Source organism: Salinimicrobium sp. CAU 1759 (assembly GCF_054482715.1).
Genome location: NZ_JBTLRK010000001.1, coordinates 1,402,616 through 1,458,981, shown reverse-complemented (window position 1 = coordinate 1,458,981; position 56,366 = coordinate 1,402,616). Strand labels below are relative to the sequence as shown.

Genomic DNA, 56,366 nt, shown 5'->3' with positions numbered 1-56,366 from the left:
GTATCAAAATAACTTCAGTTTGGTTGGGTTTCACTTTAAAGACGACGAAAAATCCGCCGCGTTGCAAAAAATTTCAATAAATGTAGATTTTTTTCTGAAGAGGTTTGAAAAGTTGCGGGTTACGGGTTGAAGATGTTGCAGGTTGCAGGTTGCAGGTTCTTCCTATGGCCGGTTGTGTTCTGTCATTTCGATGGAGCTGTTCTAGCGACTGAGAAATCTCTTTTTTAGTGGACGGAGGTCGGAGGACAGTTTAAAGCAGTGGTCAGTGGTCAGTGGTCAGGAAAACGTTAACCGGAATGAGTCTATAAAATGACATTTTATAGGGATAATTTTACGGAAGGATTTTTCCTATCCTGAAAAGCTCCGAAATCTCTTTTTTAGTGGACACGAAGAGGTGCTGGAAATGGCATTTTTGAAAGGTAATTCTACGCTCTTTGCGCATTCTTTGCGCCCTCTGCGTGAAAAAATTAAGGAAAATTAGATTCATCACTACACTCCGCTCTTTCTTAGTGACAGACTAAATTATAATATAAGGAAGTTGAGATCCCTCGTCACTTCCCTCTCTGCCGGTAAGGAATTTCTGTCGGGATGACAATCGACTGTCATTTCGAAGGAGCTTTTTCAGCGACTGAGAAATCTCTTTAGTCGATGGAAGAGGTGCTGGAAATGGCATTTTTGAAAGGTAATTCTGCGCTCTTTTCGCATTCTTTGCGCCCTCTGCGTGAAAAAGTTAAGGAAAATTAGATTCATCACTACACTCCGCTCCTTTTTAGTGACCGACTAAATTATAATAGGGGAAGTTGAGATCCCTCGTCACTTCCTTCTCTGCCGGTCAGGAAGTTCTGTCGGGATGACAATCGCCTGTCATTTCGAAGGAGCTTTTTCAGCGACTGAGAAATCTTTTTTTTAGTGGACGGAGGTCGGAGGACGGTTTAAAGCAGTGATCAGTGATCAGTGGTCAGGAAAATGTAGCTGGAATGATTTTATAAATGACATTTTATAGGGATTTAATAGAAGAACTTGAGATCCCTCGTCACTTCCTTCTCTGCCGGTCAGGAAGTTCTGTCGGGATGACAATCGACTTTCATTTCGAAGGAGCTTTTTCAGCGACTGAGAAATCTCTTTTAGTGGACGGAGGTCGGAGGAAAGTGGATAGGAGGAGGTGTTGAAAATGACATTTTTGGAAGGTAATTCTTCCAGACAGTTTAAGGTAGAAATTTGAGATCCCTCGTCACTTCCTTCCCTGCCGGTCAGGAAGTTCTGTCGGGATGACAATCGACTGTCATTTCGAAGGAGCGTTTTCAGCGACTGAGAAGTCTTTTTTTTAGTGGAAGGAGGCCGGAGGACAGTTTAAAGCAGTGATCAGTGGTCAGTGGTCTGTGGTCAGGAAAATCTAAACGGAATGAGTCTATAAAATGACATTTTTGGGAAGTAGTTCTGCGGGAATAATCAACAATAAGAGAGTCTTTGCTCAACAAAAGCTTTTCCCTGAATGATGAAAAAAATTCTCAATTCGTACAAAGTCGTACTTCTAAAGTCGTACTTCGTCCTTCTAACTTTCTTTCAGCATTTCCAGGATCTTCTGCTCTACTTCAGCTGAATTCCATTTTTCTTCAATAGCAGGAATTTGCATCACTTCGTCCATAATAGCAGCCTGTTTATCTCCTAATTTTAAAGCTTCAGCATATGGAGCTTCAGAAAATGTAACGCGGGAATAGACAGGGATCCACTCTTCAGGATATTTTTCAGCGAAGTGTTTTTCGATCTTCTTCCGAAGTAAAAATTTGGGATTCGCGGTTTTGCTACTCATCTCCATAAAATTCCTGTAGCTGAGTTCAGCAATTGCATCGGCATTCGGCTTCCGAAGTTTTTGATAATGTGCAAAGATCTTTTCCCAGTCGTCTCCAAATTCATCCTCGAGCCTGCTGAGTTCAGAAATATCTTCAAATCCTGCATTCATCCCCTGTCCGTAGAACGGAACAACAGCGTGGGCAGCATCTCCCACCAGGGCGATCTTGTCATAGTAGCTCCACGGGAAACACTTCACCGTCACCAGGGCACTGGTTGGATTTTTGAAGAAGTCACGGGTGAGGTTAGAGATCTCATCCTTGATATCGGGGAAAAATTCAGCAAAAAAACTTTCGGCAGCAGCTTCAGAAGTCAGGGTTTCAAAGGAATGCTCCCCTTCAAAAGGCAAAAAGAGGGTGCAGGTAAAACTCCCGTCGAGGTTAGGCATAGCGATTAGCATAAACTTGCCGCGGGGCCAGATATGGAAGGAATTCTTGTCCAGCTTATGGGAACCATCGGCATTGGCAGCAATGCGCAACTCCTTATAGCCCACATCGATAAAATGTTGGGAATAATTGAACCTGCTTTGGCGCTGCATCTTGTGCCGAACGCGGGAAAAGGCACCATCGGCTCCAAAAATGAGATCAAAGTCGTACTCCTGCCAATTACCTTTTTCAGATTCACCGGTGTAGAGCTTAGCTTCAGCGAGATCCACGTCCCAAACCTTCTCTTCAAACCTAAATTCGGCGCCGGCAGCTTCTGCCAGGTCGATCATCTTCCGGTTAAGTACACCGCGGGAAATAGAATAGATAGCTTCTCCTTCTTTTCCATAATTCTGAAAATACACCGGACTGCTGTTGACATGCATGGCACGCCGATAAAGTGGAATGGCCAGTTTCCTCACCTCCTCCTCGATCCCGGCCTCGCGCAGTGCTTTCCAGCCACGATTGGACATTGCAAGGTTAATAGAACGACCGGAAAATTCAACAGTGCGAACATCGGGCCGCCTATCGAAAACCGTGACAGTATGTCCTTTTTGTTTGAGATGAAGGGCAAGTAAAGAACCTACAAGGCCCGTACCTACAATGGCAATGTTTTTTGAGTGCTGCATGTCGTTTGCGAAAATACAATTTTTTCCGGTTGCCGGTCCTGTAGTTCGGAGTCGAGAATTCGGAGTTCGGAGATTAAACTATTCCATATATAATAGTAGCTGAGGAAGCAAAAATTCGAATTTTAAAATTTTGAACCTTGAATCTTGAACCCGGAATAGCCGCAGAGCTGCTGCCGTTAAACCTCCGTTAAAGTGGATTTTTGTTAAAGAACCTTTCGTACATTTATTAGATGATCTGTAAGAAGCCTCTAATGAGACTGACTTCTTGCAGGTGCATTAACCAACAAACCCTAACCCGCAATCTCCAGATTGCATAAAAATGAAAGTTATGAGAGATCTAGTATGGCTTATTATTGTTTTACTGATCATTGGATGGTTGATAGGCTATTTTGCCTTTCCCGACCTTGGCAGTATAATTCACATCCTGATCGTGATCGCCGTGATCCTGATCATTTATAAACTTTTGACCGGAAGAAGTCTCTAAAATAGATTTCCCGTTATAGAACAGAGGCCGCCTCGTTAAGTATTGAGAAGAATGCTGAATCTACCATTGATTTAGAATGGTTTTTTAAATTTTCTTGTCTTTATTTGAGGTGGTCTCTCCGTTTCTGGGAAGTTGAATTTGTGAAGTTAGATTTTAGAAGTTAGAAGTACGAATTAGTCGGCAGTGCGCAGTAATTAGTAGGCAGTATTTTTTTGTAGCTTTAGCTGATGGCCTTTAAGCTTTATTTTTTAAGGTTACTCGTCACGGATTGCAAATCTGCGCGTATAAGAAATTACTTTTCCCGTTTTACCCCATCCCTTAAGGGAGCCGGGAAAAGCAGATAGAAATAGCAGATTGCACAAGCATCCGTTCTAAAGTCTTAACTCTAGGCTCAAGGCTCAAGGCTCAAGGCTCAAGGCTCAAGTAAATTAATCCTTAAACATTAATCATTAATCATTAATCCTTAAAAAATGTGGAATTTAAAAGGACAAACAGCAGTAATCACAGGTGGATCTAAAGGAATAGGTCGTGCTACGGTGCTGGAATTTCTAAAGTTGGGTGCCGAGGTGCTCTTCACCGGAAGAAATGCTGATGATATCTTAAAAGTAGAAGATGAATTCTCTGCGGACGGACATGCCGTAAAAGGCATAGTAGCCGATGTAACCAAACCTGAAGATCGTGAAAAAATTGCCGCCTGGACCCGGAACAACTGGAAAGCTGTCACCGTTCTGGTAAATAACGCCGGGATCAATATCCGGAAAAAAGCTACCGAAATTTCTGAAGATGAACACAGGCAGGTATTGGAGACCAATCTTATCTCTCCATTTTTACTCGCCAGAGAATTGTATCCTCAACTGGTAAATTCAAAGAACGGAAAGATCATCAATGTCTCATCGGCTGCCGCTACACAGGATGTAGGTACCGGCACTCCATATGCCATGGCTAAAGCGGGGCTCCTACAACAAACACGAAGTCTGGCAGTAGAATGGGCACGGGATCAAATACGAGTGAATGCAGTTTCTCCCTGGTACACGAGAACTCCATTAACCGATTCAGTTCTTCAGGGGGAACGCAAGGAAATGATCCTGCGTCGTACTCCGCTGCACCGCATCGCAGAGCCTGAAGAAATTGCTTCAATAATTGCATTTTTGGCTATGGACAAATCTTCCTTTATCACGGGACAAAATATAGTGGCTGATGGGGGGATGAGTGTCAAGGCATTGTAGAAGTTAGAAGTACGAGGTGGGAAGTACGAAGTGCTGAAAATCTGTTCCAGGTTGCAGGTTGCAGGTTTAAAACTGTTGCGAGTTGCGGGTTGCGGGTTTTGGATTGCGGGTTTTTCTGTTGCTTTTTTCTGTTGCTTTTTTCTGTCATCTCGACAGAGTATTCTATTTCGGTAGAAAGAGAATACGACGAGAGATCTCATTATTTTAGCTCTTGGCTTTTGGCTATTAGCTTCTGTACGTTGCGAGGGAGCTTTTAGAGCGACCGCGGCAATCTCCTGCTTCTGAGTTACCCTCTTTTTAATACCCTCAGCTTTTCGCCGTTAGACTTTTGCTTTACCTTTTCCCGTTTTGCCCCACCCCAAAAACTCGCCTGCCGGCCGGCAGGGGAGCCGGAAAAAGCTTCATTTAAATAACGTAATTCCTTATAAAATTTCTTAGGAATATTAAGTTTTAAGCCTTGGCTTTAGTAAAATATTTACTCAAAAAACTGCCAATATCTGCGGGAAACTTTTTCGTTTTACCCCAACCCTAAAGGGAGCCGAAAAAGTTTAGAGAATTAATATTCTATATTTATACAAACTTTACAAATATTCTACATGAAAAAATTTTTACTTCTATTAGTTATTGCCCTCCTCACCTCATGCAATAAAAATAAAGATCAAACAATAGTTCAAAAAATAGCAGAAGCTAATGGCATCGAAAACTTTGACGATGTGGAGGAACTCCGCTACACTTTCAATGTCCGAGTCAATGACACCCTCAGAACCAGTAGGGCATGGACCTGGAATACGAAGACATATATGGTTACCCTTACCACACCCGACAGTACCGTAACCTACAATCACAAAACAGAAGCCGCGGAAAACGAGAAGACCGATCAACGGTTCATTAATGATCAGTATTGGCTGCTATTCCCTTTTCACCTGGTGTGGGATGAGATGGAATGGGAACATACAGAAGAGGCTACAGCCCCCATTAGCGGGGAACAAATGCAACGCGTCACCGTCACCTATCCCGACGGCGCCGGGTATACTCCGGGCGATATGTACGAGGTCTACTTTGGAAATGATCATATGATCCAGGAATGGGTGTATCTATCCGGCGGCAGCCGGGAAACTCCTTTTGCAACCACGTGGGAAGATTATGAGGTTTATGAAGGAATTGCCATTGCAAAGATGCATAGAAATGAAGACGGGAGTTTTGAGTTATTTTTTACGGATGTGAAAGTCAAGTAATGCAATAAGTCACGATTTTTACTTCTGTCTATTTTATAAAGTAGGTTTTTAAAACTTCTCCAAACCTCCACATATCCTCAAAAGAACAATAAAATGGCGCCGGAGCTAACCTTATCACATTCGGTTCCCTCCAGTCCGTGATCACCCCATTTCGCATTAAGTAATGAAACAGCTCCTTCCCTTGCCCGTGCAGGAAAACTGACAGCTGAGTCCCCCGGTCCTTCGGAGTAATGATCTCAAAGTTCCCGCCGACTTCCTCTGCCACTTCTTGCAGGATGAATTCCAGGTAGGCCACAATCTTATTGCGCTTTTCGATTAAAGCAGGCATACCTACTTCCTCGAAATATTCCAGTGAGGCCAGGTATGGTGCCAGAGCCAGTATAGGAGCATTACTAACCTGCCAGGCATTCGCATCCGGTTCAGGTTGAAATTCAGGTTCCATTAAAAAGCGCTTTTCTTTATTATGCCCCCACCAGCCTTCAAAGCGGGGAATGTCTTTTTGTCCGTGGTATTTTTCATGCACAAAACATCCCGAAGCATTTCCAGGTCCGCTGTTCATATATTTATAACTGCACCAGGCGGCGAAATCAACATTCCATTCGTGCAGCTTTAGCTCGACATTCCCGGCAGCATGCGCCAGGTCCCAACCTACAAATGCACCGACTTCCTTTCCGGCTTGGGTGATGGTTTTCATATCCAGCACCTGTCCATTGTAGTAATTCACTCCGCCCATCAGTACCAGCGCACACTCCTCTCCTACTTCTTTAATTTTATCAAGAATATCTTCGGTCGTAAAATGATGTTCTCCTTCCCTCTTTTTCACCTCCACAATCGCCTCCCGCGGATCCAGCCCATGAAACCTCACCTGACTCGCTACCATATATTGATCGCTTGGAAATGCTTTCTCCTCCATAATGATCTTGAAGCGCTGTTTTGTCGGCCGGTAGAAAGATACCATCAGTAAATGAAGATTCACCGTTAGCGTATTCATCACTGTGACTTCAGAAGGTTTTGCTCCTACAATGGGTGCCAGTTTCTCTGCAAATCTTTCATGATAATCCCACCATGGCTTTTCCGCCTGAAAATGTCCTTCCACTGCCAGCTCCGCCCAGTCGGTCATGACCTCATCTACATATTTCTTGGCGTTCTTTGGCTGCAACCCCAGAGAGTTCCCGGTGAAGTAAATGACATCCTTGCCGTTGACTTTGGGGAAGTGGAATTTGATTCTATAGGAACGAAGAGGGTCTTGTTGGTCGAGAAGTTGGGCGTATTGTAGAGTATTTTCAAAAGTCATTCCTGAAAGTTTGGTTCAAAAATACATTTTTTAGAGGGAAGTTAAATGTCCGGTCGAGCGGAGTCGATACTTCATGACCTTTCACAAAATGCCAACACCCATTCACTTTGGAGCAAACTGAAAAAAGAAAAACAAATTCTTTTGCCCCTCCCTAAAGGGTGAGAATTAGTTTTTCTAAATTTACTACAGTGAAAAAAGATAATCCATATCATGATAATAGTATGTGGAAAGGTGCCCGATCTCAGATTTTCAAAAAGGCAGAGCATCTTCGCAACAATCCGACAGAGGCAGAAAAACTTCTGTGGGAAAAATTAAATAGTGGTCCTTTTAAAAAATTCCACTTCAGGCGGCAACATCCCATCCATAATTTCATTGCAGACTTTTACTCACATCATCTGAAATTAGTCATTGAAGTGGATGGAGGGTATCATGGAAATGCAGAGCAGCAAATAAAAGATCAATTACGCACAGAACTAATTCAGTTTCAAGAATTAAAAGTAATTCGCTTCACAAATCAGCAGATCATCCAAGAAATGGAGACGGTATTAGAAATTCTTTCTGAAAAGATAAATACCTAAAACTTTTTCCGGCTCCCTTTAGGGTTGGGGCAATCCGGCAAAAGTTTTATTTTAATCTTGGAATTTGGTGCTTGGAATTTGTAAGGGTGTACGTCCCTGATATTGGTTGACCACAAAATCAACTTGTATGAAACCAAATGTTCAATTACTTAGGAAGCATCGTCAGTACTCTGATGAATTTAAGAGGCAGATTGTTGCCGATTATGAAAGCGGAGACTTTAGCGTAAGGCAGTTAGAGCGACTTCATGGCGTGTCCGATCAATCGATTTACAACTGGATATATAAATTTTCTACCTTTAACGAGAAAGGTTATAGAGTCGTAGAAATGAAAGACAGTAGCAATAAAAAGATGCAAGAGCTGGAAGCCAAAAACAAAGAACTGGAGGCAGCTTTAGGGCGCAAACAGATACAGCTGGATTATCTTGAAAAGATGATCGAACTGGCTAAGTCAGAGCTTGATATCGACATTAAAAAAAACTACAGCACGCCACAATCAACTGGTTCAGGAAAAACAAAGAAAAAGTGAGTTATTCAATGAACCAATTCTATGAAGGTGTTGGGATCAGTAAACAAGCTGTACATCAATATGCTCAAAGACAAACTGTGTTGATCATCGCTTGATGGAGTTAATGTCTGAAGCCGATGATATTCGTAGAGACCATCCAGGTTGTGGGGTGGAGAAAATGTACCATACTCTAAAGCCTGATTTTATTGGGAGAGATCGTTTTGTAGAGACTTTTATGCAATTGGGTTACCGTCTCAAAAGAAAGAAAAATTACAGACGCACTACTATTGCCGGTAAAATCTACTATCCAAATAAAATCAAAGGAATAGAAATCAATGCACTTTCGGTGGTGTGGCAAAGTGATATCATCTATTACCGTGTAGGGGATAAATTCTATTATGCAGTCTTTATTATAGATGTTTATAGTAAGAAAATTGTTGGTTATGAAGTCTCTGATAACATGAGAGGGACAGCAAATCTAAAGGCCCTGAAGATGGCTTTAAAGAACCATAAAGCTCCAAAGATCCACCACTCAGATCGAGGAAGCCAGTATACTTATAAATCTTATGTTGATCTTTTAAAAGCTAATACAACTACTATTAGTATGGCTTTAAGTGCACAGGATAATGCTTATGCCGAAAGAATTAACAGAACAATAAAAGAAGAATATCTGGATCACTGGAAGCCACAATCTTTTAGTCAGCTTAAGAACCAGGTGAACAAGGCAGTGAAAAACTATAATAGTAAAAGATCACACAATCACTTAGAAAAAAGGAACCCTGAAGAGTTTATTAATTATTGGTCGACACTCAAACCAGAAGAAAGACCAGTAATTACTATTTTTGATAATGAAAATTAATATCTAAAACCGGTCAATACTAATCAGGGAAGTTCAGGGATGGACTAACTATTTCCTCCTGGAAATAGTTAATCCATCCCTTACCGGCAACATCACCGTCTCCAACCTTTCATCTTCTGCTAACAGCCGATTATATTCCAGCAAAGCTTTGGTAGATTCATCATCTTGTTTGACCTGCTCCACCACTTTTCCACTCCAAAGGACATTGTCTGATAAAATGACTCCACCGGGACGCAGCTTTTTCATGATCTGCTGAAAGTAGGTGGGATAGTTGGGTTTATCGGCGTCAATAAAGATGAGGTCAAAATCCTCTTTTAGAGAGGGAATGATTTCAGTTGCATCTCCCAAATGCTGCACAATCTGATCCTTCCAGGGAGAGGCGTCAAAATACCTTTTTTGAAGATCCATCAATTCCTCATTTATGTCGATGGTGTGCAGTACTCCATCTGACTTTATTCCCTCTGCCAAACATAAAGCTGAATAACCGGTATAGGTTCCCATCTCCAGAATGTTCTGCGGATTGATAAGCTTGGACAACATACTCAGCAGCCGACCCTGATAATGTCCGCTGAGCATTCGCGGCTGTAAAACCTTCTGATTCGTTTCCCGGTTTAATTGCTGAAGTAATTCCGGTTCTTTAGCGGAATGGGCTACTATGTAGTCGTCTATTTCTTGTGGAAGAAAATGCATTTGGAAGTACGATTTTAGAAGTTAGAAGTGCAAAGTTAAGACAACTTTTAAAAAGCTGTTCGGTGTTGGCCTTTAGCTATTAACTTCCGATTAACTACTTCTGTACTATCCAATTACTTTTTCGGCTCCCCTGCCTACCGGCAGGCAGGCTTTAGGGTGAGGGGTAAAACGAAAAAGAGTGCGAAGGTTCTAATTTTTGAAGCCTAGGCTTAGCCAAAAGAGTTGCGGGTTCCGGGTAGCGGGGAAAGGCTTTGCATAAATATCAACGGCTCCATTTCCTTTGGAGAGGGCTGAGGAGAGGATGAGGGAAAGAAATTTCCGTATTCCTAAGAAGTGGATTGCCGCAGTCGCTTTACAGCTCCTTCGCAAAGACAAAAAACATTGGGATTTGGTGCTTGAGGGTTGGTACTTATGTTGGATAGAACAGCTCCTCACCTTTGGAGAGGAGGGGGTGACACCTAGAATCTTCGTTTCACTGATCCCGCAAGTTCCTCGATCTCCTCTTTCACCTTGTCAGCTTCTTTCTTGAGGTCGTCACCTATGGAAGTATCCATTCCGTGTTTTTCGGCACTGCGCATTACTTCACTTTTGATATCGTTGGTTGCATTTTTGATGCTGCGCATACCCTTCCCAAGCCCTTTGGCGATCTCGGGTATTTTATCGGCACCAAAGACCATCACAAGGATGAACATGATAAAGGCGATCTCAGCCCCACTAATAAACAACGGAAGTGTCAACATAAGACTGCAAATATACTCACTATTCTATTCATTGGAAAAGGGGGCTTGTTAATTCTGTCTTGGCTTCGTCCCTCTTCTTTTCAAGAAGTTTTTAAGGAAGAGTCAAGATCGCTGCGCCTGCCGCCTGGCAGGCGGACTACAAGAGCCAAGAGCCAAGACTGGTTTTCGACAGCTTCGCACCTCCTGCGGAGGAATCTGGGTATCACCACCCCACCCGCCTGCGGCGGGCACCACTGCCTGTGGCAGGTGGGTAAAACGAAAAAAGGGAACTCAGACTAAATAAGAAAAAAAGATACCTCAATTAACTCCCCTCCTTAGAGGGGCCGGGGGAGGACGAGCACAAAAAAAACCCTCCGCAAATGGAGGGTTTAAAAAAAATTTCATGTGCCGGTCCTCCTTCCGAAGGAAGGAAAAACACCTTCAGGTGTTTTGAACCTCAACCAGCTCCCCTCCTTTTTTCAAGGAGGGGTGGCAGGCGATAGCCTGACGGGGTGGTCCGGAGACGTATCCCGCCGCAGGCGGCATTACTGCTGCACCTGCTCCTTAAACTCCTGAAACTTATCAACTTCTTCCTGCTGTGGCCATGAATTGTTGTCCACGTTCACATCTGCAGTTTCAAGATCCGGATCGACTACGATCTTCACAATCTCTTTGTCTGTTGCCAGCGCACGACTCACCTGCTGATCGTTCTTTCTCCAGATTTGTACCGGATATGTAACTTTTTCCGAAGTACCATCAGCGTAAGTGTACTCAACAATGATAGGCATTACAAGTCCGCCCGGTTTGTTGAAGGTCACCTGATAGAAATATTTAGGAACCTTCATAGAAGCTCTTTGCTGCGGAGTGAAATTGTCCATCAAATATTCATTTAGTGTCGGTGCATTTTCAGCAGGAGTTTTGCCTTTCATTTCAGCATTAAACTCTTCACTACCTTCCTCTACTACATAAAGCAGATCCATTGATGAAGGATCCTCTACTCCATAACGCTGAAGTAGCTCTGCACCTTCTTTGGTAGGCTTATCGGTGATATGGAACTTCTTTACTTCCTCTACTCCTATATCTACAAAATCTGTAGTATAGAACCATCCTCTCCAGAACCAGTCAAGATCAACGGCCGATGCATCTTCCATTGTTCTGAAGAAATCTTCAGGAGTTGGGTGCTTGAACATCCATCTCTGAGAATACGTCTTGAAAGCATGGTCAAAAAGCTCTTTTCCCATCACTGTTTCTCTCAAAATATTAAGAGCAGTTGCAGGTTTACCGTAGGCGTTGTTCCCCAACTGATAAACATTCTCAGGATTTGACATTATAGGAGCAATATATTTTTGATCTCCTTTCATGTAGTTCACGATCTTTGAAGGCTCTCCCCTTCTGGAAGGGTACTTGGTGTGCGGCGCGATATCATCAGGATATTTTTCCCCATATTCCTGCTCGGCTACATACTGCATGAAAGTATCGAGACCTTCATCCATCCAGCCCCACTGGCGCTCATCGGAATTCACGATCATTGGGAAAAAGTTATGTCCAACTTCGTGAATGATCACGCTCATCATTCCGTACTTCACACGATCACTATATGTTCCGTCCTCATTCGGTCTACCGTAGTTCCAGGAGATCATAGGATATTCCATTCCCTGATTCTTGGCATGAACTGAAATGGATTTGCTATACGGATACGTAAATGTATGGTCTGAATAAGACTTCAAGGTATGAGCTACTACTTTAGTAGAAAAATCTTCCCATAACGGATTTCCTTCTTTTGGATATAAAGAAACTGCCATGACATCTTTCTCTCCCAAATCAACAGCCATCATATCCCAAATGAACTTTCGGGAAGTGGCAAAGGCAAAATCTCTAACCATTTCAGCTTTAAGCTTCCAGGTCTTCTTCTTGTCTGAAAAACCTTTTTCGGCAGCTTCGGCTTCTTCCTGTGTCACGATCATCACCGGCTTATCGTAAGATTTCTTAGCCTGCTCATAACGGCGCATCATTTCCTTGCTGAAAACCTCTTTTCTGTTCTGGAGCTCTCCTGTCCCGTCCAGAATGTGATCTGCAGGTACTGTGATATTTACTTCATAATCTCCAAACGGAAGCGCAAATTCACCATTCCCCCAGAACTGGTAGTTCTGCCATCCTTCTACATCATTGTAAACAGCCATTCTTGGGAAGAATTGGGCGATCACATAAACATTGTTCCCATCTTCAGGGAAATGCTCAAAACCTGACCGAGCCCTGTCGGTAACGTGATTGTTGATATTGTACCACCATGCGATGTCAAATGTGAATTTTTCTCCCGCCTTTAATGGCTGCGGAAGATCTATTCGCATCATGGTGTTGTTGATCACTGTTTTTAGAGGCTTTCCATTTGCGCTCACTTCGGTAATGTTGAATCCGCCGTCAAAAGGCTCTTCCATATATTCTGAAACAAAGTTGCCCGGCTGTGCTACCGGTGCGATTCCATTTCCGTCCTTAAGTTTAGCTACTGCCTCTTTTGAACGAATATTTTGATCCAGTTGCACCCAAAGATATTCGAGTACATCGGGTGAATTATTGTGATAAGTGATGGTTTCACGGCCGGTCAGTTTTTCATTTTTATCATCCAGCTCGATGTCCATCTTGTAATCGGCCTCATTTTGATAGTATGCTGGCCCGGGTGCACCGCTTCCTGTGCGGTACTGGTTTGGAGTAGAAAATTCCTGGTACAACTGGCGGAATTTATTCTCATTAATGTGTCCTCCTTCCCTTTGCTCGGCCTGCTGTTGTGCTTCCTGGGCAAATACCCCGGCCGTAAACAACATAAAAAAAGCCGCAAGGGCAGTTCTAATTGATCTCATATGTAAAATTTAAGTTTAGGTTGCTAAAAATAATTGAATTCTGAAGTTTCACAATCTTAATTGCTGAAATTTAACGTGCCGCTCAAAGCATCACGCATTAAAAGCAGACTCTTAATAGTCCCGCCATATTCTACCTTCACCACGTTTTTTTGCTCCGGAAAAAGATCGGTCAAAACTGCATTTTCGACACCTATAGTTTTTATGGGTTCGACATTTTCTACCTCCAGGTATACCAGCAGCTGATCTTTATCGTACTCTTTGCCAATGTAGTTGAAGCTCCTCTCTTTTCCATTTACGCTTACGCGAAATTTACTGCGGAAGTACTTCTCCACATACTCATCGGCAGCAGGATGCTCATCATTCTTCACAAGCACTATTTCCTTGCTGTAGCGGGTTTGCAATAAATCTTCCAGGTCATCTGTGAAGACATGTGAAATAATTTGCAGCGAACGCTGCCTTTCGTTGTACTCTATATCTGTTGCGCTAACATAGAATTTATGGGCTGCAGTAAATGCCATTAGCGGCAAAGTCGCTAAAAAAAGTAGAATTATTTTTTTCATGAATTACTCTAACCTGAAGTTGTCTTGTTTATAACAAAGACCGTTCCATTGCAGGTATAGGAAGTAAGACTGCAGGATTTGGATAAGGTTTAATTTGAGTTCGGAGTTAAGAGTTCGGAGTTGGTAGGGGCAAAATATAATTAGCCCGGGGCTTTAGCCTCGGGATTAAAAGCAACGCAACAAGAGCCCTGTACGGGCGACAAAAAGCCCCACCCCGTCCTGCCGACACCCCTCCGACGGGGGGGGACGGTTATCGAGAAAGTTTTGAGGTGAAGATGGCGCAGTTCAAAGGAAATTTTGCTCCTCGATCAGGAGATTGCCATGCTTCTTGTGGTCGCTTGTAAAAACGCACCAAAGAACAAATGAGAAGATGGCACGGATTTGTAATTCATTTCGAATGAAAGACCTGCCAAAGTTCCAAACTAGGTATTTTTAACTAAAAGATATGCTCTACTTCATTAGACTAAAACTTTGGCAGGTCTGCAAAGTAATCCCCGGAGGGGCGACAGATAACCCCACCCCGTCCTGCGGACAACCCTCCCAAGGAGGGGAGGGTATTAAGAAAGATTTGAAATGGAGATGGCGCGGATTAGTAATCCGTGCCGGGTAGAAAAACCTGCCAAAGTTCTACATAACATATATTAAATAACCTGAAGTGATCATTTTCCAATAGATCAAAACTTTGGCAGGTTTGATCTCCCAAAATGGTGCAGATATTTAATTCATGCCAGGAACTGATTGACACTTCTACCTTCGTACTTCTAAAATCTAACTTCCTTCCTTACTTGCTTGCAAACAACCTTACATCCTCTTCGCTGACTTCCTGTCCACCAAGAATGATGAGGCGTTCGACAACGTTACGCAGTTCCCGGATGTTTCCGGTCCAGTTGTATTCCTTCAGCAAATTAAGTGCGTCTTCCGTAAAAGTTTTTTTATTGACTCCCTGCTCTTCGGTGATCTTATCGGCAAAGAAATTCACGAGAAGCGGTATATCATCTCTTCTTTCGTTTAATCCGGGAACTTTTATAAGAATAACTGCAAGCCTGTGGTAAAGGTCTTCCCGAAATTTATTATCCTCGATCTCTTTTTTGAGATCCTTATTGGTCGCAGCTATCACCCGCACGTTCACCTTGATATCTTTATCACTACCCACCCTGGAGATCTTACTTTCCTGAAGTGCCCGCAGCACTTTTGCCTGTGCAGAAAGGCTCATATCCCCTACCTCATCGAGAAAAATGGTACCGCCGTTGGCGGCTTCAAATTTTCCTGCCCTGTCCTTGGCAGCCGAGGTAAAAGCTCCTTTCACATGCCCAAAAAGTTCGCTTTCTATTAATTCTGATGGAATTGCTGCACAGTTCACTTCGATCATTGGTCCCGAAGAACGGTCGCTCTTTTGATGCAGCCAGTGCGCCACGAGTTCCTTCCCTGTTCCGTTTGGTCCTGTAATAAGAACACGGGCATCTGTTGGGGCTACTTTTTCAATAATATCTTTGATCCTGCTTATAGCTTCAGATTCCCCTATCATCTCCAGGTTCTTGCCTACTTTCTTCTTAAGCCGGGTGTTTTCCACCACAAGCTCCTTACGATCCAAGGCATTTCGCACAGTGTTCAACAGCCTGTTGAGATCGGGGGGTTTGGAAATATAGTCGAAAGCCCCCATTCGCATAGTGTTAACGGCTGTATCCAAATCGCCGTGGCCCGAGATCATCACAATAGGAATTTCTGGCTTGATCTTTTTCACAGCCTCAAGCACTTCCACTCCGTCCATTTTTGGCATTTTGATGTCACAAAGAATAAGGTCGTAATCCTGATCTTTTGCTTTTTCCACCCCTTCGAGTCCGTCGGCAGCCTCATCGACTTCATAAGCCGAGCTTTCTTCAGTAAGTATTTTAATTAGAACCCTTCTAATGGCTGCTTCGTCTTCGATCAAAAGTATTTTTGGCATTCTTCCAGATTTATTTTTCGGCTGTATAAGCCTTTTAATATAGTTCAGTTATCACCTTTTTGAAGTACAGGTAAGATACTAAATGTTTGGAAAGTGCAGTAAGAGCGGCATGCTCCTTTCACTAACCTTTTGAAAACTTTAATATTTCAGCCACTTATACAAATCTTTGTAACCGGGTTTCTTTCCGTACATAAGGATCCCTACTCTATAGATCTTTGCTGCGATCCAAACCACTCCGGCAATTGTAAGGATCAAAATTCCGACAGAAAGTGCCAGCTCCCACCAGGCTACTCCAAACGGAATTCGCATAAGCATTACAATAGGTGAGGTAAGCGGCACCATTGAGAAAACAGTCGAAACTACCCCATGTGGATTCTCAATTACTGCAAAGAAGCCTACATAGATCCCGAGCATTAGCGGAAGGATCACGGGAAGCATGAACTGCTGCGTATCGGTTTCATTATCTACAGCGGCACCAATGGCAGCATAAATTGCACTATATAGAAAATACCCTCCTATAAAGTATACCAGGAAACTCACCAGTAATAACAGCATAGGCAGCTTTGCGATATCGATCACCAGCTGCTGCAATTCGTTGTCGGAGATCTGTTCCACCGCCTGTTGTTGTGGCCCGTGAAGCTCGGCCATACTTATTCCCGATATTGCGGTGACTATAGTTAGCATAACGCCACCCAATACTACCCAGATTATGAACTGAGTAATTCCGGCGAGGGAAGTTCCCAGGATCTTGCCGAGCATCAGGTGTATAGGTTTAACTGAAGATATTATGATCTCAATGATCCTGTTGGTCTTTTCCTCGATCACACTGCGCATGACCATATTTCCGTAGATAATAATGAACATCATCAAAAGGTAACCCGCTGCACCTCCAAAGAACATCTTTACGTAAGTTGACATTTTAGAGGTCTTTTCTCCCGAAAAATTTTGGATTCCTATGTCCACTTTAGCCCTCGACTCTGCAATGAGATCAACATCAATACCGCGGGCCAGCAACTGCCGGTTAGTCAGTTTATCGCTAATTGTCTTTTCTACCTGAGTAAGGAATCCAAAGGCAGGTGCTTCCTTGGCAAAGAATTGGATATCGGGAATCGTGTTTTCCTTTAACTGCGGAATGTGCAGCAGACCATAATACTCCTTCTCCCTCACAATAGTTTTAGCTGCTTCAAGATCTATTGCAGAAAGGTCTATGAACTCAACATCTTCTGAATTATTAAAGTCGCCAACGAACTGACCACTTTCATCATTAATGGCCACCACGCGCTTTTCTTCGGAATTTAAATTCACCAGATAAGCGATAAGCACGATCATCCCCACTAAAATAAGAGGGCTCAAAAATGTCATTACAATAAAGGCTTTATTCTTCACCCTTGCCAGATATTCCCTCTTGATGATCAATTTCAAATTACGCATTGGTGGTAACGGTTTTAATGAATATGTCATTTACAGAAGGGATCACCTCCACAAAATGGTTTACTTGTGCCTGTGAAGTAAGGTATGCCAAAAGATCATTGGGAGAAGAATTCTCCCCTATTTGTATCTGAAGTTTCAGGTCATCATTGATGCTCTTAAATTGAGTATCTGAGATTACAAACCTCTCCTTTAATTCCTTCCGCAAGCCATCAGCATCAGGGGTTAGAAGCCCCACTTCGTATGTATTGGATTTATACCGGCGTTTGATCTCATTCACCTCTCCATCCAGCAGTTTATTGCCGCGGTGGATCAGGGCCATGTAATCACACATTTCTTCCACACTTTCCATGCGATGCGTGGAAAACAGAATTGTTGCTCCTTCTTTTCTTAACTGCAGGATCTCGTCCTTAATAAGGTTGGCATTTACGGGATCGAAGCCACTGAAGGGTTCGTCAAAAATGAGCAATTTAGGCCGGTGCAAAACCGTAACCACAAATTGTACTTTTTGGGCCATTCCTTTCGAGAGCTCCTGTATCTTCTTTCCCCACCAGTCCTGGATCTGTAGCCTTTCAAACCAGTATTGGAGCCTTTCCCTGGCTTCGGCTTTGGATAGCCCTTTTAACTGGGCCAGGTATAAAGCCTGCTCCCCCACTTTCATGGATTTATATAGTCCGCGCTCTTCAGGTAGATATCCTATATGCTGAATATCCTCAGGCCGTAAAGGGTGTCCGTCGAGCAGCATCCTTCCCTTATCGGGCAAGGTAATTTGATTGATGATCCTAATAAAGGTGGTCTTGCCGGCGCCATTAGGCCCTAAAAGGCCAAAAATGCTGCCTCTTGGAATTTCCAGAGAAACATCATTGAGTGCAGTAAAGTCACCAAATTGCTTTGAAACATTTTCTGCTACCAGGAGGTGGTCCATAAAAGTGGTTTGTGTAAAGATAGAATTTTGAAAAATGCTGAAAGGGCATTAGGAAGAATTTAAGAATTCTGCCGGTTACCAAATGTATTACCTCTTTAAATGCAAAACCCACCCTCGATTGCTCAAGGATGGGAAAAAAATTGCTATGAAAAAGAAAAATTTACCACTAACCTGAATTAGTGATGTTCAAATATATGCAAAAAATTTTAACGATTGCAAATTATGTAAACATATCTTTAACTTTTTCAAAAAATGATTTATCCGATTTTTCGGGTTTCGGCTGAAAATGTTCATCGTTCGCCATACGCTCGAAAAAGTCTCGTTGTTCTCTGTTCAGGGTCTTTGGTGTCCAAACATTTACATGCACCAAAAGGTCTCCTCTACCGTAACCGTTTATATTAGGAATACCCTTACCACGCAAGCGAAGTATTTTACCAGATTGCACCCCTTCATCTATCTTGATCCTTACTTTTCCCGAAACCGTTTCAATTTCTCTCGAAGTACCAAGTACAGCTTCAGATAAACTTATATACAGGTCAAAATGCAGGTTGTCGCCTTCGCGTTGCAGGAATGCGTGTTCTTTTTCTTCTATGGCTACCAGTAGATCTCCCGGCACTCCGTTACCCGGTGCCTCGTTTCCTTTTCCGGAAACCTTAAGCTGCATTCCTTCCACAACCCCAGCAGGGATCTTTATTGAGACGGTTTCTTCATTGATAACCAAGCCCTGTGCATCTGCATCGGCAGGACGATTGTCTATCATTTGTCCGCTTCCACCGCAGGTAGTACATGGAGTGGCAGTTTGCATGCGTCCAAGTATAGTATTTGTCACTCTTGTGACCTGGCCGGTACCGTTACAGGTAGAACAAGTCTTATAGGTTGTTCCCGGCGCCTGTACTTTTCGTTTTACCTTTATCTTCTTCTCTACACCATTCGCGATCTCCTCAAGGGTTAGCGCGACACGAATGCGCAGGTTACTACCTTTGGCTCTGCGCTGACCGCCACCACCAAAGCCTCCAAACCCGGAGAAACCTCCGCCGCCGCCAAAGGCGCCGCCAAAAATATCTCCAAACTGGCTGAAAATATCATCCATGTTCATTCCGCCACCGCCGCCAAAGCCGCCATTCTCGAATGCCTGGTGACCAAAACGATCGTATCTCGCCCGCTTATCTTCATTGCTAAGAACTTCATAAGCCTCGGCAGCCTTCTTGAACATCTCTTCTGCCTTGGTGTCTCCCGGGTTCTTGTCGGGGTGAAATTCTATAGCCTTCTTGCGGTACGCCTTCTTGATCTCGGCCGTGGTCGCGTTCTTGCTTATCCCTAATATTTCGTAATAATCCTGTTTCATGATATCTTTAAATGTTCTGGAATTAAAAAGTTACAGCTTATTTACCGGTAACCACTTTTGGATAACGTATAATTCGGTCACCCAGCTTATAACCTTTTTCTATAACGTCAACAACCTTGCCTTTTAATTTGTCTTTGGGTGCAGGGATCTGAGTGATGGCTTCATGAATCTCGGCATCAAAGGTATCTCCCTCTTTCACCTCCATTTGCTCCAGGCCTTTAGACTTCAAGGTTTCTCTGAATTTATTACTGATGAGTTCCACTCCTTTCAACAATTCCTTGTCTTTGGCTTTATTTATTTCATTAAGGGCACGGTCAAAATCGTCAAGTACAGGAAGCATTGCCACAATGACGTCCTGGCTGGCAGTTTTGAACATCTCTACCCGCTCCTTGCTGGTACGACGTTTATAATTTTCAAATTCAGCAAACAAACGCAAAAATTTGTCCTTCTCCTTTTCAAGATCGGCTTTAAGCTGTTCTTTTTCTGAAGATTCCTCTCCTTCCGAAGTGCCTTCAGCTTTACCGGCTTCTTTATTCCCGGCTTCTTCTATAGCTTCGTCAAGTATCTCTTCTACCTGATCCTTAATGCTTTCGTCTTCTGATATATTCTCCTGATTATGTTCTTTTTCGCTCATTTTGATACTAATTTTATTCCGTGAGACAATTGGCAAAAGTACTGCCAAGAAAGCTGAAATGCCAAAATGTCACAGGAATCTTTTAGTATTCCTTTATGAGAAATCACCTAATATTTGTTTAATTTTGACCGCTAAACTATAAACAAAATCATGAAGAAGACAATTTTAAACTTTGTAATTGTAGCAGGGATTACCTTTAGTAGTGTTTCCTGTAAAAATGATAAGGAAAATAAGGTGGAGCCGGAAGAAGCTCAGGAAGCTGCAGTTTCGACCGGAGACGCTATGTCCTATGAAATCGACACCACCGAATCCACAATTGAATGGAGAGGTACTAAACCTACCGGAGAGCACAAGGGAACTATAGATATCCAGGAAGGAACTCTAATGGCTACAACCGAGGAGATCACGAGCGGTCGCGTAGTTGTTGACATGAATTCTATCACTGTGACCGACGAAGGTATGGCTGATAAGGATAAAAGAAGCCTGGAAAATCACCTCAAAGGTACAGTTGAAGGGAAAGAGACCGATTTCTTTAACGTGAGAAAATATCCTAATGCGACTTTTGAGATCACTGGCGTAACCGAGGAAAACGGACAAAAAATGTTACAAGGTAATCTCACCTTAAAGGAAGAAACTAAGAACATTAAATTTCCGGTTAGGACAAGCCTTGGGAATGAAACGGTTATTTTGACCAGCGAAGCCTTTGTGATCGACAGAACAGATTGGGGAGTGAATTATGGGTCAAAATCTGTTTTCGACAACCTGGGGGATAACTTCATTAGCGATAATATGGAATTGAAAATTAATGTCACTGCCAGAAGAGCACAGTAACTTCAGTTTTTAAAAATGAAAAAACCGGCCCTGTTGCCGGTTTTTTTTCATTTTAGAAGGTTTTGAATTGCAGGCCTGAGATTAACAAAGTGGAAATTAAAGCCTTCTTCCTGGATCTTACTACTGCTTACCAGCTGACTTCCTAATACCACACCGGACATTTCACCCATTACCAGCTTTAATGCCGCGCCGGGAACCTTTGGCAGCCACAGTTTCTTATCCAGAACATAGGCCACTTCTTTTGTCAATTCTTCGTTAGTTGCAGGATTAGGCGCCACTCCATTATAGACTCCTGTAAGACCATTGGAAATAATGTAAAGAAACATCCTGGCCAGGTCGTGAATATGGATCCAGGATTGCCACTGTTTTCCTGAGCCTAAAGGTGCTCCAAGATTGTATTTTACAGGCTTCATGATTTGAGGCAGTGCTCCACCCTCAGCGGAGAGTACGATACCTATCCGTACTTTTGCCACCCGTAGATCAAGATTATTAAACTTGTCTGCAGCCGCCTCCCACTTTTGTGACACCTCTCCCAGGAAATCATCGGCTATTTGAGAATTGTCCTCTTCATACATTTTACTTCTTGAGCTGGGGTAGATCCCAATGGCACTGGCAGAAACTAATTGCCCGACCTGATTGGGGTTGCTCTTTAAGGTTCTATGTAAAAGGTTAAGAGAATCGATCCTGCTTTTGAGGATCTTTTTCTTGTTTGAAGCCGTCCAGGGTTGAAACACACTGGCGCCTGCCAAATTTATTATAGCTCCAACGCCCTCGATGCATCTCACATCTATTTCTCCGGTTGAGGGATTCCAGTAATAGCCGCGATAGGTATCATCCTTTTCAATCTTGCCCTTGCTAGTAGTCAGGTAATTGACATCAATCCCTTGCTCATGGCATAACCGGGTAATCTCTGAACCTACCAGGCCCGTGGCTCCGGTAATTAGAATTCGCATTTTTATTTTGAATTTACAGGAAATCTATTAGAAAAAGAGGAGGTTTATTAAAGGTTTAACAGGCCTAAAGCCTTGTTGCCCGCAGCATTTCCCGCTTTCCGGGTGGCCCCGGTAAACGTTCTACAGTAAAGCCTGCAGCTTGCATAGCCCGTCTCACATCTCCTTTAGCCGAATAGGTCACCAGCACCCCATTTTGCTTTAAGCCTTTATACATATTTTCGAAAACTTCTTCGCTCCACAATTCCGGTTGTACACGGGGTCCAAAAGCATCAAAGTAGATGAGATCAAAATCTTCATTTGCCGTTATTTCGCTGAAAAATTTCTTTTCCTTCTGAAGGCTGAAAAATGTAGAAATCTCACTTCTCTCCTCCCACTCAGTTCCATGCAGTTTTTGAAATATTTCGGAAGTATTCTCTCCGGAAACTACTTCAGCATAATCCAGTGCATTTAGCTCTTCTGTTGAAACAGGATAGGCTTCCACCCCGGTGTAAATGATATTTATCTTTGTTCTTTCAGCTTCATAAAAACTGAGAAGGGCGTTAAGTCCAGTCCCAAATCCTATCTCCAGAATAGAAACTTTTTCCGGTTTATGTTTTAAAATATAGTGTTCAAATCCGGTCTTGATGAATACATGCAATGCCTCCTGTAAAGCACCGTGCTTGGAATGGTAGTGCTCATTCCATTCGGGCAGATAAATAGTCGCCGAACCATCACTGGTCTTTATGATCTCCCGTTTCAAAGTTTACTTTTTGATCTTCACTCCGTCGGCAATAAAAGACAAAGTGATTGAGGGTTTAGTTATTGCTTTTATTTCGGCAGCCGTTTTGCCGGCATCTTCGGCATAATGTCTTTGATCCTCCACAGACATCTCGGTGACGTAAGCCTTTCCTCCCATGATAACTTCCTTGTCTTCAATGTCTTTAGGAACGAAAAATGCATAATCCTTAAATTTGACCATCACTTCGCGACCATCTTGAAGACCTACATTCATCCAGCAGCCCTTTTTCTTACAAACTGAAGCTACATCGGCCTTGAAAGTGACATTTAAAGTGTCACCTACTTTCAGGTTCTCATAACGTTGCTGCATCTGGTACCCCGAAAGAACGTTTTGCACATCAACTTCCTCTCCTACAGAAAAATAAGGTTCGCTTTCATCCGCATTTTTTTCCTGTGAATAGCCGGTAAAACTTATCATTATGAAGGATAATAGCAGTAAAAAATTAAAATTTTTCATTATCTTCCTGTTAAAGCTTTAGAAAATTCAAATTAAGATAAAATTAGTTATTTCACACCTTTAGAACCTGTATTAATTTCGGTAAATTTGCAGCAAATAAACAACCATGAAAAATATCCCTCTCGCAATCGATGTAGTTGAAGCAAAAACTTCAAGGATCGATTCGGTTGATTTTGATAACCTGATCTTCGGAAATGTATTCGCAGATCACATGATGGAATGTGATTACATAGACGGTCAATGGCAAAATCCGGTTATTAAACCTTACGGTCCCATTCAGCTGGACCCTTCAGCAAAAGTCTTCCACTATGGGCAGGCAATTTTTGAAGGTATGAAAGCTTTTAAAGACGATGAGGACCAGGTGTGGCTTTTCCGTCCCATGGCGAACATAGATCGCTTCAATAAATCTTCAAAAAGACTGGCAATACCCGAATTTCCTGAAGACCTTTTCCTTGAAGGCCTGGAAACCCTTTGCGATCTTGATCGGGACTGGGTGAAAAAAGGCTTTGGAAATTCGCTTTATATACGCCCTTTTGTGATCGCTACAGAAAGCGGTGTTTCAGCCTCGCCTTCAAAAACTTATAAATTCATGATCATCTGTTCTCCCGCCAAATCTTACTACAGTGGTGAGGTACGGGTAGTATTTGCAGAAAAATTCAGTCGCGCTGCCGACGGCGGAGTAGGATATGCAAAAGCTGCCGGAAATTACGGGGCGCAGTTCTACCCGACCAATCTTGCTAAGGAAGAAGGTTTCCAGCAAATCATATGGACAGATGCCAATTCTCACGAGTACCTGGAAGAAGCCGGCACTATGAACATTTTCTTTAGAGTTGGAGACAAGTTGCTTACAGCACCTACCAGTGACCGTATCCTGGACGGGGTGACAAGAAAAAGTGTACTTACCCTTGCTGAAGAATTCGGAATTGAAGCTGAAGTAAGACGGGTACAGGTATCTGAAATTGTAGAAGCTGCCGAAAAAGGGGAATTAAAGGAGATATTTGGATCGGGTACTGCCGCGACTATTAATCCGGTTAGAGGATTTGGTCACCAGGGCAGAAAGTTCGAATTACCCGAGATGGAAAATTCCTATGCATCCTTCTTCAAGAAAAAATTAATGGAGATCCAGTATAACAAAGTCGAAGACAAGTTTGACTGGAGATATCTCGTAAAAAAGAACTAATCAAACATAACCGGAATCCGTAGCGTCCTGTCATGCTCCGGTTTTCCTGAAGCATTGGCGCGGCTAAAGATCAAATAGCCGCGTTTTTCTTTTGTCTCAAATTCGAGTCGGCCACTAAAAGGAACCCAATCTTCGGTCATCCATTCCCCCTGCGCCTCCACATAACTTTCTACAAGTTCCTTTCCGCTTTTAGTTACCAGCCGTACTGGTGCAGTTCCCTCAAAGAACCAATAACCTTTTGCCTCTCCTGAAATTTTCAGCGGAGAATTTACAGTTGAATTTTCCAAAGGTTCTTCAATTGTAATTAGCTGAGATATTTCCTCCCGTTCCCCATTAGGAGCTGTGAAATATAGACTCTCTAAAATGTCATTTAGAGCCTCTCTTTTTTCTTCGGAAACATCACCATAGAATTTCATGGCATCACCTTCCATAGGATTGCATTGTTCCATCGGTACCGCTTCTCCCGTATTGGCACTGAAGCATTCTGCCCTGAAGTTGTCCACCTCATAAAAAATGTAAATTCCGCCATACTGATTCCAGCCCGGTGGCGGAGAGTTAAACCTAAGGCTTATTGCCCAGGGCTCTCCATTTTCCATTACATAGGCGAAGGAGTTTTGTTGGTCTACATTGAAAGACAAAGGCAGGTCTCCAGCCCAGTCCTGCAAAGATTTTCTTGGTCCGCCCGGACCGTCAACTCCAAAACCCTCGGGCAAAACCGCCATATAAGCCATAGAAGCATCATTGTGTATAGCAAATGGCGGGTCTTGTTCAATGCTGCTGTCGTAAAAATTAATAATTGGGGATTCCCCTGGCAGTTCCCCTTCAAAGACCTCAAATCCCTCCGGAATTTCTGCTGAAAAATGCCATTTTTGGGAGGTAAATTCCGTAGTGGTTTCTTCCGGTTCAGGTGCGGGATCAACAGGTTCTGACTGCTGCTCTGCTTTATTTCCGGAATTGCGGCATGAAAGAAGTGCCAGTCCTAGTAGTATAAAGATCAGTGTTCTCATATCTACAAGATACAAAAGATTTAAGACCGCTCCGCTTCTAGAACCTAGAACCAGGACTTTTGTAGGTTGCGGGTTGCGAATTCTTTTGTCATCTCGACAGAGCAGTTTCTTTCGCCAGAAAGAGAGTGCGACGAGAGATCTCGTCCTGTTTAATTAACATCTCAAAAACAAGGGATTCTTCGCTCCGCAAAAGCTTCGCTCTGAATGACATAATTTTCTGTTACAGGTTTCATGCTGAAATAAGTTCCAGGTTTTCTGTCATCTCCTTAGAGCACTTTTTTCTCACCAGAAAGAAAGTACGACGAGAGACCTGATCACAAGAAGAAATTGGTCAATTTGGGGCTATTCTTCACACGAAGCAAATTAAGCTTCAAAAAAGAGCACGAAGAGTTCTGAAAGAAAGTGGAAATACAAGTTCTTATATGATCTCGACAGCATTTTTTACATTATACATTATACAATATTCATTATACATTTGACAGTATCTTCTCCAAATCGGGCTTTAAATAATTAGGCCCCTTCAGTACTTTTCCGTCCTCTCTGTAAATGGGTTTTCCGTCTTCGCCGAGTTTGCTCATGTTGCTACGCTGTATCTCGTCAAAGACTTCAGATATTTTGTGTTGCAGGCCGTGCTCGACTATGGTGCCACACAAAATGTAGAGCATATCCCCAAGCGCATCGGCCACCTCCACCAGGTCTCCGCTCTTTGCTGCTTCGAGATATTCTTCATTCTCCTCTTTCATTAATTCGTACCTCAAATGCACTTTTTCAACACCCAGGTCAGCTGTGGGCTGATGATTTACTCCCAAACCAAAGGCTTCATGAAACTCCTGTACTGCGGCTAAGCTTTTTTTCATCTTAATGCTTTAAATTCGCATAAAATTAGAAAAATGTTTAGCACGGGGCAGATTATCTTCGGCGTATTGTTTTTTATTGTTTTTGCAGGTATCATTTTCTTCAGCTACCGCAAAGACCTCAAACTCCACCGCAAGTATTACAAAGGCACTATTTATATTCTGGTAGGATTCATTGCTTTTATCCTGCTTTTGTTCGTTCTGAAAACTTATCTGAAAGGCTAGTTTTTCAGCATAAAAAAACCGCCAATCTTTACAGAGTGGCGGCTTTTTTAAATTTACTTCAGCAACAGCAACTAGTTCTCCATTGGAAGAACATCATAGTTATCTGAATATTCAAGCATTTGCTCTTCAAAAGAGCTTGGCTGAACTACTTTGATCGCTGTGATCTCACCATTAGCCTCCATCTCCGGAACAAGAACAGGATTTACAAATCCGCTATAGGGAGCAGATTTGAATTGAGCGTTTCTCTCAAGAACTTCGGCATGGATATCCTGATCCACCTTTACTCCATAGTTCTCTACAAGGTCTTTAGCTGCCTGGTAATCTCCTTCAGATTTGATCCTTTGGGTCTCTTTTAAAAGATCACCAAAAAGTTCACGTAATGCAGCATAATCTGTAATGTTGAAATAGGTTTTTCCGTCTCTGTTCACCTTTTCGATGATACCTCGGTCCCGACCTTTTTCAAATACCCATGCACTCACCCACTGGCGGTTTCTCATGTGGGCCTCTTCAATGTCGGCTCCCGGTTCAAGCCTGATCAACTGAGTCATCAAGCCATTTCTTATGTAACCATCGTAAGCTGCTTTTCCAAGTTTTTCATGATCATCCACCAATCCAAGTTCTTCAAGTTTCGGGTCCATCAGGTAATATAACCCAACAAGATCTGCACGTCCTTCTTCCAAAGTAGAAGCATAGCTTTTCAAAGTTTCCTTAGTCTCTCCCACTCCCGGGTTCAATTGCCCTGATGCGTGACCTACAACTTCGTGAAGTGCTGTATGAAGCTTATCGGCAAGTTCCCCATATTCTTTTTCAAGAGTTACTTCCTCCTCATCGTACGCAAATTCTTCCAGTCTTCCGGTACTTCCGGCGTTGCTGTAAGCTTCAATGATATTTCCAAGAGAAACAGATTTACTTCCGTGTTCCTTCCTTATCCAGTTAGAGTTTGGAAGATTTACTCCGATTGGGGTAGCCGGGGAAGCATCTCCTGCCTCTCCAGCAACGATAACCGTTTTATAAGTTACTCCCACTACAGAATCTTTCTTGTGTTCCTCCATTAATGGTGCATTGTCTTCAAACCATTGTACATTTTCCTCCAGCACCTGCATCTTCTTGCTCATGTCAAAATCCTTGATCTGCACTATGTTCTCATAAGAACCGGTGTAACCAAGAGGATCATTATAAACTTCAATAAAGCTGTTGATGTAGTCGATATTCCCTTCGGTAGCCTTTACCCACGCGATATTATAATCATCCCAGGTTTGAAGATCTCCTGTCTTGTAATAGTCGATCAACAGACCAAGTGCATCTGCCTGCTGCTGATTCTCGGCAACACCCTGTGCTTTTTCAAGCCAGAATACGATCTTGTCAATTGCAGGACCATACATGCCGCCACTCTTGTATACTTTCTCTACGATCTGCCCATTCTCTTTTACAAGCTTAGAGTTAAGACCGAAAGCAAGGGGTCTTTCGGGATTTGGAGATTTCTTTTTTGCATAGTACTGCTCCACATCTTTTGCAGTTATTCCTTCTCCATAAAAATTCACTGCAGATCCTTCTACCAATCCTTTCAACTCATCGAGGTTCACCTTTTTAGCATCTTTGTCGTTAAAGATCACTTCATAAGGCTCTCCTGTCAACTCTGTACCGGTTTCAGCTAAAAGAGTATCGAAGTATTCTTTGCTAAAGCCGGGTTTCAGCTTATCCATAGAATAATGGTGATGGATCCCGTTAGAGAACCATACTCTCTTTAGATAAGTTTCAAAGTTCTTCCAGTCCTCTGTAGTTTTGTCACCTTCATAGCTGGTATAGATATTTTCAAGAGCCTCACGGATCTTCAAATTGTGTTTGTAGTTCTGGTCCCAAATGATGTCCCTTCCGCTAAGACCTGCCTGGGTTAAAAAATAGACCAATTTTTGCTCCTTTAGACTGAGATCTTCCCAGCCCGGAATTTGATAACGTAGAACTTTAACATCGGCAAATTCGTCTACCTGATAGTTAAAGTCATTACTTTGTTCAACTTCTCCCACTGCTGCAGGATTCTCCATTTTGGAATCTGCACAGGAAAAAAGAAATGCTGCAGTAAAAAACAGCATCAAATAAGATTTGATTTTCATTTTCTAAGTATTATTTGTGATTAAATTAATGGGCAAATGTTTGAAGAAAGGCACATATTCTCCTCTGTTCTGAGCTTTCACCAATATTTAACAAATGTAAGAATTAACATATTCAAATTATTTATATTAGCGTATTAAATACAACAAACGAGCCACCCACCATGAAGATCCTAAAATACCTCCTGTTCCTGCTGTTAATAGTCTTTATTGCAGGTTCAATCTATGTTGCAACCAAAGACGGAGCTTATAAAGTTGAGACCAGCAAGGTCATCAATGCACCTGCCCCGATGCTTTTTAGGGAGGTAGCCGATCTTTCCAACTGGAAGAACTGGAATGCCTGGAGTGGAATAGAAGGAATGGACATGGACGTAACAGGTGAAGCTATGGCCGAAAGTGCCGTCATCACATGGCAAGCTGATGAAATTCGTGATGGCAGCATAGTAACAACGGCAGTTGTCCCTTATTCCAGAATTGAACAGCTGCTGAATATGCAGACCATTATTGGGGAAGCTGAAGGAAAAATCATTTGGACCTTTACTCCCGAAGACGGAGCTACCCGGGTAAATCTTACCCTGGAAGGCGATCAAAGCTTTAAGGAAAAACTTGCTTACACTATCCAGGATGACAATCTCACCGACGTTTTCCTCCCGATCTTTGCAGCCAGTCTGGAAAATCTGGAAGGGAATGTGATCCGAAAAATGGAAGCCTATTCCATAAATGTAGAAGGAGTGACCGAGCATGGGGGCGGGTATTATATGTACACGACTACCGCGGCCCGTATGGGTGAAGTAAACACTCGTGCAGCAAGTATGATCGCACAGGTGAAGGTGTATATGGACCAGAACAATATTTCCATAAGCGGTAGACCACTCATCATATATAATCAGCGGGATGATCGCAGCGGTACGACCATCTTCTCCACAGGGGTGCCAACGCCGAGCCAGGTGATTACTCCTGCAGGTAGCGAGATCCTCAACGGTTATCTTGAACCGCAAAAGGTTGTGAAGACCACTTTGAAAGGCCATCACAAAAATGTTTCGGAAGCATGGGAAAGCACCTACCGCTATATCGAAGAGAACGGACTCATTGTAGATCCACAAGGACAACCATTCGAGATCCTAATTACAGATCCTACAGAAATTGACAATCCTGCCTTGTGGGTGACTGAAATTTATATTCCTGTAGAATGATAAAACAGGCCCTGCTCGTATTCCTGGGTGGCGGAGTTGGCAGTGTCCTGCGATTTCTAATTTCCAGGAATCTTAACCAGCTTTCAGCAATTCCTCTGGGGACACTGCTGGTCAACTTCTCCGGAAGTCTGATCATCGGGCTTGTCCTGGGGTTGGGATTAAAACAGGAAGTATTTTCTGCCAACGCAACTTTGCTGCTCGCAACGGGCTTCTGCGGCGGATTCACGACGTTTTCAGCTTTTAGTTTTGAGAATCAGGCTTTATTGAAGGCAGGAGACTACCTCAACTTCGGAATTTATTCCGCCGGAAGTATAGTCCTGGGGATTGCGGCAGTTCTTTTAGGACTTTGGCTGGCAAAAATGGCCTAAAGTTTCCTGAATAATTTTACGCCGGCATTAACTGCTACCTCAATATGATTTTCCTTTGGCGGGATGGGACAGGAATATCCACCACTATAAGCGCAGTAAGGATTATAGGCTTTATTAAAATCCAGCTCAACATATTTTCCTGAAGGTATAGTCATATCCAGATATCTTCCACCCGAATAAGTTGTCTCTCCATTCGTAGGATCTGTAAAAGGCAGAAAAAGGTAGTCTTTATATTCTTCGGTTTGAGATAAGGTGAGGCTTTGATAGAGATTCAGCTTGTATTCTTTAAACTTCAGGCCGAAGTAAAGTTCTCCATATTTTACATACATTTTTGATTTTCCCGAAGTAGTAGGCATGGCAAAAGGAACTTCATTGGGAGTCCTCAAAAATTCAGCTGTAACTCTAAAATCGGGAGCAAAGGGAAAGAATTCCAGAGCCACAAATTGCTGTCGCTCTTCTTCAGGCAAGGGAGATTCCGCCGGATCTTTAAAATCTGAATTGATCTTTTCCTGAAAAGCTATAAAAGCAGAGTCAGGTTTTACTTGCTGTGCCCCGGCATGGGTAATAAAGAGCAGAAAAAGAATGAGTCTCAAAAATGTCATTTTTGACCCTCCATTTCAGCATCATAGAATTTTGAAGTGCCAAGATAGTTCTCGATGATCTGGTTATATTCCGGCGTTAATCTAAGGCCGAGGGTCCCTTCTATATTATAAAGGTTCTCAAGGTTGGTATAACCATGCTTCAGCATCTCCTCCAGGTAAAAATAAGCTGTAGGAAAATCACTGTCTTGTGCACTTAAAGAAATGATATTACGATAAGCATCATATGCACGGGGATCAAAAATTGTCTGGATCATATTCGCCACCAGTTTGCTCTCCAGCGGGACACGGTCCTTTTTAAATTCCTTTCGCTTTATCCACACATATTCATCGATAAAATCCTTTAATCTGAGCGCCATTTTGGCTTCAGCATTATTTTTCTGTACCAGGGAATCCAGTTGATTCTTCTGATAATTCCACCAGCCCAGATTTTCAAAATTGGCAGTACGTATATCCTCTTCCAGGTAATAGATGAAATCATCCATTAGCCTGGCTTCTTTTTCTGAAACTAGCTGCTGTTCTCTTTTTTGCTGTGTGTAATTTCGGGAACGGGTAAGCTGATCCTGTTTTGCTCTTATTTCATTGATACTGATGAAGCCTTTGTACTTTTCTTCCATGAGGTCCAAAAGAGCACCTGCATTTATAAGCTGATTGTTGCTCATGAATTTATTCACCCTCGACATATCCATGTTGTAGAGCTCTTCTATTAGATTAACATCTACAGCTCGCAATTTACTGCGCATTGCCTCGAGAGTAAGCGATCCTACCGCAGCACTCACGATCTCCGGTTGCGGCCACTCTTCATTACCCGAATAGGTATAGACCTGCGAAGGAAATCTTAGATGAGACAGAGCCCCTGCCGTTCTTTTTATACTAGAATCGGCAAATTGCTCATCACCCACAATTCCTATGAAAACAAAGTTTTTCTTTCCATTCAGCATTTCAAAGTTGATCCAGTGATCTCCAACTGCGATCGTTCCAAAAATATTATCAAATACCAGCGGGACAGAAGTTGCCACCCTGGCTCCTGCCATTGATCCTATGGTAGAGACCTGTTTCAGGTCTATGGGCAAAATACCCGCAAGGTGTTGCATTAGCCTCGCCCCTGTTAGAAGATTTTGCTCGAGATCTTTTTGACGACTAATATTGTTTGAAGATACTATAATGTAACCCTGCTCCTCGGCAGTGCCGCGAAAGAGTTGGGCAGCGGTTTTTCCCCGGCCTTCGGCATCAAACACAAAAAGTACCGGCCAAGGCCTTTCGTTCTGGTAGGCTGTAGGAAGATATAAGGCATAGCTATCATCAAGAGTATCAGATATCTTAAGATCGTCTACTACCACTCCTTTCTTTACAAGAAACTCCTGAGCGGACACCTGAAGGCTCAGAAACAAAAAAAAGATGATCTTTTTCATGGAATTAAGGTAGTAAAATTTCTAAAATGTAAAGCAGGAATTCACTTTAGGGCATAAAAAAAGCCTTACAAAATGTAAGGCTTAGGATAAATATCAAAAATTGAGACTATGCTTGTCTCACGTTTACTGCATTTACACCTTTTCTACCTTCTTCAAGGTCGAAAGTTACTTCGTCATCCTGTCTAATCTCGTCTACAAGACCGTTAGCATGTACGAAATACTCGTCGTTTGATTCTTCGTCTTTAATAAATCCGTAACCTTTTGATTCGTTAAAGAACTTAACTGTACCTTTATTCATTATATAAATTTAAATTGGGGGCGAAGGTACGACTAAAAAATCGATAACCTACTAAAAATCAATTTATTATTTATTTTATTCCAAAAAGGCAATGTGGATCCCCTGTATCAGCATGTTAACTCCAATGATGGCAATGATAAGACCCATTATTTTCTCCACCACTACGATCTTATTTGCCCCAATGTAGCGTACAAGGTATTCGCTGGAAAGGAATGCCAGGTGATTTAGATACATTACCAGAGCAAACATCACCAAAATAATCCCGAGTTGCAGGTAGGTTGCTGTGGTAGTAAAGTTCATGGCTGTTACAATAGTACCGGGGCCCGCCAGGATAGGTATTCCCAGGGGAGATATAGAAATTTCCTCGTTAAAGTTAACCTCCTTCTGGTTATCAATACTGGAAACCTGCGCCCTTATCATTTCAAAACCCACAAAAAATACCAGGATCCCTCCCGTTATCTTAAACGCCGGAATGGTCAAACCAAAGAAGTCGAAGATGTATTTCCCCAGAATAATGAAACCTGAGACTATTACAAAGGCTGTAAAAGTAGCCTTACGGGAAATGGTCTTACGGGTTGGCCTGTCTGCCTGCCGGGTGAGACTAAGGAAAATTGGAACATTTCCTACTGGATTATTGATAGCAATAAATCCTGTAAAAACGGCTATGGCAAAGACCCATATTCCTTCCATCCTCTGTTTTGGTAAAGTGGTTAGTGCAGGTAAAAGTATTTAAAATAAATCAGCCGCAAAAACCAATATATCTGCCGTGGCTCATCCTGTTAAAGTTTTGAGACTATTTTAACGAAGCTACAGACGCAATTTTTGTACTTTTTCGATTCAGGAATTCAGGATCCATGAAGACTTACAACGAAAAACGGGATTTCAGCAAAACGAAAGAACCAAAAGATGTCCCTTCAAAAAAGGGAAATAAAGAACCCATTTTTGTTATTCAGAAACACGACGCTACCAATCTGCATTATGATTTTCGGCTCGAGATAGATAACACTCTCAAATCCTGGTCTGTTCCCAAAGGTCCCAGTACAGATCCTTCAGTAAAAAGAATGGCGATCCCCACAGAAGATCATCCCATTGCCTATGCCGATTTTGAAGGAGTCATCCCGCAAGGGGAATACGGAGGTGGCACAGTAATGATATGGGATACGGGAACCATTGAAAGCAACAAAAAGGATGATGATGGAAATATTATCTCGCTTGAAGAAAGTTTTGAAGCGGGAAGTATAGAGGTCACCCTGTACGGTAAAAAACTCAAAGGCGGCTATAACCTGGTGGAAATGAAAGGCGGAAAAATGAAAGGCAACTGGCTACTCATGAAGCAAGATGATGCCGAAGCTGATGCACGCCGCAACCCCGTCAACACCCAATCAAAAAGTGCTGTCTCGGGAAGAACCCTCGAGCAGATCGAAAAAGAAGAATCACAAAACGACTAACAATGAAAGTAGCCGGAGTGGAGATCTCGAGTGCCGACAAGATTATTTTTCCGAAGAAGAAGATCACTAAAGGAGACATGATCTCTTATTATGAAAGGATCGCACCTCTTATGCTGCCATATTTGAAGAACCGACCATTAACCCTGCATCGCTTTCCCAGTGGTATAAGTGAAAACGGTTTTTATCAGAAAAATTCCTCTGATTATTTTCCTAATTTCATTAAAACAGTTCAAATAGAGACAGAGGAAGGAACTAATACCCAGATCCTTTGCAATGATGTAAAGACGCTTGTATATCTGGCCAACCAGGGCACTGTGGCTTTTCACATCTGGCTGAGTAAAAAAGATAAACTTCGACAACCTGATAAAATAGTTTTTGATCTGGATCCTTCCGAAGATGATTTTAGAAAAATAAAAGAAGGTGCAAAAGCACTTAGAAGTCTGCTGATGAAAAAAAATATTGATCCGTCTCTTATGACGAGCGGAAAAAGCGGCTTACATTTATATTACAAAATAAGGCGTGGGAAGGATTTTGATCAGGTAAAAGAGATCGCCCGAAAAATTGCTGAAGAAGCAGAAGAACAGGAACCCGATCTCTTTACTACGCAAGTTAGAAAAGACAAACGCAACGGAAGGATTTTTGTAGATTACCTGCGTAATGCCTATGCCCAAACTGCGGTTTGTCCTTACTCGCTGCGGGCGACCGAAGAGGCCGGAGTTGCAACTCCACTTGAGTGGGATGAGCTTTCCCGCATTAAAAGCGCCTCTGAATACAACATTGAGAATATTTTTAAAAGAACCGGACAACTAAATACAAATAAATAAAAAGTAAAAATGAAGGAAATCACTCCCGAAGAAGCTAACCGCGCATTGAACGAACAAGCAGAAAAAGTAGAGAAAAAAGACCTGGAGAAGGTTTTGGCGAAGGAGCAAAAAATAGAAGACAAGTTTAAGAACAATGAATCCATGAGCGGTTACCTGGCAAAGGCAAAGAGCATGTTTGGACTGGTACGGGACTACTGGAATGGTAACTACCGCACCGTGCCCTGGAAAACCATTGCTGCTGTGGTCGGCGCTCTACTCTATGTACTCATGCCACTTGACCTTATTCCCGATTTTATTCCTGTTGCAGGTTTTCTTGATGATGCCGGGGTTATTGCTGCCTGCCTTGCGCTGGTGAGTGACGATCTTGTAGATTACGAGAAGTGGAAAATGCACCAGGATAATTCCGTTAAAAGCAAGTCCGAGGATTCTCTTACATAGCACCGTGTTGTAAATGAAAAAAGATAAACTGGAAAAAATGCCATTGTACAGAAAAGCAATGGAGATCTTTGAAATTGTTGAACGTATTAGGCAGTTGGTTCCCGAAGAGAACGAATTCACAACCACCGTAGCCCAGAATATGTATGCCGATGCCCTGCAGCTGGCTCCAAAGATCGCCGGCGCCGAAGGGGTAGATCTTTACGATATCAAAATGGAAAATGCAGCGATCATTCGCAAGTGTGCCCGCGAGATCTATGTGGGTTGCAATGGTTTTCTTATGGAAGGTTTTAAGGAGGTGGAATACCTGGAAATGCTACGTGCAGAGATAGAAGAATTCCGGATCCTTTTTGCCGAATGGGTGAAAACTTTCGACCAGTGGAATTATATCATCGACCGCTGGGGATTATTTAATCCGCCGGGTGTTAGTTATGATGACAAGGATCCCGATGATGATATTCCTTTCGATAATCCATTTGACGAAGAGGACTAGCTTTTCAAAAATCACAAAATACGGCACTATTCCACGGCCGGCAAAAATATTCTAACTTGTCCCTTCTGAAAATTACCTTCAAAAAAAGGCATTTCAGAATAACATTTTTGGGGCTTAATGAAAATTACTGCTAAAAATACTTTGAAGGATCAGCTGAAATTTAATTGGCTGATCCTTCTATTATTCAGCCCAATCATTTCTCTTCAGGCACAGAGTTCGCTTAATGACTGTTCCGGGGCAATAGAAGTCTGCGGGAATGGCGCTATTTCCAGTAACGCTACGGGAGTAGGGCAACAGGAAATTGGATCGAATGCCTGCTCAAGTATGGAGCACAACAGCTTATGGATCAAGATCGAAATTACCAAAGCAGGCACCCTTGGTTTTACCCTATCTCCTACCAGTTCAAATTTAGAAGTAGATTATGATTTCTTCATCTTTGGTCCCAACGCCAGCTGCGGAAATCTTGGGGAGGCAATTCGCTGTTCCACTACAAATCCTTTAGCTTCCAACCAGGCAGACAATCTTACAGGAATGAATGACCAGGAAACCGAAACTTCCGAAGGTCCGGGTGCCGATGGGAATAGCTTTGTGAGATCCCTTGATGTAGTCCCGGGAGAATCCTATTTTATCGTTATTGACCGACCAATTGGCCAAAGTCCTTTTGAACTGGAATGGACCGGCACCTCCACCATTGGTGGCTTTCCCTTTCCTGAAGGTGTTGAAGTGAATAAACCCAATGATCTCGAAAAGTGCGGCATAAATGGCACTGCAGATTTTGACCTTTTTGAAACCCGTGACGAGATCACATCGCAACCACAGACAGAGATTAAATATTTTGCGCAGCTCGCACAAGCTATCGATAACACCAATGAATTACCGTCTCTATATACCAGCTCTTTACCAAATAAAACTATTTACGCAAGGGTAGAAAATCTCGCAACAGGCTGTTCGGAAATAGTGGATTTTTCACTTATTGTAAATCCCGGGCCGTTTATTAAAACACAGGTAAGTTTGGGAATTTGCGATCTGGATCTTGACGGCCTGGGAACTTTCGATCTGGAACAAATACAAAGTGAAATTTTACAGGATCTCTCTCCGGAAGATCATTCGATCTCATTTTTTTCCTCTGAACAGGATGCGATAAATGTCACTTCTGAAATCAGCGCTGCTCAGAATTTTTCCGGCGGAAGAATTTTTGCCCGGGTGGAAGAGATCAATGGGTCTGAATGTTTTAGTATTGCAACTGTCGATCTCCAGGTAAATGAACCCGCAAGTATTCCCGGCCTCTCAAGTGCAAGCCTGAATCTTCGCGTTGCTTCAAAAAGAATTATAGTTGCGACAAGACCTGAACTTGAGTACGCGGTTAATGATCCTAACGGTCCTTACTTTCCCGGCCCGGAAATTCTGAATGTTCCGGCAGGATTGAATACGCTTTACATTAGAAATGCAGATCGCTGTGAGATCACATCGCTTGAAGTCCTGGTGCCGGAATATGCTGCCGCCTTTAGTCCCAACAACGACGGGATAAACGACAGCTGGTTCGTTAGTACCGGAAGTCATCCAGTTCCCGACCGCCCGGTAAGGATCTTTGACCGCTATGGAAAACTCCTGTCGCAATTCTTCGTCAACTCCGGCAACTGGGATGGTACTTTTAATGGCAGTGAATTACCTGCAGATGATTACTGGTTCGAATTCTCACTACCTGAAAATGTCATTTTGAGAGGACATTTTAGTCTACTTAGGTAAATAAAATAAAAACCTCACAGGTTTTTGAAACCTGTGAGGTTTATTGAAGATCCCGATATCGCTACCGCTCATCGGGATAAGCAGCCTGCTCCATTTTCTCTGCCCTGCGGTTGAGAAAACGGGCGATCTGCTTACATATTTCTCCTATACTGCCCTCCTACTTCAAAAAGAGCAGTAGTGATCTGGCCTAGAGAACAAACTTTTGTGGCTTCCATAAGCTCCTCAAAAATATTCTCATTTTGAATGGCAGCCTTTTTCACCTTTTCAAGGGTCTCCTGTTCCAGTTCTTTCTTAGCTTCGTGAAGGTGCTCCAAAGTTTGTATCTGATTTTGCTTTTCTTCTTCGGTAGCTCTAATTACCTCTCCCGGAGTAACCGTTGGGGATCCTGTAGAACTCAGGAAAGTATTTACACCAATGATCGGGAAGTCTCCATTGTGTTTCAGCGTTTCATAATACAGACTTTCTTCCTGAATCTTGCTGCGCTGGTACATGGTTTCCATTGCTCCGAGCACGCCACCTCTTTCGGTGATGCGATCGAATTCCTGCAACACTGCTTCCTCCACAAGATCGGTAAGTTCTTCTATAATAAAAGCTCCCTGGATAGGATTTTCATTCTTGGTTAATCCTAATTCCTTATTGATGATCAGCTGAATGGCCATCGCTCTTCTTACTGAAGCTTCTGTTGGTGTTGTGATCGCCTCATCGTAAGCATTCGTATGCAGCGAATTACAGTTGTCGTAGATCGCGTATAATGCCTGAAGGGTAGTTCTAATATCGTTGAAATCAATTTCCTGCGCGTGTAGTGACCTTCCGGAAGTCTGGATGTGATACTTCAGCATCTGCGCCCGCGGATTCGCACCGTATTTGTACTTCAGCGCCTTGGACCAGATCTTTCTCGCTACCCTTCCAATAACAGCGTATTCAGGGTCGATTCCGTTGGAGAAGAAGAATGACAGGTTTGGTCCGAATTTGTTGATGTCCATCCCGCGACTCAGATAGTATTCCACATACGTGAATCCATTAGCAAGGGTCAAAGCCAGCTGAGTGATAGGATTGGCTCCGGCTTCAGCGATATGGTATCCGGAAATAGATACCGAATAAAAATTCCGCACATTTTCACGAATGAAATATTCCTGCACATCTCCCATCAGCCTCAAGGCAAATTCCGTAGAGAAGATACAGGTGTTCTGCGCCTGATCTTCTTTTAAGATATCTGCCTGTACGGTTCCACGAACCTGGCTCAGCGTTCTTTTCTTAACATCGGCATATACATCTGCAGGCAGTACCTGGTCTCCGGTGACACCGAGAAGCATTAAACCGAGGCCGTCGTTTCCTTCCGGAAGTTCCCCACGGTACTTTGGCTGCTCCATTCCTTTCTCTTCATAGATCTTTTCGATCTTCTGCTTTACCTCATCCTCCAGTCCGTTTTCGACAATGTACTTCTCACATTGCTGATCTATGGCTGCATTCATAAAGAACCCAAGCAACATTGGCGCCGGACCGTTGATGGTCATACTCACTGAAGTCATTGGATCGGCAAGATCAAATCCGGAATAAAGCTTCTTCGCGTCATCAAGACAGCAAATGGAAACTCCGGAGTTCCCGATCTTTCCGTAGATATCTGGTCGGCGGTCAGGGTCATTTCCGTAAAGCGTAACCGAATCAAATGCTGTGGAAAGCCTTTTAGCCGGCAAGCCCATACTCACATAGTGGAAACGGCGGTTGGTACGCTCCGGCGAACCTTCTCCGGCAAACATCCTGGTTGGGTCTTCTCCCTGACGCTTGAAAGGATACAGTCCGGCGGTATATGGAAATTCTCCGGGAACGTTTTCCTGGAGACACCATCTTAAAATGTCACCCCAGGCCTGGTATTTTGGAAGCGCTACTTTCGGGATCTGTGTGTGTGATAAGGATTCTGTATGCGTTTCGATCTTGATCTCTTTATCCCTTACCTTAAAAGAATAAATAGGATCTTTATATCGATTTACCTTTTCGTCCCAACCGGTGATGATCTCCCAGTTGTAAGGATCAAGGTCCATTTTTACCTTATCAAACTCTTTCTTAAGAAGATTTACAAGGTCTTTGTTATCTGAAGTTGTGGCATTATTAAGATCATCCTCTTCAAGTCCGTACTGGTTGAGATCAATCTTTACCCCGGTTACTGATTCTATTGTTTTATAAATTCCGTAGAGTTTCTGAGCTACCTCAGCCTGAGCTGCAGCTTTCTCATCATAACTGCGGTTATTTTCTGAAATTTCGGAAAGGTATCTCGTTCTGTTTGGCGGGATCACGAAGATCTTTTCGCTCATCTCTTTAGAAATATGAAAAGTGGAATTGAACTTACTGCCCACTTTTTCATCGATCCTGTCCATGATCTGCTTATAAAGCGTATTCATTCCGGGATCGTTGAACTGCGAAGCTATGGTTCCGAAGACCGGGAGATTATCTGCATTTTCATGCCACAGGCCATGATTTCGCTGGTATTGCTTTTTTACATCACGTAAAGCATCCAAAGCTCCTCGTTTATCAAACTTGTTGATCGCAACAAGGTCGGCAAAGTCGAGCATGTCGATCTTTTCCAGCTGAGTAGCCGCACCAAATTCTGGGGTCATCACATATAGAGAAACATCGGAATGCTCCAGGATCTCGGTATCAGATTGTCCAATTCCTGAAGTCTCCAGGACAATCAGGTCATAATTTGCAGCTTTTAGCACCTGGATCGCTTCAGCAACATATTTTGAAAGCGCAAGGTTTGACTGACGGGTCGCTAAGGATCTCATGTAGACCCGCGGATTATTGATCGCATTCATCCTGATACGGTCTCCTAAAAGGGCACCTCCGGTCTTTCTTTTTGAAGGGTCTACGGAAATTATTCCAATGGTCTTTTCAGGAAAATCCATAAGGTAGCGGCGTACGAGCTCATCTACAAGAGAGGATTTCCCGGCACCACCGGTTCCGGTGATCCCAAGCACAGGAATTTCAGATTTTTTATTTTCAGAATGTATTTTATCCAGAGTGTCTTTAGCAACTTCTGGAAAATTTTCCGCAGCCGAAATGACCCGCGCAATAGCACCCGGAGTTTTATTTTCCAGCTCATTGATTTCACCATTCAGGCTTTCTCCCAATGGATAATCAGATTGCTTTACAAGATCATTGATCATTCCCTGCAGGCCAAGTTCACGGCCATCATCGGGAGAATAGATGCGGGTAATTCCATAATCTTCCAGCTCTTTAATTTCTTCGGGAAGGATCACTCCGCCACCGCCACCAAAGATCTTGATGTGACCCGCTCCTCTTTCCTTCAGCAGGTCATACATGTACTTAAAATATTCGGTATGTCCACCCTGGTAAGAGGTCATGGCAATTGCATTGGCATCTTCCTGGATTGCACAGTTCACCACCTCTTCCACACTACGGTCATGCCCCAGGTGGATCACCTCCACTCCGGTAGACTGAATAATGCGGCGCATAATATTAATGGCGGCATCATGCCCGTCAAAAAGGGATGCTGCAGTAACAATTCTTACTTTATTCTTGGGTTTATAAGGAGCTTGTTGTTCCATTTCTTCGAAAACGTTTTAGGGCGTGCAATTTACGAATTTAGAAACGAAGATGCCATTTTTGAAAGGATATAAAAACAACAGACCCTGTGATTGAAAATTCCTGAAAATCTCCTTCCGCAGCAGGATAACTTTTGTTTATGATTTTAATACTGAGCTAATAGCTAACTTTGGCAAAAACAGTATCATGAAGAAAATTTTCCTCCTCGCTATAATCCCGTTCTTTTTAGGTTGTGCCGAACTACAACAAATAGCCGACTCCCTCCCGCAGGAAGGTACCACAGTCTCTAATGCTGAAGTTGCTGCAGGTCTACGGCAGGCACTTGACTTCGGAATTGATAAACAAGTTAGCAAACTGGCACAGGAAAATGGATTTTTTAGTAATGAACTGGTGCGCATAGGTCTTCCCCCCGAATTGCAGAAAGTAGACAGAACATTACGCGATGTAGGACTCGATGCCCTGGCCGATGAAGGATTGAAAGTATTGAATCGCGCCGCCGAAGAAGCCGTGCAGGAGGCAACTCCCATTTTTATCAATGCAGTTAAACAGATCACCTTTACCGACGCCCGAAATATCCTTTTAGGAGATGACACGGCTGCTACGACTTATCTGGCACAAAAAACTACAGATCCCCTTTATTCCAAATTCAATCCTGTCATCACTACCTCCCTAGAGGAAGTAGGCGCCAACAGAGTCTGGACAAATATTATCAATAGATATAATGCTTTGCCACTTACCAGCGACGTAAACCCCGATCTTGCCGACTATGTAACCCGGGAAGCTCTTAAAGGAGTCTATACTATGATCGCAATAGAAGAGAAAGAGATAAGGAATAATTTTGCCGCCAGGACTACCAATCTGCTGAAGCGGGTTTTCGGCTTGCAGGACTAAGGTTTAGTTCGGAGTTAGGAATCAAGATTTAGGAGTTAGGAGTTCGAAGCTCCGGGTCGCGAGATTTGGGTTATGAGTTGAGCAGAAAACATTCGCTCTTAATCCTTCCACATTTGACCTTAAAAACGTGGTTATTCACAATTTGAAAAATCCCTCAACATAGGTAGATCCTCAATTCCATTCTGCTAATTCATAAGTTTTTAACAGGAGAAGTAGCGGAGTGTACCAGTTTTACCAAAAAGTTAACTTTAGGTTATGAATTCTTCGAATAACCACGATATACCTTTGTATCACTAACAATAGAGTATGTTTCGATTATTTGAACCCAGATCTACGTTGGAAAGGCTTCGCGAAAAGTATACTTTTCTTATGCGCCGCTCTTTTGAGCTCGCTTTAGTGGACAAACCCCGAAGTGATGTTCTTAATGACAAGGCGTGTAAAATTTTAGAGGAAATTCGCCGCATGGAGCGAAATCAGGAAAGAACGGCCTGAAGCTCTCTAAAATAAGCAAAAGCAGTCGCGAGACGTGACCCATACCAACTAAAGAATTCCCCGTCCACGATGTGGACCGATGATATCCTCACCTCTTTTTTCAACGAATCTTTATCTTTGCTTTTAAATGGAAATGGCTCTGTAGAGAGTAACACCAGTTCCACCTTTTTCCTCTCCAACTGTTCCAGTTCTATTTCAGGATACCTGGAATCCTCTTCTAAAAAGACATTTTTGAACCGGTTCAATTTGAGTAAGTGATCAATAAAAGTATCCCTTCCTGCTACCATCCAGGGATTTTTCCAAATGAAGTATGCCACCCTGCGCTCCGGGATCGCCTGCATTTCTTTCTGAAATTCCCTTCGTAAAATGTCAATTTTATTGACTATTTCTGAAGCTTTACCGCCAACTTCGAAGATCTCACCGTACTGCAGGATCAACTTAAGGGAATCATCTATGGTTTTAATATCCGAAACATGGACGGGAGCGATTTTTTCCAGCTCCGTCACCATTTCTTCAGTATTTTCTTCTTTATTGCAGAGAATGATATCGGGGTTTAAGGCAGCGATCCTTTCGTAATGAACCTGTTTTGTACCACCCACTACCTTTTTTTCCTTCCGCAGGTCTTCAGGGTGCACACAAAACTTTGTCACCCCAATAATTTGCTCCCGAAGTCCCAGGTCTACCAGCAGCTCTGTCTGACTGGGCACCAGACTCACAATACGTTGAGGAATTCCCTGAAGCTCAATTTTTCGGTCTATTTGATCGTAAAAAGTTCTCATAATCCTGAAAAATAAGAGGTGCCAAAAATGTTATTTTTGACACGTATTCCAGAAGCAGCTTGGTTAAAGAAAAGCAGCCATTTCCTGCTGTAGCTTTTCGGCTTCTTTGGCAGCAGCTTCAGCAAAATCTTCACCATTAGCGGCGTAGATCACGGCCCGGGAGGCATTGATAAGTAGCCCCACCTTCCGGTTCATCCCGAATTCGCAGACTTCCTTCAGGCTTCCACCCTGTGCACCTACCCCGGGTACCAAAAGAAAGCTTTCGGGAATGATTCTTCTTATCTCCCGCAAATGCTCTGCTTTGGTCGCACCAACTACATACATGAGATTCTGGCCGTTGTTCCAGGTTTTGGAGATCTTAATGACCTTCTTATATAATTCTTCTCCTTCCACCTCCTGTGTTTGAAAATCGTATGCGCCGGTGTTAGATGTCAAAGCCAATAAGATCGTGTGCTTGTTCTCGTAGGCCAAAAACGGCTCTACAGAGTCTTTTCCCATATAGGGCGCTACAGTGACCGAATCAAAATTGAGGTCTTCAAAAAAGGCTTTTGCGTACATGCCCGAAGTATTTCCTATATCTCCCCTTTTGGCATCGGCAATGGTAAAGATCTCAGGATGATTTTCATTCAGGTAATCAATGGTTTTACCCAAAGCCTCAAGTCCTTTAATTCCATGAGCTTCGTAAAATGCCAGGTTTGGCTTATAAGCCACAGCAAGATGATGGGTAGCATCAATGATCGCTTTATTAAAAGCAAAAATAGGATCTTCCTCCTTCAGCAAATGCTGAGGGATCTTGTTCAGGTCGACATCAAGACCTATACACAAAAAACTCTTTTTTAGCCGTATTTGGTCTGTAAGCTGGGAAGTGGTCATTGGCTGGAAATAAAAAAGCTGCCGGAGTGCGGCAGCTTTGATGAGTTTATCTTTAAAAAACGTCTGAGTTCTCTTTCAGTTTTTCGGTATTTTCAACAAGTTGTAATTCGTCGATGATCTTTTGGATATCTCCGTTAATGATATTTCCGAGATCATAAAGCGTTAGACCTATCCTGTGATCTGTCACCCTGCCCTGCGCATAGTTATAGGTACGGATCTTCGCACTCCTGTCACCACTGGAAACCATGGAGTTTCTCTTGGCAGCATCTTCTTCCATTTTCTTGGCAAGTTCCTGCTCATAAAGCCTGGACCTCAATACGCGGAATGCCTTCTCCTTATTTTTATGCTGAGACTTTTGATCCTGACATTGCGCCACCAATCCCGTTGGCATGTGCGTCAACCGCACAGCCGAGTAAGTCGTATTAACCGATTGCCCTCCCGGTCCCGAAGAACAGAAGTAGTCGATTCGCACATCTTTTGGATCTATTTCCACATCAAATTCTTCAGCTTCGGGAAGTACCATCACTGTAGCGGCCGAGGTGTGAACCCGCCCCTGAGTTTCAGTCTGCGGTACGCGTTGTACGCGGTGTACTCCGGCTTCAAATTTCAAAGTTCCGTAGACATCTTCACCTGTAACGTCAAAGATGATCTCTTTGAATCCGCCGCTGGTTCCTTCGCTAAAGTCCACGATCTGGTGTTTCCAGCCTTTGCTTTCAATGTATTTGGTGTACATGCGATAAAGGTCACCAGCAAAAATACTGGCTTCATCCCCACCGGTACCGGCACGAATCTCCATCACCACGTTCTTGGCATCTTCAGGATCTTTTGGCACAAGCATCATTCTAATCTTCTCCTCCATTCCCGGCAACTGCTCCTTGGCTTCTTCCAATTGCATTTTAGCCATATCGGTCATCTCGGGATCGCTCCCATCGGCAATGATCTCTTCGGCCTCTTTTTTGTTTTCAAGCAGACTTATATATTCTGAACGCACCTCCATCAGCTTCTTCAGCTCCTTATACTCCTTGTTCAGCTCTATATAACGCTTTTGATCGGCAATCACGTCGGGCTGAATGATAAGATCATTCACCTCGTCAAAACGCTGCTTCACAATATTTAATTTCTCGATCATAACATCTCCTTAAAGTGGCAAATTTACGATAAATCTAGTGGATTTTAGGAAAGGATTTTAGGAGATGAAAAAATCTTCCTGTTCTTCTTTGAGCCTTATGTTCCTTTATGTGAAAAGGTCTGAATTTTTTCATACAAAGAGTACAAAGATCATGTGTTACGAGCACAAGGAGGAAAAGGAAGTTATTTTGTATTTTTTACATTGAATGAATGATTCACAAAAAATAGGGTTAGGTGGCGGATGCCATTGGTGCACCGAAGCGGTTTTTCAGGCAGTGGAGGGAGTGACAAAAGTTGAACAGGGATATATCTCTTCTGATCCTCCCGCTGATGATTTTTCTGAAGCTGTCATTGTACATTACCTCCCAAAAAAGGTAAAACTAAAGCGGCTTCTGGAGATACATCTGCACACCCACAATTCCACTTCCAATCATTCCTTCCGGAAAAAATATCGAAGTGCTGTTTATTGTTTTTCTTCTGAACCAGAGAAAAAAGCAAAGGAAATTCTGGAAGTTCTTCAGAAGCAATTTGAGGAAAAACTAGTGACGCAGGTGTTAAACGTAAGGGAGTTTAAGGCTTCACGGGAGTCTATTCAGAATTACTACAGGAAAAATCCCGATGCACCTTTTTGTAAGCGATATATAGAACCGAAGCTGATGTTTTTAGAAAGAAACTCTTTAATTTCTCGCAAAGGGCGCAAAGTTTAAAGCGCAAAGAACGCTAAGTATTATAAATTATTTGCCAATCTATGAATACTATCCTTGAGGACTTTTGAGTTGAAATTCATAAGTAATCCAAGCTTTTTATCTGAAAGTTTCAAGTAAGTAAGCACCTGAGAAAAATGAACGGGAGCAAGATTTTCAACAGATTTGATTTCTACTATTACTTTGGAGTTTACCAAAAGATCAATTCGATAGCCCACATCCATTTTTACTTCCTTATATACAAAAGGCATCGGAACCTGCTGCTGTACATAAAATCCCATTTCACGAAGATCAAAGGCCAAAGCAGCTTCATAAGCCGACTCTAAAAGTCCGGGACAATTTTCTTGTGTAAATCTAAAGCGCAGCCAATAATATTGTAAGACAGTTCATTCTCGGTCATATTGCCTTTTCTTTGCGGCCTTTGCGAAGTCTTTGCGATCTTTGCGCGAACCTATTGGTATTCAAACTCCCCAAACTCACTTTTGATCGTGAGTTTCTTCTCCTTTGAAGCTTCTACCCTACCCACCACTTTTGCCTCAACATTAAAGGATCTAGAAATGGAGATAATATCTTCAGCGATGCTTTCATCGACGTAGAGTTCCATTCTGTGGCCCATGTTGAAGACCTGGTACATCTCTTTCCAGTCGGTTTTACTTTCCTCCTGAATCAATTTGAACAAAGGTGGAACTTCAAACAGGTTGTCTTTGATCACATGCACCTTATCAACAAAGTGCAGCACCTTGGTCTGTGCACCTCCACTGCAATGAACCATTCCAAAAATGTCATTTTTAGAATACTTCTCAAGGATCTTCTTTATTACTGGAGCGTAGGTACGGGTTGGAGAAAGCACCAGTTTCCCGGCATCCAGCGGACTTCCTTCCACCGAATCCTTTAGGTTCTTTGAACCGCTGTACACCAGATCTTCAGGTAGAGCAGGATCAAAACTCTCCGGATATTTATCAGCTAAACTCTTTCCGAAGACATCATGCCGGGCAGAGGTAAGACCGTTGCTGCCCATGCCGCCGTTGTATTCTTTTTCGTAGGTCGCCTGCCCAAAAGAAGCTAAACCAACGATCACGTTTCCGGGTTTGATGTTGGCATTGTCAATGACTTCGCTGCGCTTCATTCTGGCTGTGACGGTAGAATCGACAATAATGGTCCGCACAAGATCGCCCACATCGGCCGTTTCACCACCTGTGGAATGTATGGTTATTCCGAAGCTTTTTAGATCCTCCAGCAACTCCTCAGTTCCGTTGATGATGGCGGAAATAACCTCTCCGGGTACCAGGTTCTTGTTACGGCCAATTGTAGAAGAGAGCATGATATTATCTACTGCACCAACGCATAAAAGATCGTCAATATTCATGATAAGCGCATCCTGAGCGATGCCTTTCCATACGCTTAGATCACCGGTTTCTTTCCAGTACATATAGGCCAGGGAAGATTTTGTTCCGGCGCCATCTGCATGCATGATGAGACAGTAATCTTCATCACCGGTAAGATGATCGGGGACAATTTTACAGAAGGCCTTTGGGAATAACCCCTTATCCACATTTTTGATGGCGTTGTGAACATCCTCCTTTCCGGCAGAAACTCCGCGGCCGGCATATCTTTTACTTATTTCCTGGCTCATGCTGATTCATTTGCTGGTCAAAGATAATTAGATTAGATTTTTTGACCTCCGGTTTCTATAAATATAAAAGCCACTCCTTTAAGAAGTGGCTTAAAATGGCATTTTTGAAAGGCATTATCGAGTGAACAATAACTCCCTGTATTTGGTCAATGGCCAAATCTCATCATCGATCAACAACTCCAGCTTGTCACAGTGGTAGCGGATGGTTTCAAAGAATGGCTTCACTTCATTGCAATAGGCAAAAGCTTTTTCTTCGGCTTCCTCTATCTTATTTGCTTTTTTACGAGCCTCGATCATTTCTGTAATTCCCGAATTTATCTTTTCAATATGTCTTGAAACTTCTTTAATGATCTCCAGTTGCTCTTTTGAGTGGGTTTCGTAATCGGTTTCAAAGATCTCTTTAAGTCCGCGAACGTTCTTGATAAGGATATTCTGGTAGCGAATAGCGGTAGGAATAACGTGGTTACGGGCTATATCTCCAAGGATACGACTTTCGATCTGTACTCTCATGATGTATTCCTCAAGCTCGATCTCATGACGCGCTTCGATCTCCACCTCATTCATCACCCCTAGCTCCTTGTACATTTCAATAGTCTCTTTTTTCACAAGAGCTTTAAGAGCTTCGGGAGTATTTCGGTTGTTGCTTAAGCCGCGCTTTGCTGCTTCCTTTTCCCATTCTTCGGAATAACCATCTCCTTCAAAACGTATGTTTTTGGAATCTTTGATATATTCCCTTAATACGTTGAAAATAGCATCATCCTTCTTCATTTTTTTGCCCTTGATGAGGCTATCTACTTCCTTCTTGAAATCTTTCAGCTGCTTTGCAACTATAGAGTTAAGAGCGGTCATAGGTTCGGCGCAGTTTGCTGTAGATCCAACTGCACGAAATTCAAATTTGTTACCTGTGAAGGCGAAAGATGAAGTTCTGTTCCTATCGGTATTATCTAAAAGGATCTCAGGGATCTTACCAACTACATTTAATTTTAGTTCAGTCTTTTCCTGCGGAGAAAGTTTCCCGTCGGTCACTTTTTCAAGCTCATCAAGAACTTCAGTTAGCTGGGAACCGATAAAAGTGGAAATAATGGCCGGAGGTGCTTCATTAGCGCCTAATCTAAAGTCGTTTGAGGCGCTGGCAATGGTAGCTCTCAACAGTTCTTCATTGTCATGTACTGCTTTGATCGTATTAATGAAAAATGTCAAAAACTGAAGGTTCTTCATCGGTGTAGAACCGGGACCTAACAGGTTCACGCCGGTATCTGTGCTCAGCGACCAGTTGTTGTGCTTACCACTTCCATTGATACCTGCAAACGGCTTTTCGTGGAAAAGCACTACAAAGCTGTGACGATCGGCCACCCTTTGCATAATGTCCATTAGGAGTGAATTATGATCTACTGCCAGATTTGCTTCCTCAAAGATAGGTGCAAGTTCAAACTGGTTTGGTGCCACCTCGTTATGCCTGGTCTTTACCGGAATTCCCAAAAGCATACATTCCTTTTCAAGATCTCTCATATAGGCAAGAACACGCGATGGAATGGAGCCAAAATAGTGATCGTCCAACTGCTGACCTTTAGCCGGGGAATGGCCTAACAATGTTCTTCCCGCAAGAGTGATATCGGGTCTTGATGCCGCCAAAGCCGAATCGATCAGGAAATATTCCTGCTCCCAACCGAGGGTTGCCTGCACCTTATTTACATTTTTATCAAAATATTTCGCAACATCTGTCGCTGCACTGTCTACAGCCTGTAAAGCTCTTAATAGCGGCGTCTTATAATCTAGTGCATCTCCTGTATAGGAAACGAAAACACTTGGGATACAAAGCGTAGTTCCATAGATGAACGCAGGAGAAGTTGGATCCCAGGCAGTATAACCACGGGCTTCAAAAGTGTTTCTTATACCCCCGTGAGGAAAACTGGAAGCATCGGGCTCCTGTTGTACAAGTTGCCCACCTCCAAATTTTTCAATTGCAAGTCCATCACCAATAGTTTCAAAGAAAGCATCGTGCTTTTCTGCAGTACTTCCGGTAAGGGGTTGAAACCAGTGGGTGTAGTGAGTAGCGCCTTTAGAGATGGCCCACTCTTTCATTCCGGTAGAGATATGATCGGCGATGGTGCGATCGATCTTTTTCCCGGTGGCATTTGCTTCCAGTACACTTTGATAAGCTTCCTTGGTCAGGAATTGTCGCATGACGCTTTCGGTAAAGACATTGCGGCCGAATAATTCTGAACGACGTTCCTTCTCTTCGATTTCGATGGGTCTGCGATTTAAAGTCTCCTTAAGTGCCTGGAATCTTAATGTTGCCATTTTTAAAATAGTTTTATGGGTTAACGGCAACAAATATATTTAAATTATAAACACACCCCCTAAATTTTTGGGGTAGGTTTATAAAAATTTTATGTTTTATTATGATGACCCCTAATTTATAAAGGCTAAACTAACGAAAACAGTATAACCTGCGAATAGCAAGAAGCCTTTCCAGCGGCTCATGGAGTATCGCTTTGGAAGAAAGGCTAAAGGAATAAGAATAAAGGCAATACCAATCATCCAGAAGATATCGCTGGTGAGAGTAGCTTCAGATTTTACGACTATAGGCTGAATAATCGCAGTTATCCCTAAAACTGAAGCGATGTTGAAAATGTTGGATCCAATAAGGTTTCCCAGGGAAATGGCTTTTTCCTGCTTCATTGCTGCTATGACAGAAGCTGCCAGCTCGGGCACACTGGTTCCCACGGCGATCATGGTTACTGAGATCACTCTTTCACTTACTCCCAAAGCCGAAGCCAGGTCAACAGCTCCAGATACCAGCAGTTCTGATCCAAAGTACAGGGCCGCCCCTCCAATGAGCAACCATAGAGTAGTTTTAAAGCCTGAAGCAACCTGTAGGTCTGGATCTACCTCATCGGGTTGTAATTCAGGTTTTCTGCGGGCACGACGAATAAGCAGAACCAGGTATAGTACGATAGCAAAAACAAGAAAGATGCCTTCAAGACGGGAAAGTATATTTTCAGAAGAGAGAAAATAGAAGAGGGCAAGAGAAAATAACATCATGATAGGCCAGTTAAACCGGTAGAATTCGCGGTCGATCATCAATGGAGAGATCATGGCGGTAATCCCCAGAACGAGGCCGATATTTGCTATGTTCGAGCCTATTACATTACCCAGGGAGATATCTGAGAAGCCTTCCAGGGCGGCTTGTAAGCTCACCAGTAATTCGGGTGCAGAGGTAGCAAAGGAGACCACCGTAAGGCCGATGACCATTCTTGAAAGTTTTAGTTTTAAGGAAATCGCTACAGATGATCTTACAAGAAACTCCCCCCCTATTACCAACAAAATAAAACCGAGGATGATATAGACTACACTCATTCAGAATTTTTTTTGCGAAGATAGAAGATTCTGAAAGAATGCTGAATTGCGGACGATTGAACTAAAGAAGTTGTGGGACGGAACAAAATAATAACTACAAACATAGTTATTAAACGATTTTTTTAGTTATGTTTGCTTTAGATTGTTAGGATAATCGTACTTAAATGGAAAAACTCACCAATAAAGAAGAGGAGATCATGAGGATCCTGTGGCAGTTAAAAGCTGCTTTTGTGAAAGAGGTCATAGCAGAGATACCTGAATCGGGCCTGCACTATAATACTGTTTCGACAATTATCAGGAATTTGGAAGAGAAAGGATATGTGGGGCATAAGGCTTATGGAAAGACGCACCAATACTTCCCACTTGTAAGCAAAGAGGAGTACAGGAAGCAATTTATGAACATGGCGACCAGGAAGTTCTTTGACAGCTCTTATAAAAGTGTGGTTTCCTTTTTTGCCCGTGAAGAAAAGATAACTGCAGAGGAACTCCGCGAGATCCTGGACATTATTGAAAAGAAAAAGTGATGCAGGATCTAATTATATACCTTCTAAAAAGTGCAGGTTTACTCAGTCTGTTTTTCCTGGGATATTTTTTCCTTCTAAAGAATGACACGGGTTTTAAAACGAACCGTTTCTTTTTATTGGCTGGTATTTTCACATCCCTGCTCCTGCCTTTCCTGGAGATCATTCGCACTGTTGAAGTAGAAGCCACCGCTGTTCCATTGCTTCTGGACAATTTTTCTGCGGAAATAAATCCTGAAATCGTTAACCAACCTCAGTCGACTGACTGGTGGTTAATCGCGGGAGTTATATATCTCGCGGGCCTTGGATTTTTTCTTCTGAAATTCATTTTTCAACTTTTGTCACTGCTCCGTTTAATTTTCACAAATGATAGCAGCAGGAAAGAGAATTTCCATATCATACACAAAGAAGGCACTACACAACCATTTTCCTTTTTCAACTACATAGTTCTTGATCCCGACCAGCATTCTGCTTTAGAACAGGAATTGATCTTAAAGCACGAGATGTCTCATGCCCGGCAATGGCATTCCATAGACCAAATTATTAGTAGCCTTAGCGTCTACATGCTTTGGTTCAATCCTATCTCATGGCTATACAGAAAAAGCCTGGTGCAAAACCTGGAGTTTCTTGCAGATAAGGAAGTGGTTGCCACTAATGTGTCAAAAAAGGAATATCAAAAGACGCTTCTGAAAATCTCTGTCAGCAGTTATGAACCGGCCCTGACTAATCAATTTTACCAACCCCTCATAAAAAAACGTATCATGATGATCAACAAAAATTCATCTCAAAAATCCCATTTTTGGAAGACAAGTTTGTTACTACCTTTTCTTGCAATCTTCATCTTCAGTTTTAATATTAAGACCGAAGCCAGTGAAGTCTCTGGAAAGCAGGAGCAACAGATTACTACTGATGAACTTACGGTTTATATCACTAAAGTAACAGATAAAAAAGTATTGAGGGCTTATAAACGTCTTTTCAGGCAAGAAGGCGTGGAATTAACTTTCAAGAATCTGGAGTATTCTGGCGGACTTCTTATTAATATTGAAGTCAGCTTCAAAAAAGAATCCAGTGGTACAACGGGAAGCATTTCTTTAAACAACCCTAACGGAATTTCCCCGTTGATGATCCAAACAAACGGAAAGGAAGTTACTATGTCTCCTCAAGATTCTGTGCCCAGACAGTCAGAAAATCTACTCGCAGAAATAGGTGACTCACCACTTTACATTGTTGCCGGTAAAGAGTACGGGACGGCTCAACTTATTGATAAACACCTCCAGTTAAAGGGAGAGTGGAAAGTTCTGCAACCAATGGAAGCCAGAAAGAAGTATGGCGATAAAGCTAAAGATGGTGCTATAATCATCTCTCAAGAAAACATTGTTGAAGATTTTAAAGCAGCCTTAAAGGATATGGATCTTTCCCAAATGCCAATGAAGCAGAAATTTATTCACGTGAGAAAAGATCAACCTCCTGTCTTAATGGGAGTGGATTCAAAAGTTATGCTTCATGGATCTTCAAAACCAACTGCTTTTGAACAACAGGAGATAAGCTTTCACAAAAAACCTGAAGATATTATTGCAGTTCAGAAAGAGGATGGGAAGCATCAGGTTTATTTATCACAGGAAAATAAACCCCTGATAATAATTGACGGGAAGATCCAGGATAAAAATTTTGATGTCTCAGGTCTCGACCCTTCCCATATTAAAAATTTAATGGTGCTCAAAGATAAAGGTGCGACAGATAAATATGGTGAAAAGGGTAAGCATGGAGTGATCGAGATCGAATTGAGATCTAAGGAAGAAATAAAGGGAACTTCTCAAGAAGTACGTGATAAAAGGGCTAAAGACGCTTCAAAGAGCATTAAATTTTCGGTCTCATCAGTAACTTCTTCCGATTTTTCAGACCGTAAGGCAATAACTGTAAGAGACGTGGGCAGTGCAGATCCCGATGCTTCCAAACCTCTTTATGTGGTGGATGGTAAAGAAATGCCTGAAGATTTTGATCCGGATTCTATTACCAGGGAAAATATCGAATCCCTCAAAGTACTTAAAGGTGAAAACGCTACTGAAAAATACGGCAAAAAAGCCTCAAACGGAGTTGTAGAGATCATCACGAGGAAATAATTACTGAATTAGCTTTTAAAGCCTTTCAAAAATGGCATTTTTGAAAGGCTTTTCTTATTTTCAAGTTTCTATCTTTATAGGAAACCAAACCTTATGAAAAAAGCTGTTTTCAGGACCCTTTCCAAAATCAATAAGAAGGTATTGCCAAGCTATTCGAAAAAACAACTGGATCTGGCCAAAGCTACCAAACTTCAGAAGGCGATTATAGGCTGGAAGGTCTGGGTGACTAAAAATTCCTTGTAAGGGAATTCAAGGTTCAAGATTGAAAATTTCCTTTTAATCCTTAGCATTTTAGCACTTCGAACTCCGAACTATCGACTCTTAACTAGTAACTAACCAGCGATACTAAATTATAGGAACTTATTTTTTCCTTTCCCTTTAAGAATTCAAGGTCCATGATAAAGTTGACCTGAACGATCTCCCCTCCCATTTTTTCAATTAATTTACAGGCAGCTGCCGCGGTACCTCCCGTAGCCAGGACATCGTCATGCACCAGTACTTTTTCTCCCTTCTTAATGGCATCACAGTGTATTTCAAGAACATCATTCCCGTACTCAAGAGAATAACTTTCTCTATGGGTCTTATAAGGAAGTTTGCCCGGTTTGCGAATAGGGACAAATCCGGCATTTAGCTCCTGTGCAAGCAGGGTCGCAAAAAAGAATCCCCTGGATTCAATTCCCACTACCTTTTGGATATTTTCACCTTCAAGAAAGGATAAGAAAGATTCGAGCGTCTTACGTGTAGCTTCGTGATCTTGAAGTAGGGGCGTTATATCCTTATATACAATTCCCTTCTTCGGGAAATCCTTTACGTCTCGTATGAAGTTTTCTATTTTAAACATGTAAAAGAATTTACGAGCGAAGGTACTAAGAAATGAGGAGCCAAAAGGCTCATTTTTACTACTCATTTAGCAAAAAGTCAACAAAGATTTATTACTCATTTAACTGGCTCCTGGAGAGTCAAGTTCTATTTTAGACAGAAATTTAAAAGCTAGAAAAATGAAAAATTTAAAAGATCTGTTTGAACATCAATTAAAGGATTTGTACAGTGCCGAAAACCAGTTGGTAAAAGCCCTTCCTAAGATGCAGAAAAATGCTAATGACGACAAATTAAAAAAAGCATTCGAAAAGCATCTTAAAGAAACTGAAGGTCATGTAAAGCGCCTCGAGGAAATTTGCGAGAAGCTGGGCATTAAACCCGGTGGTGAAAAGTGTAAGGCCATGGAAGGTTTGGTAAAAGAAGCTGAATCTTTTCTTGAAGAAGATGCCGAAGAGGATGTGCGGGATGCCGGCTTGATAGCAGAAGCCCAAAGAGTGGAGCATTATGAGATCTCCGGTTATGGTACAGCTGTGCGCTACGCCAAAGAACTTGGGCATGATGACATCGCAGCCAAGTTACAGAAAACACTTGATGAAGAATACAAAGCCGATAACCTACTGACAGATATGGCCGAAGACCGACTAAATCGCGAAGCAAAATCCTGATTAAGATCAAATATTTAGAAATTGGACCACCTGCATTTCACAGGTGGTTTTGTGTTTTCAGCAGGGAAAAGTGACACAAAAAAATTCATTTTAAGAAGCTTTTTGTCATCTTCTTCCTGAAGTCCCAAAAATGAGTTAAGTCTGCTATTTTACGAAAACGATTGCGGGAAATTCATTAAATTCAAAGAACAGCAAACACAGATTTAAGCACCTCAAAAATGGTTACTAACGAGATAAGAGAGATGACTTTGCGACAGCTTCTGGAAGAAAATTTTAGAAGTTCCAGACTGTTCCGCAAATTAATGGAAACCCTGAAAGATGTTTCCCTAAAATACTATTTCCAAAATCTCGCTTCACGAAGATCCCAATTTGCCATGGAAATAAGTGATGAAATCTCCTTCTATGGTGGAAAAAGACCTTTTTTCCCTTCCTATGAGCGAAACAGAGAGGAAAATTGCGAAGAAGATAAGAGGAAATGTATCAAGAAGGCATTGAAAGTTAATAAGGCAAGCTTGCAAAAATACCAGGAATCGCTTTGCCGCATCCATGACGGCTCGTGCCGCGAAGTCTTACTTAGGCATAAGGCCTACGTTGAGAACTGTATCTTTGAACTTAAGGCCCTTAAGAGTCTGATAAAGTACAGTTCTTCAAAAGACGGACATCTAGATGAGATTCGCAGTCATTCCTGATAATTCGTCTGTTTAACAAATTTGCCTTATCAAAAGCACCTTTAGCCATGCTCAAGGTGCTTTTGCTTTTCTGCCTTTCCCAGCAAATTTCTATCTTGCCCTTTCAATTACACAAACAGTTTATGAACAAAAAATATTTCCTCTGCGTTTTGGCTTTTTTGAGCCTGCAATTTACCTATGCCCAAACCTCAAATCTTAGTGTTGAAAAGATCATGCAGGATCCCTCCTGGATGGGAACATTTCCTTCCAACATAGCCTGGGGACCACACAGTGAATTTATTTACTTCAATTATAATCCTGAAGAAAACCCTTCAGATTCTTTATACCGCGTGAATGTAAAGGACCTGAAGAAGATCGAAAAGGTATCCTGGCAGGATGAACACAAAATGATCCCTCGCTACGGAGACTTCAATAACTCCCGGAATAAGAAAGTCTATACACGAAATGGAGATCTTTATCTATACGACCTAAATAAGAAACAGGAACAGAAGCTCCTGCAACTGACAGGAAGTATTTCAGATCCTAATTTCCTTGCAAATGAGAATAAACTGAGCTTTATTCTTGAAAATAATGCTTTTCTCTATGATCTGGGATCAGGAGTCATCACCAGGTTGACAAACATCCGGACCGGATCCAAAAAGGAGGAAGGAGAAAAAGAACTTACGGCCCAGGACCGGTGGTTACAGGAAGAAAACCTACAGCTCCTTGAAGAAGTACGAAAAAGAGACGAGAATAAAGAGGC

The 56,366-nt window shown here is 42.5% G+C and carries 56 protein-coding genes (2 of these 56 running past the window's edge); 25 read left to right on the top strand and 31 right to left on the bottom strand.

Translation table 11 applies throughout. The features are described 5' to 3' along the window. Together ACXYMT_RS06490 and ACXYMT_RS06485 are read right to left on the bottom strand one after the other, a co-directional pair. Positions 1-7 carry the start of an RNA polymerase sigma factor gene (locus ACXYMT_RS06490; protein ID WP_459058269.1) on the bottom strand. It extends 539 nt beyond the left edge of the window, so only the first 7 of its 546 coding nucleotides appear in the window; the start codon lies at positions 5-7; its stop codon lies beyond the left edge, outside the window. Positions 8-1,552: 1,545 nt separating this feature from the next. Further along, entirely contained in the window at positions 1,553-2,899 is a 1,347-nt protein-coding gene (locus ACXYMT_RS06485; RefSeq protein ID WP_459058268.1) for an FAD-dependent oxidoreductase, read from the bottom strand. A 328-nt stretch (positions 2,900-3,227) separates the two neighbouring features. Here ACXYMT_RS06485 and ACXYMT_RS06480 point away from each other — a divergent pair, with 328 nt between their 5' ends. The 3 genes from ACXYMT_RS06480 (at position 3,228) to ACXYMT_RS06470 (ending at position 5,844) form a co-directional block, all read left to right on the top strand. After that, a complete protein-coding gene (locus ACXYMT_RS06480) occupies positions 3,228-3,383 on the top strand; it encodes a lmo0937 family membrane protein (RefSeq protein ID WP_029038389.1) in 156 nt (51 codons plus the stop codon). Between the two features lie 470 nt (positions 3,384-3,853). After that, positions 3,854-4,609 carry an SDR family oxidoreductase gene (locus tag ACXYMT_RS06475; protein WP_459058267.1) on the top strand — a complete coding sequence of 252 codons (756 nt, stop codon included), beginning with the start codon at positions 3,854-3,856 and terminating at the stop codon, positions 4,607-4,609. A gap of 596 nt (positions 4,610-5,205) precedes the next feature. Continuing rightward, complete coding sequence (locus ACXYMT_RS06470) at positions 5,206-5,844, top strand: hypothetical protein (RefSeq protein WP_459058266.1); 639 nt, start codon at positions 5,206-5,208, stop codon at positions 5,842-5,844. A 28-nt stretch (positions 5,845-5,872) separates the two neighbouring features. Here ACXYMT_RS06470 and kynU read toward each other — a convergent pair whose 3' ends face one another. After that, positions 5,873-7,138 carry a kynureninase gene (kynU, locus tag ACXYMT_RS06465; protein WP_459058265.1) on the bottom strand — a complete coding sequence of 422 codons (1,266 nt, stop codon included), beginning with the start codon at positions 7,136-7,138 and terminating at the stop codon, positions 5,873-5,875. Between the two features lie 188 nt (positions 7,139-7,326). Here kynU and ACXYMT_RS06460 point away from each other — a divergent pair, with 188 nt between their 5' ends. From ACXYMT_RS06460 to ACXYMT_RS06450, 3 genes are all read left to right on the top strand, one after another. Further along, on the top strand, positions 7,327-7,716 hold the full coding sequence (locus tag ACXYMT_RS06460; RefSeq protein ID WP_459058264.1) for an endonuclease domain-containing protein: 390 nt from the start codon (positions 7,327-7,329) through the stop codon (positions 7,714-7,716). A 127-nt stretch (positions 7,717-7,843) separates the two neighbouring features. Next, positions 7,844-8,242, top strand: coding sequence for a transposase (locus ACXYMT_RS06455; RefSeq protein WP_459058263.1), 399 nt, complete (start codon positions 7,844-7,846; stop codon positions 8,240-8,242). 94 nt (positions 8,243-8,336) lie between these two features. Then, positions 8,337-9,080 carry an IS3 family transposase gene (locus ACXYMT_RS06450; RefSeq protein ID WP_459059153.1) on the top strand — a complete coding sequence of 248 codons (744 nt, stop codon included), beginning with the start codon at positions 8,337-8,339 and terminating at the stop codon, positions 9,078-9,080. Between the two features lie 48 nt (positions 9,081-9,128). On the opposite strand, the gene ACXYMT_RS06445 is transcribed toward ACXYMT_RS06450, so the two are convergent. The 9 genes from ACXYMT_RS06445 to ACXYMT_RS06405 all read right to left on the bottom strand — a co-directional run bounded on the left by ACXYMT_RS06445 (position 9,129) and on the right by ACXYMT_RS06405 (position 20,181). Then, positions 9,129-9,770, bottom strand: coding sequence for an O-methyltransferase (locus tag ACXYMT_RS06445; protein WP_459058262.1), 642 nt, complete (start codon positions 9,768-9,770; stop codon positions 9,129-9,131). Between the two features lie 458 nt (positions 9,771-10,228). Then, positions 10,229-10,510: a Sec-independent protein translocase subunit TatA/TatB gene (locus tag ACXYMT_RS06440; protein ID WP_459058261.1), complete on the bottom strand. Its 282-nt coding sequence runs from the start codon at positions 10,508-10,510 to the stop codon at positions 10,229-10,231. 524 nt (positions 10,511-11,034) lie between these two features. Next, positions 11,035-13,344 carry a M1 family metallopeptidase gene (locus tag ACXYMT_RS06435; RefSeq protein WP_459058260.1) on the bottom strand — a complete coding sequence of 770 codons (2,310 nt, stop codon included), beginning with the start codon at positions 13,342-13,344 and terminating at the stop codon, positions 11,035-11,037. Between the two features lie 56 nt (positions 13,345-13,400). Beyond that, complete coding sequence (locus tag ACXYMT_RS06430) at positions 13,401-13,904, bottom strand: DUF6702 family protein (RefSeq protein ID WP_459058259.1); 504 nt, start codon at positions 13,902-13,904, stop codon at positions 13,401-13,403. A 781-nt stretch (positions 13,905-14,685) separates the two neighbouring features. Further along, positions 14,686-15,849 carry a sigma-54-dependent transcriptional regulator gene (locus ACXYMT_RS06425; protein ID WP_459058258.1) on the bottom strand — a complete coding sequence of 388 codons (1,164 nt, stop codon included), beginning with the start codon at positions 15,847-15,849 and terminating at the stop codon, positions 14,686-14,688. Positions 15,850-15,987: 138 nt separating this feature from the next. After that, entirely contained in the window at positions 15,988-17,280 is a 1,293-nt protein-coding gene (locus ACXYMT_RS06420) for an ABC transporter permease (protein WP_459058257.1), read from the bottom strand. Next, on the bottom strand, positions 17,273-18,202 hold the full coding sequence (locus ACXYMT_RS06415; RefSeq protein WP_459058256.1) for an ABC transporter ATP-binding protein: 930 nt from the start codon (positions 18,200-18,202) through the stop codon (positions 17,273-17,275). Before ACXYMT_RS06415 ends, ACXYMT_RS06420 begins: the two co-directional genes overlap by 8 nt. 220 nt (positions 18,203-18,422) lie before the next feature. Beyond that, entirely contained in the window at positions 18,423-19,547 is a 1,125-nt protein-coding gene (dnaJ, locus tag ACXYMT_RS06410; RefSeq protein WP_459058255.1) for a molecular chaperone DnaJ, read from the bottom strand. A 37-nt stretch (positions 19,548-19,584) separates the two neighbouring features. After that, positions 19,585-20,181, bottom strand: coding sequence for a nucleotide exchange factor GrpE (locus ACXYMT_RS06405; RefSeq protein ID WP_459058254.1), 597 nt, complete (start codon positions 20,179-20,181; stop codon positions 19,585-19,587). 150 nt (positions 20,182-20,331) lie between these two features. Between ACXYMT_RS06405 and ACXYMT_RS06400 the strand changes: the two genes are divergently transcribed. After that, positions 20,332-21,012, top strand: coding sequence for a YceI family protein (locus ACXYMT_RS06400; protein WP_459058253.1), 681 nt, complete (start codon positions 20,332-20,334; stop codon positions 21,010-21,012). Between the two features lie 47 nt (positions 21,013-21,059). Here ACXYMT_RS06400 and ACXYMT_RS06395 read toward each other — a convergent pair whose 3' ends face one another. From ACXYMT_RS06395 to ACXYMT_RS06385, 3 genes are all read right to left on the bottom strand, one after another. Next, positions 21,060-21,965 carry a TIGR01777 family oxidoreductase gene (locus ACXYMT_RS06395; protein WP_459058252.1) on the bottom strand — a complete coding sequence of 302 codons (906 nt, stop codon included), beginning with the start codon at positions 21,963-21,965 and terminating at the stop codon, positions 21,060-21,062. 64 nt (positions 21,966-22,029) lie between these two features. Continuing rightward, positions 22,030-22,704: a tRNA (5-methylaminomethyl-2-thiouridine)(34)-methyltransferase MnmD gene (mnmD, locus tag ACXYMT_RS06390; protein WP_459058251.1), complete on the bottom strand. Its 675-nt coding sequence runs from the start codon at positions 22,702-22,704 to the stop codon at positions 22,030-22,032. Between the two features lie 3 nt (positions 22,705-22,707). Next, complete coding sequence (locus tag ACXYMT_RS06385; RefSeq protein WP_459058250.1) at positions 22,708-23,199, bottom strand: DUF4920 domain-containing protein; 492 nt, start codon at positions 23,197-23,199, stop codon at positions 22,708-22,710. A gap of 106 nt (positions 23,200-23,305) precedes the next feature. On the opposite strand from ACXYMT_RS06385, the gene ACXYMT_RS06380 reads away from it, so the two are divergent. Next, on the top strand, positions 23,306-24,379 hold the full coding sequence (locus ACXYMT_RS06380; protein WP_459058249.1) for a branched-chain amino acid aminotransferase: 1,074 nt from the start codon (positions 23,306-23,308) through the stop codon (positions 24,377-24,379). On the opposite strand, the gene ACXYMT_RS06375 is transcribed toward ACXYMT_RS06380, so the two are convergent. Next, the gene (locus ACXYMT_RS06375; protein ID WP_459058248.1) at positions 24,376-25,386 is read right to left on the bottom strand and encodes a Gmad2 immunoglobulin-like domain-containing protein; all 1,011 of its coding nucleotides are present in this window, start codon (positions 25,384-25,386) and stop codon (positions 24,376-24,378) included. The two genes, ACXYMT_RS06380 and ACXYMT_RS06375, sit on opposite strands and share 4 nt — an antisense overlap. Positions 25,387-25,853: 467 nt before the next feature. Continuing rightward, the gene (locus ACXYMT_RS06370) at positions 25,854-26,243 is read right to left on the bottom strand and encodes a pyrophosphohydrolase domain-containing protein (RefSeq protein WP_459058247.1); all 390 of its coding nucleotides are present in this window, start codon (positions 26,241-26,243) and stop codon (positions 25,854-25,856) included. A gap of 33 nt (positions 26,244-26,276) precedes the next feature. Here ACXYMT_RS06370 and ACXYMT_RS06365 point away from each other — a divergent pair, with 33 nt between their 5' ends. Continuing rightward, positions 26,277-26,465 carry a hypothetical protein gene (locus tag ACXYMT_RS06365; RefSeq protein WP_459058246.1) on the top strand — a complete coding sequence of 63 codons (189 nt, stop codon included), beginning with the start codon at positions 26,277-26,279 and terminating at the stop codon, positions 26,463-26,465. Positions 26,466-26,536: 71 nt separating this feature from the next. Here the strand turns inward: ACXYMT_RS06365 and ACXYMT_RS06360 are convergent, their stop codons facing one another. Beyond that, positions 26,537-28,576, bottom strand: coding sequence for a dipeptidyl-peptidase 3 family protein (locus ACXYMT_RS06360; protein ID WP_459058245.1), 2,040 nt, complete (start codon positions 28,574-28,576; stop codon positions 26,537-26,539). A 161-nt stretch (positions 28,577-28,737) separates the two neighbouring features. Between ACXYMT_RS06360 and ACXYMT_RS06355 the strand changes: the two genes are divergently transcribed. Next, a complete protein-coding gene (locus ACXYMT_RS06355; protein WP_459058244.1) occupies positions 28,738-29,766 on the top strand; it encodes a GyrI-like domain-containing protein in 1,029 nt (342 codons plus the stop codon). Continuing rightward, positions 29,763-30,134 (top strand): fluoride efflux transporter CrcB, encoded by a 372-nt coding sequence (gene crcB / locus ACXYMT_RS06350; RefSeq protein WP_459058243.1) that lies wholly within the window; start codon positions 29,763-29,765, stop codon positions 30,132-30,134. The genes ACXYMT_RS06355 and crcB overlap by 4 nt, the downstream gene beginning before the upstream one ends. Here crcB and ACXYMT_RS06345 read toward each other — a convergent pair. The 4 genes from ACXYMT_RS06345 to ACXYMT_RS06330 form a co-directional block, all read right to left on the bottom strand. Continuing rightward, on the bottom strand, positions 30,131-30,736 hold the full coding sequence (locus tag ACXYMT_RS06345) for a DUF1684 domain-containing protein (RefSeq protein WP_459058242.1): 606 nt from the start codon (positions 30,734-30,736) through the stop codon (positions 30,131-30,133). The genes crcB and ACXYMT_RS06345 overlap by 4 nt on opposite strands. Next, positions 30,733-32,145 (bottom strand): hypothetical protein, encoded by a 1,413-nt coding sequence (locus tag ACXYMT_RS06340; protein WP_459058241.1) that lies wholly within the window; start codon positions 32,143-32,145, stop codon positions 30,733-30,735. Before ACXYMT_RS06340 ends, ACXYMT_RS06345 begins: the two co-directional genes overlap by 4 nt. Positions 32,146-32,251: 106 nt before the next feature. Then, positions 32,252-32,443, bottom strand: coding sequence for a cold-shock protein (locus ACXYMT_RS06335; RefSeq protein WP_029035283.1), 192 nt, complete (start codon positions 32,441-32,443; stop codon positions 32,252-32,254). Between the two features lie 75 nt (positions 32,444-32,518). Continuing rightward, complete coding sequence (locus ACXYMT_RS06330) at positions 32,519-33,133, bottom strand: MarC family protein (protein ID WP_459058240.1); 615 nt, start codon at positions 33,131-33,133, stop codon at positions 32,519-32,521. A 164-nt stretch (positions 33,134-33,297) separates the two neighbouring features. Between ACXYMT_RS06330 and ACXYMT_RS06325 the strand changes: the two genes are divergently transcribed. The 5 genes from ACXYMT_RS06325 to ACXYMT_RS06305 all read left to right on the top strand — a co-directional run bounded on the left by ACXYMT_RS06325 (position 33,298) and on the right by ACXYMT_RS06305 (position 37,389). Then, a complete protein-coding gene (locus tag ACXYMT_RS06325) occupies positions 33,298-33,891 on the top strand; it encodes a DNA polymerase ligase N-terminal domain-containing protein (RefSeq protein ID WP_459058239.1) in 594 nt (197 codons plus the stop codon). Positions 33,892-33,893: 2 nt separating this feature from the next. Beyond that, the gene (gene ligD, locus ACXYMT_RS06320; protein ID WP_459058238.1) at positions 33,894-34,715 is read left to right on the top strand and encodes a non-homologous end-joining DNA ligase; all 822 of its coding nucleotides are present in this window, start codon (positions 33,894-33,896) and stop codon (positions 34,713-34,715) included. A 9-nt stretch (positions 34,716-34,724) separates the two neighbouring features. Further along, on the top strand, positions 34,725-35,153 hold the full coding sequence (locus ACXYMT_RS06315; RefSeq protein WP_459058237.1) for a YkvA family protein: 429 nt from the start codon (positions 34,725-34,727) through the stop codon (positions 35,151-35,153). 13 nt (positions 35,154-35,166) lie between these two features. After that, entirely contained in the window at positions 35,167-35,643 is a 477-nt protein-coding gene (locus ACXYMT_RS06310; protein WP_459058236.1) for a hypothetical protein, read from the top strand. A gap of 117 nt (positions 35,644-35,760) precedes the next feature. Beyond that, positions 35,761-37,389 carry a T9SS type B sorting domain-containing protein gene (locus ACXYMT_RS06305; protein ID WP_459058235.1) on the top strand — a complete coding sequence of 543 codons (1,629 nt, stop codon included), beginning with the start codon at positions 35,761-35,763 and terminating at the stop codon, positions 37,387-37,389. A 131-nt stretch (positions 37,390-37,520) separates the two neighbouring features. Here the strand turns inward: ACXYMT_RS06305 and ACXYMT_RS06300 are convergent, their stop codons facing one another. Beyond that, complete coding sequence (locus ACXYMT_RS06300) at positions 37,521-40,952, bottom strand: methylmalonyl-CoA mutase family protein (protein WP_459058234.1); 3,432 nt, start codon at positions 40,950-40,952, stop codon at positions 37,521-37,523. A 184-nt stretch (positions 40,953-41,136) separates the two neighbouring features. On the opposite strand from ACXYMT_RS06300, the gene ACXYMT_RS06295 reads away from it, so the two are divergent. Continuing rightward, positions 41,137-41,841 (top strand): DUF4197 domain-containing protein, encoded by a 705-nt coding sequence (locus ACXYMT_RS06295; RefSeq protein ID WP_459058233.1) that lies wholly within the window; start codon positions 41,137-41,139, stop codon positions 41,839-41,841. Positions 41,842-42,147: 306 nt separating this feature from the next. Then, on the top strand, positions 42,148-42,333 hold the full coding sequence (locus ACXYMT_RS06290) for a Lacal_2735 family protein (protein ID WP_459058232.1): 186 nt from the start codon (positions 42,148-42,150) through the stop codon (positions 42,331-42,333). Here ACXYMT_RS06290 and ACXYMT_RS06285 read toward each other — a convergent pair. From ACXYMT_RS06285 to prfA, 3 genes are all read right to left on the bottom strand, one after another. After that, a complete protein-coding gene (locus tag ACXYMT_RS06285; protein WP_459058231.1) occupies positions 42,315-43,112 on the bottom strand; it encodes an ABC transporter substrate-binding protein in 798 nt (265 codons plus the stop codon). The genes ACXYMT_RS06290 and ACXYMT_RS06285 overlap by 19 nt on opposite strands. Positions 43,113-43,175: 63 nt before the next feature. Continuing rightward, positions 43,176-43,985 (bottom strand): orotidine-5'-phosphate decarboxylase, encoded by an 810-nt coding sequence (pyrF, locus tag ACXYMT_RS06280; RefSeq protein ID WP_459058230.1) that lies wholly within the window; start codon positions 43,983-43,985, stop codon positions 43,176-43,178. Positions 43,986-44,037: 52 nt separating this feature from the next. Beyond that, a complete protein-coding gene (gene prfA / locus ACXYMT_RS06275) occupies positions 44,038-45,114 on the bottom strand; it encodes a peptide chain release factor 1 (protein WP_459058229.1) in 1,077 nt (358 codons plus the stop codon). 205 nt (positions 45,115-45,319) lie between these two features. Here prfA and ACXYMT_RS06270 point away from each other — a divergent pair, with 205 nt between their 5' ends. Continuing rightward, on the top strand, positions 45,320-45,820 hold the full coding sequence (locus ACXYMT_RS06270; RefSeq protein WP_459058228.1) for a peptide-methionine (S)-S-oxide reductase: 501 nt from the start codon (positions 45,320-45,322) through the stop codon (positions 45,818-45,820). A gap of 20 nt (positions 45,821-45,840) precedes the next feature. Here the strand turns inward: ACXYMT_RS06270 and ACXYMT_RS06265 are convergent, their stop codons facing one another. From ACXYMT_RS06265 to ACXYMT_RS06250, 4 genes are all read right to left on the bottom strand, one after another. Further along, positions 45,841-46,119 carry a GxxExxY protein gene (locus ACXYMT_RS06265; RefSeq protein ID WP_459058227.1) on the bottom strand — a complete coding sequence of 93 codons (279 nt, stop codon included), beginning with the start codon at positions 46,117-46,119 and terminating at the stop codon, positions 45,841-45,843. A gap of 149 nt (positions 46,120-46,268) precedes the next feature. Beyond that, positions 46,269-47,450, bottom strand: a complete 1,182-nt coding sequence (locus tag ACXYMT_RS06260) for an AIR synthase related protein (RefSeq protein ID WP_459058226.1) — start codon at positions 47,448-47,450, stop codon at positions 46,269-46,271. 114 nt (positions 47,451-47,564) lie between these two features. Continuing rightward, positions 47,565-49,751: a glutamine synthetase III family protein gene (locus ACXYMT_RS06255; RefSeq protein ID WP_459058225.1), complete on the bottom strand. Its 2,187-nt coding sequence runs from the start codon at positions 49,749-49,751 to the stop codon at positions 47,565-47,567. 111 nt (positions 49,752-49,862) lie between these two features. Then, positions 49,863-50,810: a calcium/sodium antiporter gene (locus tag ACXYMT_RS06250; RefSeq protein WP_459058224.1), complete on the bottom strand. Its 948-nt coding sequence runs from the start codon at positions 50,808-50,810 to the stop codon at positions 49,863-49,865. A 164-nt stretch (positions 50,811-50,974) separates the two neighbouring features. On the opposite strand from ACXYMT_RS06250, the gene ACXYMT_RS06245 reads away from it, so the two are divergent. The 3 genes from ACXYMT_RS06245 to ACXYMT_RS06235 all read left to right on the top strand — a co-directional run bounded on the left by ACXYMT_RS06245 (position 50,975) and on the right by ACXYMT_RS06235 (position 53,694). Then, positions 50,975-51,334 carry a BlaI/MecI/CopY family transcriptional regulator gene (locus tag ACXYMT_RS06245; protein WP_459058223.1) on the top strand — a complete coding sequence of 120 codons (360 nt, stop codon included), beginning with the start codon at positions 50,975-50,977 and terminating at the stop codon, positions 51,332-51,334. Continuing rightward, positions 51,334-53,451 (top strand): M56 family metallopeptidase, encoded by a 2,118-nt coding sequence (locus tag ACXYMT_RS06240; RefSeq protein ID WP_459058222.1) that lies wholly within the window; start codon positions 51,334-51,336, stop codon positions 53,449-53,451. Before ACXYMT_RS06245 ends, ACXYMT_RS06240 begins: the two co-directional genes overlap by 1 nt. 93 nt (positions 53,452-53,544) lie before the next feature. After that, complete coding sequence (locus tag ACXYMT_RS06235) at positions 53,545-53,694, top strand: SsrA-binding protein (RefSeq protein WP_459058221.1); 150 nt, start codon at positions 53,545-53,547, stop codon at positions 53,692-53,694. Between the two features lie 82 nt (positions 53,695-53,776). Here the strand turns inward: ACXYMT_RS06235 and ACXYMT_RS06230 are convergent, their stop codons facing one another. Then, positions 53,777-54,292, bottom strand: a complete 516-nt coding sequence (locus tag ACXYMT_RS06230) for an adenine phosphoribosyltransferase (RefSeq protein ID WP_459058220.1) — start codon at positions 54,290-54,292, stop codon at positions 53,777-53,779. 157 nt (positions 54,293-54,449) lie between these two features. On the opposite strand from ACXYMT_RS06230, the gene ACXYMT_RS06225 reads away from it, so the two are divergent. The 3 genes from ACXYMT_RS06225 to ACXYMT_RS06215 all read left to right on the top strand — a co-directional run. Then, positions 54,450-54,935: a YciE/YciF ferroxidase family protein gene (locus ACXYMT_RS06225; protein ID WP_459058219.1), complete on the top strand. Its 486-nt coding sequence runs from the start codon at positions 54,450-54,452 to the stop codon at positions 54,933-54,935. Positions 54,936-55,153: 218 nt separating this feature from the next. Next, positions 55,154-55,624, top strand: a complete 471-nt coding sequence (locus tag ACXYMT_RS06220) for a DUF2383 domain-containing protein (RefSeq protein ID WP_459058218.1) — start codon at positions 55,154-55,156, stop codon at positions 55,622-55,624. 122 nt (positions 55,625-55,746) lie between these two features. Then, on the top strand, positions 55,747-56,366 hold the 5' portion of the coding sequence (locus ACXYMT_RS06215; RefSeq protein WP_459058217.1) for a S9 family peptidase. Its footprint extends 1,744 nt past the window's final position; 620 of the gene's 2,364 nt are visible here — the first part of the coding sequence; the start codon lies at positions 55,747-55,749; the stop codon falls past the right edge of the window.

What these genes read in the sequence shown, in the direction of transcription:
- ACXYMT_RS06485 (WP_459058268.1), bottom strand. Translation starts at nt 2,899, where the DNA reads ATGCAGCACTCAAAAAACATTGCCATTGTAGGTACGGGCCTTGTAGGT.
- ACXYMT_RS06480 (WP_029038389.1), top strand. Translation starts at nt 3,228, where the DNA reads ATGAGAGATCTAGTATGGCTTATTATTGTTTTACTGATCATTGGATGG.
- ACXYMT_RS06475 (WP_459058267.1), top strand. Translation starts at nt 3,854, where the DNA reads ATGTGGAATTTAAAAGGACAAACAGCAGTAATCACAGGTGGATCTAAA.
- ACXYMT_RS06470 (WP_459058266.1), top strand. Translation starts at nt 5,206, where the DNA reads ATGAAAAAATTTTTACTTCTATTAGTTATTGCCCTCCTCACCTCATGC.
- kynU (WP_459058265.1), bottom strand. Translation starts at nt 7,138, where the DNA reads ATGACTTTTGAAAATACTCTACAATACGCCCAACTTCTCGACCAACAA.
- ACXYMT_RS06455 (WP_459058263.1), top strand. Translation starts at nt 7,844, where the DNA reads ATGAAACCAAATGTTCAATTACTTAGGAAGCATCGTCAGTACTCTGAT.
- ACXYMT_RS06450 (WP_459059153.1), top strand. Translation starts at nt 8,337, where the DNA reads ATGGAGTTAATGTCTGAAGCCGATGATATTCGTAGAGACCATCCAGGT.
- ACXYMT_RS06445 (WP_459058262.1), bottom strand. Translation starts at nt 9,770, where the DNA reads ATGCATTTTCTTCCACAAGAAATAGACGACTACATAGTAGCCCATTCC.
- ACXYMT_RS06440 (WP_459058261.1), bottom strand. Translation starts at nt 10,510, where the DNA reads ATGTTGACACTTCCGTTGTTTATTAGTGGGGCTGAGATCGCCTTTATC.
- ACXYMT_RS06435 (WP_459058260.1), bottom strand. Translation starts at nt 13,344, where the DNA reads ATGAGATCAATTAGAACTGCCCTTGCGGCTTTTTTTATGTTGTTTACG.
- ACXYMT_RS06430 (WP_459058259.1), bottom strand. Translation starts at nt 13,904, where the DNA reads ATGAAAAAAATAATTCTACTTTTTTTAGCGACTTTGCCGCTAATGGCA.
- ACXYMT_RS06425 (WP_459058258.1), bottom strand. Translation starts at nt 15,849, where the DNA reads ATGCCAAAAATACTTTTGATCGAAGACGAAGCAGCCATTAGAAGGGTT.
- ACXYMT_RS06420 (WP_459058257.1), bottom strand. Translation starts at nt 17,280, where the DNA reads ATGCGTAATTTGAAATTGATCATCAAGAGGGAATATCTGGCAAGGGTG.
- ACXYMT_RS06415 (WP_459058256.1), bottom strand. Translation starts at nt 18,202, where the DNA reads ATGGACCACCTCCTGGTAGCAGAAAATGTTTCAAAGCAATTTGGTGAC.
- dnaJ (WP_459058255.1), bottom strand. Translation starts at nt 19,547, where the DNA reads ATGAAACAGGATTATTACGAAATATTAGGGATAAGCAAGAACGCGACC.
- ACXYMT_RS06405 (WP_459058254.1), bottom strand. Translation starts at nt 20,181, where the DNA reads ATGAGCGAAAAAGAACATAATCAGGAGAATATATCAGAAGACGAAAGC.
- ACXYMT_RS06400 (WP_459058253.1), top strand. Translation starts at nt 20,332, where the DNA reads ATGAAGAAGACAATTTTAAACTTTGTAATTGTAGCAGGGATTACCTTT.
- ACXYMT_RS06395 (WP_459058252.1), bottom strand. Translation starts at nt 21,965, where the DNA reads ATGCGAATTCTAATTACCGGAGCCACGGGCCTGGTAGGTTCAGAGATT.
- ACXYMT_RS06385 (WP_459058250.1), bottom strand. Translation starts at nt 23,199, where the DNA reads ATGAAAAATTTTAATTTTTTACTGCTATTATCCTTCATAATGATAAGT.
- ACXYMT_RS06380 (WP_459058249.1), top strand. Translation starts at nt 23,306, where the DNA reads ATGAAAAATATCCCTCTCGCAATCGATGTAGTTGAAGCAAAAACTTCA.
- ACXYMT_RS06375 (WP_459058248.1), bottom strand. Translation starts at nt 25,386, where the DNA reads ATGAGAACACTGATCTTTATACTACTAGGACTGGCACTTCTTTCATGC.
- ACXYMT_RS06370 (WP_459058247.1), bottom strand. Translation starts at nt 26,243, where the DNA reads ATGAAAAAAAGCTTAGCCGCAGTACAGGAGTTTCATGAAGCCTTTGGT.
- ACXYMT_RS06365 (WP_459058246.1), top strand. Translation starts at nt 26,277, where the DNA reads ATGTTTAGCACGGGGCAGATTATCTTCGGCGTATTGTTTTTTATTGTT.
- ACXYMT_RS06360 (WP_459058245.1), bottom strand. Translation starts at nt 28,576, where the DNA reads ATGAAAATCAAATCTTATTTGATGCTGTTTTTTACTGCAGCATTTCTT.
- ACXYMT_RS06355 (WP_459058244.1), top strand. Translation starts at nt 28,738, where the DNA reads ATGAAGATCCTAAAATACCTCCTGTTCCTGCTGTTAATAGTCTTTATT.
- crcB (WP_459058243.1), top strand. Translation starts at nt 29,763, where the DNA reads ATGATAAAACAGGCCCTGCTCGTATTCCTGGGTGGCGGAGTTGGCAGT.
- ACXYMT_RS06345 (WP_459058242.1), bottom strand. Translation starts at nt 30,736, where the DNA reads ATGACATTTTTGAGACTCATTCTTTTTCTGCTCTTTATTACCCATGCC.
- ACXYMT_RS06340 (WP_459058241.1), bottom strand. Translation starts at nt 32,145, where the DNA reads ATGAAAAAGATCATCTTTTTTTTGTTTCTGAGCCTTCAGGTGTCCGCT.
- ACXYMT_RS06335 (WP_029035283.1), bottom strand. Translation starts at nt 32,443, where the DNA reads ATGAATAAAGGTACAGTTAAGTTCTTTAACGAATCAAAAGGTTACGGA.
- ACXYMT_RS06330 (WP_459058240.1), bottom strand. Translation starts at nt 33,133, where the DNA reads ATGGAAGGAATATGGGTCTTTGCCATAGCCGTTTTTACAGGATTTATT.
- ACXYMT_RS06325 (WP_459058239.1), top strand. Translation starts at nt 33,298, where the DNA reads ATGAAGACTTACAACGAAAAACGGGATTTCAGCAAAACGAAAGAACCA.
- ligD (WP_459058238.1), top strand. Translation starts at nt 33,894, where the DNA reads ATGAAAGTAGCCGGAGTGGAGATCTCGAGTGCCGACAAGATTATTTTT.
- ACXYMT_RS06315 (WP_459058237.1), top strand. Translation starts at nt 34,725, where the DNA reads ATGAAGGAAATCACTCCCGAAGAAGCTAACCGCGCATTGAACGAACAA.
- ACXYMT_RS06310 (WP_459058236.1), top strand. Translation starts at nt 35,167, where the DNA reads ATGAAAAAAGATAAACTGGAAAAAATGCCATTGTACAGAAAAGCAATG.
- ACXYMT_RS06305 (WP_459058235.1), top strand. Translation starts at nt 35,761, where the DNA reads ATGAAAATTACTGCTAAAAATACTTTGAAGGATCAGCTGAAATTTAAT.
- ACXYMT_RS06300 (WP_459058234.1), bottom strand. Translation starts at nt 40,952, where the DNA reads ATGGAACAACAAGCTCCTTATAAACCCAAGAATAAAGTAAGAATTGTT.
- ACXYMT_RS06295 (WP_459058233.1), top strand. Translation starts at nt 41,137, where the DNA reads ATGAAGAAAATTTTCCTCCTCGCTATAATCCCGTTCTTTTTAGGTTGT.
- ACXYMT_RS06290 (WP_459058232.1), top strand. Translation starts at nt 42,148, where the DNA reads ATGTTTCGATTATTTGAACCCAGATCTACGTTGGAAAGGCTTCGCGAA.
- ACXYMT_RS06285 (WP_459058231.1), bottom strand. Translation starts at nt 43,112, where the DNA reads ATGAGAACTTTTTACGATCAAATAGACCGAAAAATTGAGCTTCAGGGA.
- pyrF (WP_459058230.1), bottom strand. Translation starts at nt 43,985, where the DNA reads ATGACCACTTCCCAGCTTACAGACCAAATACGGCTAAAAAAGAGTTTT.
- prfA (WP_459058229.1), bottom strand. Translation starts at nt 45,114, where the DNA reads ATGATCGAGAAATTAAATATTGTGAAGCAGCGTTTTGACGAGGTGAAT.
- ACXYMT_RS06270 (WP_459058228.1), top strand. Translation starts at nt 45,320, where the DNA reads ATGAATGATTCACAAAAAATAGGGTTAGGTGGCGGATGCCATTGGTGC.
- ACXYMT_RS06260 (WP_459058226.1), bottom strand. Translation starts at nt 47,450, where the DNA reads ATGAGCCAGGAAATAAGTAAAAGATATGCCGGCCGCGGAGTTTCTGCC.
- ACXYMT_RS06255 (WP_459058225.1), bottom strand. Translation starts at nt 49,751, where the DNA reads ATGGCAACATTAAGATTCCAGGCACTTAAGGAGACTTTAAATCGCAGA.
- ACXYMT_RS06250 (WP_459058224.1), bottom strand. Translation starts at nt 50,810, where the DNA reads ATGAGTGTAGTCTATATCATCCTCGGTTTTATTTTGTTGGTAATAGGG.
- ACXYMT_RS06245 (WP_459058223.1), top strand. Translation starts at nt 50,975, where the DNA reads ATGGAAAAACTCACCAATAAAGAAGAGGAGATCATGAGGATCCTGTGG.
- ACXYMT_RS06240 (WP_459058222.1), top strand. Translation starts at nt 51,334, where the DNA reads ATGCAGGATCTAATTATATACCTTCTAAAAAGTGCAGGTTTACTCAGT.
- ACXYMT_RS06235 (WP_459058221.1), top strand. Translation starts at nt 53,545, where the DNA reads ATGAAAAAAGCTGTTTTCAGGACCCTTTCCAAAATCAATAAGAAGGTA.
- ACXYMT_RS06230 (WP_459058220.1), bottom strand. Translation starts at nt 54,292, where the DNA reads ATGTTTAAAATAGAAAACTTCATACGAGACGTAAAGGATTTCCCGAAG.
- ACXYMT_RS06225 (WP_459058219.1), top strand. Translation starts at nt 54,450, where the DNA reads ATGAAAAATTTAAAAGATCTGTTTGAACATCAATTAAAGGATTTGTAC.
- ACXYMT_RS06220 (WP_459058218.1), top strand. Translation starts at nt 55,154, where the DNA reads ATGGTTACTAACGAGATAAGAGAGATGACTTTGCGACAGCTTCTGGAA.